At 60.5% G+C, this 57,671-nt stretch carries 56 protein-coding genes (1 of these 56 running past the window's edge); 17 read left to right on the forward strand and 39 right to left on the reverse strand.

Annotated elements, in window-relative coordinates; genetic code table 11:
• Together VBE63_RS01680 and VBE63_RS01685 are read left to right on the forward strand one after the other, a co-directional pair.
• Positions 1–2,322, forward strand: a 2,322-nt coding sequence (locus VBE63_RS01680; protein WP_323681257.1) for a hypothetical protein, incomplete at its 5' end; no start/stop codon positions are given.
• Positions 2,323–2,327: 5 nt separating this feature from the next.
• Positions 2,328–3,644 (forward strand): hypothetical protein, encoded by a 1,317-nt coding sequence (locus tag VBE63_RS01685; protein ID WP_323681258.1) that lies wholly within the window; start codon positions 2,328–2,330, stop codon positions 3,642–3,644.
• 283 nt (positions 3,645–3,927) lie between these two features.
• Here VBE63_RS01685 and cmoB read toward each other — a convergent pair whose 3' ends face one another.
• Both cmoB and cmoA read right to left on the reverse strand, forming a co-directional pair.
• Positions 3,928–5,058, reverse strand: coding sequence for a tRNA 5-methoxyuridine(34)/uridine 5-oxyacetic acid(34) synthase CmoB (gene cmoB, locus VBE63_RS01690; RefSeq protein ID WP_323681259.1), 1,131 nt, complete (start codon positions 5,056–5,058; stop codon positions 3,928–3,930).
• Complete coding sequence (cmoA, locus tag VBE63_RS01695) at positions 5,058–5,816, reverse strand: carboxy-S-adenosyl-L-methionine synthase CmoA (protein ID WP_323681260.1); 759 nt, start codon at positions 5,814–5,816, stop codon at positions 5,058–5,060. Before cmoA ends, cmoB begins: the two co-directional genes overlap by 1 nt.
• Positions 5,817–5,912: 96 nt before the next feature.
• Between cmoA and ppk1 the strand changes: the two genes are divergently transcribed.
• Entirely contained in the window at positions 5,913–8,168 is a 2,256-nt protein-coding gene (gene ppk1, locus VBE63_RS01700; protein WP_323681261.1) for a polyphosphate kinase 1, read from the forward strand.
• Positions 8,169–8,218: 50 nt separating this feature from the next.
• Here ppk1 and VBE63_RS01705 read toward each other — a convergent pair whose 3' ends face one another.
• The 7 genes from VBE63_RS01705 to VBE63_RS01735 all read right to left on the reverse strand — a co-directional run bounded on the left by VBE63_RS01705 (position 8,219) and on the right by VBE63_RS01735 (position 17,547).
• Entirely contained in the window at positions 8,219–8,521 is a 303-nt protein-coding gene (locus VBE63_RS01705; RefSeq protein WP_323681262.1) for a 4a-hydroxytetrahydrobiopterin dehydratase, read from the reverse strand.
• Positions 8,522–8,601: 80 nt separating this feature from the next.
• Positions 8,602–9,048 (reverse strand): hypothetical protein, encoded by a 447-nt coding sequence (locus tag VBE63_RS01710; RefSeq protein ID WP_323681263.1) that lies wholly within the window; start codon positions 9,046–9,048, stop codon positions 8,602–8,604.
• A 193-nt stretch (positions 9,049–9,241) separates the two neighbouring features.
• A complete protein-coding gene (gene ilvB, locus VBE63_RS01715; protein ID WP_323681264.1) occupies positions 9,242–10,984 on the reverse strand; it encodes a biosynthetic-type acetolactate synthase large subunit in 1,743 nt (580 codons plus the stop codon).
• Between the two features lie 114 nt (positions 10,985–11,098).
• Positions 11,099–12,298 carry an acetate kinase gene (locus VBE63_RS01720; protein ID WP_323681265.1) on the reverse strand — a complete coding sequence of 400 codons (1,200 nt, stop codon included), beginning with the start codon at positions 12,296–12,298 and terminating at the stop codon, positions 11,099–11,101.
• On the reverse strand, positions 12,295–14,391 hold the full coding sequence (gene pta, locus VBE63_RS01725) for a phosphate acetyltransferase (protein WP_323681266.1): 2,097 nt from the start codon (positions 14,389–14,391) through the stop codon (positions 12,295–12,297). The genes VBE63_RS01720 and pta overlap by 4 nt, the downstream gene beginning before the upstream one ends.
• Positions 14,392–14,851: 460 nt before the next feature.
• Positions 14,852–15,910, reverse strand: coding sequence for a thioredoxin family protein (locus tag VBE63_RS01730; protein WP_323681267.1), 1,059 nt, complete (start codon positions 15,908–15,910; stop codon positions 14,852–14,854).
• 50 nt (positions 15,911–15,960) lie between these two features.
• On the reverse strand, positions 15,961–17,547 hold the full coding sequence (locus tag VBE63_RS01735; RefSeq protein WP_323681268.1) for a DEAD/DEAH box helicase: 1,587 nt from the start codon (positions 17,545–17,547) through the stop codon (positions 15,961–15,963).
• A gap of 437 nt (positions 17,548–17,984) precedes the next feature.
• Here VBE63_RS01735 and trxA point away from each other — a divergent pair, with 437 nt between their 5' ends.
• The 5 genes from trxA (at position 17,985) to VBE63_RS01760 (ending at position 23,376) form a co-directional block, all read left to right on the forward strand.
• Positions 17,985–18,311: a thioredoxin TrxA gene (trxA, locus tag VBE63_RS01740; protein ID WP_200236272.1), complete on the forward strand. Its 327-nt coding sequence runs from the start codon at positions 17,985–17,987 to the stop codon at positions 18,309–18,311.
• Positions 18,312–18,502: 191 nt separating this feature from the next.
• Positions 18,503–19,759, forward strand: coding sequence for a transcription termination factor Rho (rho, locus tag VBE63_RS01745; protein ID WP_323681269.1), 1,257 nt, complete (start codon positions 18,503–18,505; stop codon positions 19,757–19,759).
• 20 nt (positions 19,760–19,779) lie between these two features.
• Positions 19,780–21,207, forward strand: coding sequence for a paraquat-inducible protein A (locus tag VBE63_RS01750; protein ID WP_323681270.1), 1,428 nt, complete (start codon positions 19,780–19,782; stop codon positions 21,205–21,207).
• A complete protein-coding gene (gene murU / locus VBE63_RS01755; RefSeq protein WP_323681271.1) occupies positions 21,204–21,890 on the forward strand; it encodes an N-acetylmuramate alpha-1-phosphate uridylyltransferase MurU in 687 nt (228 codons plus the stop codon). The genes VBE63_RS01750 and murU overlap by 4 nt, the downstream gene beginning before the upstream one ends.
• Before the next feature lie 46 nt (positions 21,891–21,936).
• A complete protein-coding gene (locus tag VBE63_RS01760; protein WP_323681272.1) occupies positions 21,937–23,376 on the forward strand; it encodes a glutamate--cysteine ligase in 1,440 nt (479 codons plus the stop codon).
• A 336-nt stretch (positions 23,377–23,712) separates the two neighbouring features.
• Here VBE63_RS01760 and VBE63_RS01765 read toward each other — a convergent pair whose 3' ends face one another.
• The 3 genes from VBE63_RS01765 to VBE63_RS01775 all read right to left on the reverse strand — a co-directional run bounded on the left by VBE63_RS01765 (position 23,713) and on the right by VBE63_RS01775 (position 26,249).
• Positions 23,713–24,831: an AI-2E family transporter gene (locus VBE63_RS01765; RefSeq protein WP_323681273.1), complete on the reverse strand. Its 1,119-nt coding sequence runs from the start codon at positions 24,829–24,831 to the stop codon at positions 23,713–23,715.
• A gap of 65 nt (positions 24,832–24,896) precedes the next feature.
• Positions 24,897–25,322 carry a hypothetical protein gene (locus VBE63_RS01770; protein ID WP_323681274.1) on the reverse strand — a complete coding sequence of 142 codons (426 nt, stop codon included), beginning with the start codon at positions 25,320–25,322 and terminating at the stop codon, positions 24,897–24,899.
• A 21-nt stretch (positions 25,323–25,343) separates the two neighbouring features.
• Positions 25,344–26,249: a LysR family transcriptional regulator gene (locus VBE63_RS01775; RefSeq protein WP_323681275.1), complete on the reverse strand. Its 906-nt coding sequence runs from the start codon at positions 26,247–26,249 to the stop codon at positions 25,344–25,346.
• 203 nt (positions 26,250–26,452) lie between these two features.
• Here VBE63_RS01775 and VBE63_RS01780 point away from each other — a divergent pair, with 203 nt between their 5' ends.
• A complete protein-coding gene (locus VBE63_RS01780; protein ID WP_323681276.1) occupies positions 26,453–27,769 on the forward strand; it encodes an OmpP1/FadL family transporter in 1,317 nt (438 codons plus the stop codon).
• 105 nt (positions 27,770–27,874) lie between these two features.
• Here the strand turns inward: VBE63_RS01780 and dsrE2 are convergent, their stop codons facing one another.
• The 3 genes from dsrE2 to VBE63_RS01795 all read right to left on the reverse strand — a co-directional run bounded on the left by dsrE2 (position 27,875) and on the right by VBE63_RS01795 (position 29,141).
• Positions 27,875–28,354, reverse strand: a complete 480-nt coding sequence (gene dsrE2, locus VBE63_RS01785) for a sulfur carrier protein DsrE2 (RefSeq protein ID WP_200236251.1) — start codon at positions 28,352–28,354, stop codon at positions 27,875–27,877.
• Positions 28,355–28,418: 64 nt separating this feature from the next.
• A complete protein-coding gene (locus VBE63_RS01790) occupies positions 28,419–28,649 on the reverse strand; it encodes a sulfurtransferase TusA family protein (RefSeq protein ID WP_323681277.1) in 231 nt (76 codons plus the stop codon).
• A 165-nt stretch (positions 28,650–28,814) separates the two neighbouring features.
• Entirely contained in the window at positions 28,815–29,141 is a 327-nt protein-coding gene (locus VBE63_RS01795; protein WP_323681278.1) for a rhodanese-like domain-containing protein, read from the reverse strand.
• Positions 29,142–29,402: 261 nt separating this feature from the next.
• On the opposite strand from VBE63_RS01795, the gene cysG reads away from it, so the two are divergent.
• From cysG to VBE63_RS01810, 3 genes are read left to right on the forward strand one after another with little or no spacing between them, the layout of a single operon-like run.
• Positions 29,403–30,830 (forward strand): siroheme synthase CysG, encoded by a 1,428-nt coding sequence (gene cysG, locus VBE63_RS01800; protein WP_323681279.1) that lies wholly within the window; start codon positions 29,403–29,405, stop codon positions 30,828–30,830.
• Between the two features lie 14 nt (positions 30,831–30,844).
• Entirely contained in the window at positions 30,845–31,210 is a 366-nt protein-coding gene (locus VBE63_RS01805; protein WP_323681280.1) for a hypothetical protein, read from the forward strand.
• 41 nt (positions 31,211–31,251) lie between these two features.
• Complete coding sequence (locus VBE63_RS01810; RefSeq protein ID WP_323681281.1) at positions 31,252–31,515, forward strand: zinc ribbon domain-containing protein; 264 nt, start codon at positions 31,252–31,254, stop codon at positions 31,513–31,515.
• Between the two features lie 46 nt (positions 31,516–31,561).
• Here VBE63_RS01810 and VBE63_RS01815 read toward each other — a convergent pair whose 3' ends face one another.
• Positions 31,562–32,689, reverse strand: a complete 1,128-nt coding sequence (locus VBE63_RS01815) for a S1C family serine protease (RefSeq protein WP_323681282.1) — start codon at positions 32,687–32,689, stop codon at positions 31,562–31,564.
• Between the two features lie 360 nt (positions 32,690–33,049).
• Here VBE63_RS01815 and VBE63_RS01820 point away from each other — a divergent pair, with 360 nt between their 5' ends.
• From VBE63_RS01820 to VBE63_RS01830, 3 genes are all read left to right on the forward strand, one after another.
• Entirely contained in the window at positions 33,050–33,250 is a 201-nt protein-coding gene (locus VBE63_RS01820; RefSeq protein WP_323681283.1) for a DUF2892 domain-containing protein, read from the forward strand.
• Positions 33,251–33,411: 161 nt separating this feature from the next.
• Positions 33,412–34,299, forward strand: a complete 888-nt coding sequence (locus VBE63_RS01825; protein WP_323681284.1) for an ABC transporter ATP-binding protein — start codon at positions 33,412–33,414, stop codon at positions 34,297–34,299.
• 98 nt (positions 34,300–34,397) lie between these two features.
• The gene (locus tag VBE63_RS01830; protein ID WP_323681342.1) at positions 34,398–35,483 is read left to right on the forward strand and encodes an ABC transporter permease; all 1,086 of its coding nucleotides are present in this window, start codon (positions 34,398–34,400) and stop codon (positions 35,481–35,483) included.
• Positions 35,484–35,554: 71 nt separating this feature from the next.
• On the opposite strand, the gene VBE63_RS01835 is transcribed toward VBE63_RS01830, so the two are convergent.
• From VBE63_RS01835 to fur, 9 genes are all read right to left on the reverse strand, one after another.
• On the reverse strand, positions 35,555–36,376 hold the full coding sequence (locus VBE63_RS01835; protein WP_323681285.1) for a hypothetical protein: 822 nt from the start codon (positions 36,374–36,376) through the stop codon (positions 35,555–35,557).
• A 62-nt stretch (positions 36,377–36,438) separates the two neighbouring features.
• On the reverse strand, positions 36,439–37,194 hold the full coding sequence (locus VBE63_RS01840; protein ID WP_323681286.1) for an S-methyl-5'-thioinosine phosphorylase: 756 nt from the start codon (positions 37,192–37,194) through the stop codon (positions 36,439–36,441).
• A gap of 248 nt (positions 37,195–37,442) precedes the next feature.
• Positions 37,443–37,886, reverse strand: coding sequence for a hemerythrin domain-containing protein (locus VBE63_RS01845; RefSeq protein ID WP_323681287.1), 444 nt, complete (start codon positions 37,884–37,886; stop codon positions 37,443–37,445).
• 123 nt (positions 37,887–38,009) lie between these two features.
• Entirely contained in the window at positions 38,010–38,570 is a 561-nt protein-coding gene (locus VBE63_RS01850; RefSeq protein WP_323681288.1) for a hypoxanthine-guanine phosphoribosyltransferase, read from the reverse strand.
• Between the two features lie 119 nt (positions 38,571–38,689).
• Entirely contained in the window at positions 38,690–39,736 is a 1,047-nt protein-coding gene (nagZ, locus tag VBE63_RS01855; RefSeq protein WP_416274494.1) for a beta-N-acetylhexosaminidase, read from the reverse strand.
• Between the two features lie 277 nt (positions 39,737–40,013).
• Complete coding sequence (locus VBE63_RS01860; protein WP_323681290.1) at positions 40,014–40,811, reverse strand: ABC transporter permease; 798 nt, start codon at positions 40,809–40,811, stop codon at positions 40,014–40,016.
• Between the two features lie 60 nt (positions 40,812–40,871).
• The gene (gene nikB, locus VBE63_RS01865; RefSeq protein ID WP_323681343.1) at positions 40,872–41,801 is read right to left on the reverse strand and encodes a nickel ABC transporter permease; all 930 of its coding nucleotides are present in this window, start codon (positions 41,799–41,801) and stop codon (positions 40,872–40,874) included.
• 11 nt (positions 41,802–41,812) lie between these two features.
• Positions 41,813–42,283, reverse strand: a complete 471-nt coding sequence (locus VBE63_RS01870) for a L,D-transpeptidase (protein ID WP_323681291.1) — start codon at positions 42,281–42,283, stop codon at positions 41,813–41,815.
• A 137-nt stretch (positions 42,284–42,420) separates the two neighbouring features.
• Positions 42,421–42,867, reverse strand: coding sequence for a ferric iron uptake transcriptional regulator (gene fur / locus VBE63_RS01875; RefSeq protein ID WP_323681344.1), 447 nt, complete (start codon positions 42,865–42,867; stop codon positions 42,421–42,423).
• 128 nt (positions 42,868–42,995) lie between these two features.
• Here fur and VBE63_RS01880 point away from each other — a divergent pair, with 128 nt between their 5' ends.
• Entirely contained in the window at positions 42,996–43,496 is a 501-nt protein-coding gene (locus VBE63_RS01880) for an outer membrane protein assembly factor BamE (protein ID WP_323681292.1), read from the forward strand.
• Positions 43,497–43,571: 75 nt separating this feature from the next.
• On the opposite strand, the gene VBE63_RS01885 is transcribed toward VBE63_RS01880, so the two are convergent.
• The 13 genes from VBE63_RS01885 to rlmD form a co-directional block, all read right to left on the reverse strand.
• Entirely contained in the window at positions 43,572–43,916 is a 345-nt protein-coding gene (locus tag VBE63_RS01885) for an RnfH family protein (RefSeq protein WP_323681293.1), read from the reverse strand.
• Complete coding sequence (locus tag VBE63_RS01890) at positions 43,906–44,340, reverse strand: type II toxin-antitoxin system RatA family toxin (protein WP_323681294.1); 435 nt, start codon at positions 44,338–44,340, stop codon at positions 43,906–43,908. Before VBE63_RS01890 ends, VBE63_RS01885 begins: the two co-directional genes overlap by 11 nt.
• Before the next feature lies 1 nt (position 44,341).
• Positions 44,342–45,712 (reverse strand): sodium-dependent transporter, encoded by a 1,371-nt coding sequence (locus VBE63_RS01895; protein WP_323681345.1) that lies wholly within the window; start codon positions 45,710–45,712, stop codon positions 44,342–44,344.
• A gap of 1 nt (position 45,713) precedes the next feature.
• On the reverse strand, positions 45,714–47,087 hold the full coding sequence (glmM, locus tag VBE63_RS01900; protein WP_323681295.1) for a phosphoglucosamine mutase: 1,374 nt from the start codon (positions 47,085–47,087) through the stop codon (positions 45,714–45,716).
• 35 nt (positions 47,088–47,122) lie between these two features.
• Positions 47,123–47,905, reverse strand: a complete 783-nt coding sequence (gene folP, locus VBE63_RS01905) for a dihydropteroate synthase (protein WP_323681296.1) — start codon at positions 47,903–47,905, stop codon at positions 47,123–47,125.
• An 88-nt stretch (positions 47,906–47,993) separates the two neighbouring features.
• The gene (gene ftsH, locus VBE63_RS01910) at positions 47,994–49,916 is read right to left on the reverse strand and encodes an ATP-dependent zinc metalloprotease FtsH (protein ID WP_323681346.1); all 1,923 of its coding nucleotides are present in this window, start codon (positions 49,914–49,916) and stop codon (positions 47,994–47,996) included.
• Positions 49,917–50,004: 88 nt separating this feature from the next.
• On the reverse strand, positions 50,005–50,628 hold the full coding sequence (gene rlmE / locus VBE63_RS01915; protein WP_323681297.1) for a 23S rRNA (uridine(2552)-2'-O)-methyltransferase RlmE: 624 nt from the start codon (positions 50,626–50,628) through the stop codon (positions 50,005–50,007).
• Positions 50,629–50,674: 46 nt separating this feature from the next.
• Complete coding sequence (locus tag VBE63_RS01920) at positions 50,675–51,451, reverse strand: hypothetical protein (RefSeq protein ID WP_323681298.1); 777 nt, start codon at positions 51,449–51,451, stop codon at positions 50,675–50,677.
• A gap of 369 nt (positions 51,452–51,820) precedes the next feature.
• Positions 51,821–52,177 (reverse strand): high-potential iron-sulfur protein, encoded by a 357-nt coding sequence (locus tag VBE63_RS01925; protein ID WP_323681299.1) that lies wholly within the window; start codon positions 52,175–52,177, stop codon positions 51,821–51,823.
• 256 nt (positions 52,178–52,433) lie between these two features.
• Positions 52,434–52,853 carry a C40 family peptidase gene (locus VBE63_RS01930; RefSeq protein ID WP_323681300.1) on the reverse strand — a complete coding sequence of 140 codons (420 nt, stop codon included), beginning with the start codon at positions 52,851–52,853 and terminating at the stop codon, positions 52,434–52,436.
• Between the two features lie 352 nt (positions 52,854–53,205).
• Positions 53,206–54,843, reverse strand: a complete 1,638-nt coding sequence (locus tag VBE63_RS01935; RefSeq protein ID WP_323681301.1) for an ABC transporter substrate-binding protein — start codon at positions 54,841–54,843, stop codon at positions 53,206–53,208.
• Positions 54,843–55,319 carry a CYTH domain-containing protein gene (locus VBE63_RS01940; RefSeq protein WP_323681302.1) on the reverse strand — a complete coding sequence of 159 codons (477 nt, stop codon included), beginning with the start codon at positions 55,317–55,319 and terminating at the stop codon, positions 54,843–54,845. The genes VBE63_RS01935 and VBE63_RS01940 overlap by 1 nt, the downstream gene beginning before the upstream one ends.
• Before the next feature lie 114 nt (positions 55,320–55,433).
• Positions 55,434–56,786: a 23S rRNA (uracil(1939)-C(5))-methyltransferase RlmD gene (gene rlmD / locus VBE63_RS01945; RefSeq protein WP_323681303.1), complete on the reverse strand. Its 1,353-nt coding sequence runs from the start codon at positions 56,784–56,786 to the stop codon at positions 55,434–55,436.
• A 136-nt stretch (positions 56,787–56,922) separates the two neighbouring features.
• On the opposite strand from rlmD, the gene VBE63_RS01950 reads away from it, so the two are divergent.
• A complete protein-coding gene (locus VBE63_RS01950; RefSeq protein WP_323681304.1) occupies positions 56,923–57,414 on the forward strand; it encodes a hypothetical protein in 492 nt (163 codons plus the stop codon).
• A gap of 69 nt (positions 57,415–57,483) precedes the next feature.
• Here VBE63_RS01950 and cysM read toward each other — a convergent pair whose 3' ends face one another.
• Positions 57,484–57,671: the final stretch of a cysteine synthase CysM gene (cysM, locus tag VBE63_RS01955; protein ID WP_323681305.1), read on the reverse strand. It continues 706 nt past the right edge of the window; only the last 188 of its 894 coding nucleotides appear in the window; the start codon falls outside the window, past its right edge; it ends in the stop codon at positions 57,484–57,486.

Here is a 57,671-nt window from a genome sequence, read left to right on the forward strand (position 1 = left end):
GATCATCAAGCGCAAGCTATTCATGAGGATTTGACGATGACTACTGACGACACCAAAGGCAGCAAACTCTACCGTTTCGCCTTCTACGGCGCTACGGCATCCGGCAAGACAGTATTGCTTGCAGCGCTCGCAAAACACCAGCCATTATTCGCTTCCAATTGCTATTGCAACACTGTCCCACTTGGCCCGCCGCCCAAACAACCAAGCAAAGAGCAAGCCGCGCGTTATCAAGCTCTTAAAGCCGGGAAAGAGCACCTGGATAAAGCTTTGGATGCCCTACAGCAAGGCTCTTTGCCTGCTCCAACGCCGACTGATCATGTTGATATGTCGTTTGAGTTTGATTTTCATGATGGGGAGCGAACCTATCGCATTGAGTTAATTGATTATTCTGGAGAATCACTTGATCCTAATCTGTCGGTCGATGAACGCACAAATCGACTGTTGCAACAGATTAAAGACAAAGACGCTTTGTTAGTTCTGGCACCGATGCCCAGCAACCGCACGGATATTAAAGATACGGATGAAGAGTACCTGCGTGGTCTGCAAGAGAGCTTTAGTCTTTTACAGGAAGGTAAAAAGAAAAATCCGATCCCGATGCCCATCGCCATGCTGGCAAGCAAGTGGGACCGTTTCTCCAAATTAGATGAGCCCGATCAAGAAAAAGCGCGTGCTGCATTCAGAGAATTTTTGGATCGACAACCGCCACCACCGCATAGCGGTTTATTGTCTGCGTTACGCGGAGGATCGGTCGATCCGCATCGAAATTTTTCGATCTTTCCGGTGAGCGCGCTGGGTATCTGTGACTCTGACGGACGCCCCCAACGCTTTGCACCGCTTCATAGCTTCGGCCTCGCGGAGCCTTTCGTCTGGTTAGCACGCCGTCATGATGAACTTGAATTGGATCATTACACAGCTCAGATCGACCAATTGCATTTACGCGAAGACTGGAAAGCCTGGATACAATGGCCAAAGCTGATCAAACTTGGACAACTCAGCCGACGCGGTGAGCAGATGGCTCGCGCCTTGCCGCCGAGCGATCCATTGAAGGCTGAATTTACGAAACTGCAAAAACGTGTAAAAAAAGCTAATCATCAAGCATTGACTGTTTCAACAGTTGCTTTGGCTGGCACTCTTGTTGCTGTCAATCTTGGATTGACATCATGGCGCTACCAGAGTATTAAAAATTTTATTCAGGATCCACAAGCTACCGCCCAACAGGTTCAAGAAGCTGAGCATTGGTTGAAAGCTTATACTGAATCAGTATTGCTTTCTCATCCTCTCTCTCAATGGCTTATACTGAGCCGCGACCAGGCAGAAAGGCAACTGAGCGAACTGCGATCCGGTCGTGATGACATTTATTGGTTTCATGTGACCAATGCCGCGCCCGAGCAGCAAATCAAAGAAGCTGAAAATTACCTCTCGGCATTTCCCAATGGTCGTCATCGCACCGAAGCCATTGCTTTAATAGCAAAATTAGCCGACCGACTGGATTGGGAAAGCTTTGTTCTAAGGTATCAATCTGCTTTGCAGGAGGGGAAAACGGTTGAAGCCGGTGCGATGCTTGTGCAACGCTCGGACGACCCAAGACTGACGGAATTAATTGGGACATTTGAGTCGACCGCGCTCGAAGCACTTGAACGAAACATTCAAAAAGCGCTTCAAAGGGATGACATTGATCTTGCAAACGATATTTTGGCGCAAGCGAAGCAATGGCCAGCTAAGCTGCGAACCACTCAGGGCATTGAACAAGAACGCAGATTGAAACGGCAAGTCGATCTTGCGCAGGATCGTGATTTGTACAGCGAGGTTCGAGAATACCAAAACCTTGATGATTTAAGTCAATATCTCAATCTCGTGCCACGAGGCCGAATGTATAAGGAAGTCCAAGCTTACTTTGAATGGCTTAACGCACAAACTCAGCCAATGCCACTCACTTTAAGCGTCAATAGCATCCAGTGGGATGACAAGAGTGGAACGAACAGCGGTCTCCAGCTGACCGTATGGGTCGATGGCAAAAAAGCTATTCAAATACCAAATCTGAAAAGCCGGTCAGGTAAAAAAGACAATATTCAATCTGCATCATCCGCATCATACGCATTCACTAACCGCCTCGATCAAGAGATCGACATCAAGATTGAACTGCAAGACACGGACAATTGGTTTGGCTCTGGGCATTTGGGGTCGGGTTCCCGAAGAACGCAAGTTAAAGGTGTCAACGGTCTGAGAATTGCCGCTACCGGCGAGAAATTGAACAATATTGTCTTTTTTGGTCTCAGCGGCCTGCCGCAAGCACCCGCACTGCCACTGTGGAGAGAGGAGTAAACATCATGCCTTATATCATTGTTTCAACACCCCGCGCCGGTCGCTGGAATCATCGCCTGCTGGTCGCTAAAACTGATCCGTGCGAGGGCATGGATCGGCATTGGTTGGTTTCCGCAGCTCGCAAACAATCGGAAGGCCGTGCATGGCTTTCTGTGACGCGACCCGTTCAGCAAATGAACAGCGCACGCACAGGAGATGAAATACTGATCCTGGGAGATATCGACACAGCGTCACTCACCTCTGAGCAAAAACATCAATTACTTGCTCAACTTCGCAACTTTCTGGAAGATGATCTTGATCGGCTGATCACGACAAAAATCGATTGGGAACGTGAAGGCAAAAGCGATCCTGTGATGCGCGCAGAACTTGGCCAATGGATCAACCAATTGGAGTCGATGGGCATTCAAGAATCTCAGGACGAACACTGGAACCCTGTACTTGCTAGAAATATGCGCGCGGAACAAGCTGCTAAAGAAAAGAAAAATGCGAAGACTAAAAAACTCAAAAAATTCTTTATGGAACCAACGGGAATCGCTTCTTCGCTCGTCGTCGTTGTTATTATATCTGGTCTGGCCTGCTTCCAGCTCGGGTGCTTTAGTAGCCTGGAGACTAAAATGGTCGTAGATGGTCCGAAGGCTATCTGTTTAGAACTTAAAGCTAATGATAGCTGTCAGTTATCTAAAGAGGAATATGAAAACTTGTGCGCTTTATATTCGTTTAACTTAAATGATTGCAGTGAAAGGCTGGGTAAACTTGAACCTAAAGACACTGAAAATCTTGATGATATTTTTGGATCGTTTAAAAAAGATGGGCGTAGTGAAAGATTTCTTCTTGCGACTTTAAAGTTAGGAGAAAATATGAAAAAAGAAATGGGTATTGATGAAAGCAAGGGGGCTGTTTATATCACACCCGAAGAATTTAGAAGCATTAGGGATTACAAGGGCAGAATTAGTGTCGCTGTAACGGAGGTTAAAAAAAATTCAGATTCCGTTCCAGATCCCGTACCTGAAATTTCTCGCAATGTTCAAAATTTCGATCCAAAAAAACCTAATTACGATACAGCACTGAAAGAACTGCAGAAATATCTTGAAGAATTATCTAAAGAGACGAAAAGTATGGAACAAAAGCGTAGTGGCAGCGTTGCTAAACAACTGGAAGAGTTTCTAGACTCTTGTAGTCATCGTAACAAAACGATTAACGATAGAATCAAGAGTGGCTGTGACTTCAATACTAAAGGTTGGGATCTAATACAAAATGAGTACAAAAACTTCGCTCCACGTTATGACGCCATCATAAAATTAAAGTTCCATGAAGAGTCGTGAGCCGCGCCAATGCCAATCAGACCCCGTCCAATACGATTTTTATGCCCGAATTGTGGCTAGGCTAAAACAACCTATCCTCGCAGCGACGCACTGCATCCACGCGATTATTTTTCCGCCTGCCCCAAGTGCCATTGCGAGAATTTACAGGTTACTGAAACTGCCAGCCTGCTAAATCCAACCCCGACGAGCGACAGCGGATGGCCGCACAACGCCCGCACACCATCGACGATCTGATGATCCGGCCCAGCGACGAGCGCGTGGAGCTGATCGACGGCGAGATGATTCAGCGCGCGCTGTCAGGCTGCGCCAGCAAAATCGCCCGCACCGGCGCGGGATGCCCCTCGACGGTCAGTTCGGGGTCATCCGGCGCGAGGAAATCCGCCAACGACTGGAAACGCATCCAGTCCGTCGAGCGCTGTTCCGCGCGGCTGGTGCGCGCCAGATCGACCAGCTCGATGGCTTGGTAACCCGCGCTCCCGAGCCATTTTTTCAGGGTTGCGACACTGGGGATCGCATGCACGTTGCGCATCTGCGCATAGCGCGCCGCCGGGCGCAAGATCTGGCCGTCCAACAAGGGCTGCTCGGGGCGGTCCAGCACCAGGGTCTCGAGGACGAGCTGCCCTCCCGGGCGCAGACAGTCACGCACTCGCCGCAGATGTTGGAGCGGATCGCGGCGGTGATAGAGCACGCCCATCGAGAACAGCGTCTCGAAGCCGCCAGCGGCGACCGCGCAGAGGTCGGGCAGATCATCGTCAGCAAGCGGCAGCACCGCCAGCCGCTCGGCGCCGATCACCTGATTCAGGGCCAGGAACTGGGCGACGAAGCGCAGCGTGGGGTCGATGCCGAGCACCAGATCAGCGCCAGCGCCGAGGGCGCGAAAGCCGTAATAGCCATTGCCGCAGCCGACATCCAGAACCCGCCGGCCGTGCAGCGGCGCGATGGCCTCGGCGAGTCGCGCCCATTTCCAGTCCGAGCGCCACTCGGCATCGATGCGGATGCCGTGCAGACAGAACGGCCCCTTACGCCAGGGATGCAGTCGCTCCAGCAGCTCCAGCAACTGCCGCCGTGCCGTCCCCTGAGCCGAGGGCAGCGGCGGCTCGGCCGCCACGCCGACGCAGGGTTGATCCAGATGCCGTCGCACGCGGCGAGCGGCGGGTGGGTTCAAGGCCTCAAGCTGCTCTAGGACGGCAAACCAGCCGGCCAGATCGCCGTGCCGAGCCGGCTGCAACCGCTCCGCGCTGAGCTGGCGGAGCGCCGGTGCCCAGGGTGCCAGTGGCGTGGTTGCGAGCCGCTGCAACCAGGGCTCAAAGCGCTGGATGGCTGCGCGATACAGGCGCTGACCGCTGGCCTCAACCTGAGCGCCGGCCAGTGTGGCATCTGCGGCAGCCGCAGCCGTCGCCGTATCTGCGGCCATCAGCGGGCGATCCAGGCGACGAAGTTGAGGCACTGAAAGAACGGCTGGACGCGGCTGAAGCCCGCCTCGTTCAGGCGCGCCAGATGTTCGGCGGGGCTGTCGGGGATCAACACCTGCTCCAGCGCGCTGCGCTTGCGGGCGATCTCCAACTGACTGTAACCCTGCGCGGCCTTGAAGTCGGCATGCAGATCCGCGAGCAGCCCGTCGTCATCCGAGATGGCGATCTTCTCAGCCAAGATCAGCGCGCCGCCCGGCCGCAGCCCGGCGCGGATGCGGCGCAGCAGCGCCCATCGGTGACGCGGATCGACGAACTGAAGGGTCAGGTTCATCACCACCAGGCTGGCATCCTCGATCCGCACATCGAGCAGATCGGCGCAGATCGGCTGTAGGCGACCAGCGGCGATCTCAGTCGCCAAGCGCTGGCGCAGCTCGGCAATCATCGCTGGTGCCCGATCGATCGCGTAGAGCGAAATCGCATCTGGCGCTCGGCTCGCCCCCGCGGCGAACCCTGGCGCCGGCAAGCGCGCCAGCAGGCTGGCGCTGGTCGCACCGAGCGAGCAGCCGAGATCATAGATACGGCTTCCAGGCTGGGCGAGGCGCGCGCCGATCAGTCCAATCAGTCGCAGCAGTTCGGCCCAGCCGGGCACTGAGCGCGCGATCATGTCCGCAAACACCCGCGCGACCCGTTCATCGAAGACGAAATCGCCGCGTGGCGCTTGCGCGCCGGCATACAACTGATCGCTGGGGGCGTTCAACATCTCATCGCTCGGGGAAACGGGCGCGGGCATGCGCCTCGGTGCCGGAATCAGGTATTCTGGCGCGCTTGTTGAATCCTGCAAACCGGATGTTTCCTGATGAACCAAACCAGCGCTGAACCCATCGCCGATGATCTCATGGTCGCGGAGGAAGACGACGGTGACGAGGCCGACATCGTCTCGGTCGCCAGCGCTGCGCCGGTGATCAGTCCGGAGCCTGACCTCGATGATCCCTCGTTGTATCTGAACCGCGAGCTGACCTGGCTGGCGTTCAACCGGCGCGTGCTGCACGAGGCCGATGATCCACGCACGCCGCTGCTGGAACGGGTCAAGTTCCTCGCCATCGTCAGCAGCAATCTCGACGAGTTTTTCATGAAGCGCATCGGCGGTCTGAAGCAGCAGATTGCCGCTGGCGTGCACAGTCAAACGGTCGACGGGCGTACACCGATGCAGCAGCTCGACGAGTGCCGTGCCGAGATCGCCGATATCCAAAGCGATCAGGAGCGCATCTACGGCGAGGTGATGACGGCGCTCGAAGCTCAGGATATCCGACTCGTAGAGGTGCATGCGCTCACGCCCGATGTTCGCAAACGGCTCCGTGAGCATTTCCGCACTGACATCTTCCCCATGATCACGCCGCTGGCGATGGACCCGGCACATCCGTTCCCGTTCATCTCCAACCTGGCGCTGAATCTGTTGGTACGACTGCGCTTTCCGGGTGGCAGTGATACCTATATGGCGCGCATCAAGGTTCCGGTCAGCAAGGACGTCTCCAAGCGACTGATCCAGGTCGACGGGCTCAACACCTTCGTCACCCTGGATGACCTCATCGTCCACAACCTGGATATGCTCTTCCCCGGCATGGAGATCGTCAGCTGCGAGCTGTTCCGGGTCACGCGCAACGCCATCGTCGAGCCTGAAGAAGAGGCCGCCTCAGACCTGCTCGAGATGATCGAGACCGAGCTGCGCGAGCGCCACTTCGCACCCATCGTCCGACTCGAGGTCCAGGCGGGTATGGACCCTGTCCATCGCGGCATGCTCGCCGCCGAGCTCGGCCTGAACGAGGCTGATGACGTCTATGAGGTCGGCGGGCTCATGGGCCGTCGCGACCTGTTCGAGCTGGCCAGCCTGGACATCCCGGAGCTCCACGACAAGCCGCATCGCTCCGGCGATCATCCGGTGCTCGGCAACGATCGGCGCAACATCTTCCATATCATCCGCGAGAACGGCCCACTGCTGCTGCAGCATCCCTATGAATCCTTTTCGACCACGGTCGAGCGGTTCCTGACCGCAGCCGCTAAAGATCCCAAGGTGTTGGCGATCAAGATGACCCTGTACCGGACCTCGGGCGGCGCCATCCTGGATGCGCTGATCAAGGCCGCCCGTAATGGCAAGCAGGTCGCGGTGATGGTGGAGCTGAAGGCGCGCTTCGACGAGGCCGCCAACATTGGCTGGGCGCGTCGCCTGGAGGGCGAGGGCATCCATGTCACCTATGGCGTGCTCGGCCTCAAGACCCACTGCAAGCTGATCTTCGTGGTGCGGCGCGATTACTCGCAGTTGCGTCGCTACTACCACATCGGCACCGGTAACTATCACGGCGGCACCGCTAAGCTCTATACCGATCTCGGCATGCTCGGCTGCGACGAGGACATCGGCCAAGATCTGACCGAGCTTTTTAACTATCTGACCGGCTACTCCCCACCACCGAGCTACCGCAAGATCCTGGCCGCGCCCTATACGCTGAAGCGTGGCATCCTGGAGAAGATCGAGCGAGAGATCGCAGTCCACCAGCGCGAGCCCGGCGGCGGTCTGATCCAGATGAAGATGAACGCGCTCGAAGACCCGGACATCGCCCGCGCCCTCTACAAGGCGAGCCGAGCCGGGGTCAAGGTCGACCTGATCGTTCGCGACACCTGCCGCTTCCGACCGGGAATACCAGGACTCAGCGAGAACGCGCGCGTGGTCAGCATCGTTGGCCGCTTCCTCGAGCACGGACGCATCCTCTACTTCCGCAACGGCGGCAGCGAGGAGTACTACATCGGCTCAGCCGACATGATGCGTCGCAACCTCGAGAGTCGCGTCGAGGTGCATGCGCCGGTTGAAGACCCCGAACTACGCCAAGAGCTGCGGTTGATCCTCGACGTGCAGTTTGCCGATCAGCGCTCGGCCTGGGACATGCAGCCCGATGGCCGCTATGTCCAGCGCCAACCTGAGGACGAACATGCGAAAGGCGCTCAGGACACTTTGATGGGAGTCGCCGAAAAACGCCTCTCAGCAGCAGCAAAGCACAAGGAAAAGAACCTACGCTCGCGGCTCCTGAGCCATTTCGAGCACCGACTGGCGCAAACGCCCTGAGTGCTAAGGCTCAGCTAAGGCCAAATTAAGCTAAGGTGAAGGCTGAATACTTAATCCGCTAGTGCATCCATCCGCGCAGCGAGTTGGAAGTCCAACTCGCTGAGACCGCCGACGTCATGGGTGCTGAGGTCGACACGGACGGTCTTATAGACATTACACCAGTCAGGATGATGATCCATGGCTTCAGCAGCAAGCGCAGCCCTCGTCATAAAGCCAAAGGCTTCGCTGAAATCTTGGAACCAGAAGGTCTTGTGGAGCTTCGCCTCCTTGATCACCCAAGGTGATCTGGCGCCAGCATTCAGCGATTGCAGCGAGGCGGCGATGGCAGTGTCGTCAAGCCTGACGCGATGCATGATTGGGCCTTCCAAGCAAATCAATTAGCCTAGCGTACCGGAGCGACCAAGGGCGGCATGGCATGCCTGCCCTGACCCGCTCAGGCCGCAACTTTGTCTTTTTCCTCGAGCTTACGAATCAACGGATACAGATGCTCGGTCTCACGTTGGATGCGGTCGAGCACCAAGGCGAACATCTGCTCGGTCTCCTTCATGAACTCGTTGTAATCACGGATCTGCAGCCGGCGGTGCGGCTCCGAGCACCAGTCCTTCAGGTACTTGTTAAAGATGCGCTTGATCTCGGTGGAGCCGGAGAGGAAACGATTGGCAGTGTTCTTCACCGATTGATCAGGATAGGAGATCAAACGGCCACAGAGCTCACGATCCACCAGCTCGATGTGTTCGCGCACCTTGCCGGTATACTCGAAGAAGACATCGCAGGCGGTCTCGGTATCGCACATCTCCCGACTCTGGATCAGGTAGAGAAAGACGTTCGAGAGCTCGGTGATCTTATGATTCTGCGCGTGAAGTTGTGAAAAAGCAGTCATTTGGCAGTCATCCTCCAAAAACAATAGGTTCCCCGCTTGGGGCATTCAGTAGCTCGATCTTTTTTTACTCGCTACAACTAGCACAGCAACCTGCTACACACAAGAAGGCGGCGGTCATTTAAGCGTTCATGTTGGTCTGCCGTCAGCACCGCTGAGCAGCGGCAGCCTGGGTCAAGCGGATGCACAGCCCGCTTTAAGATTCGATCATCGTCTCGAGCCGCCCCCCAGGCAACACCATTGGCAACACATCCTCGGCCTTGTCAATCCAGACGTCGACCAGGACCGGCCCTGGCAACGCCAATGCCTGCTCCAGCACAGCGCGCAGTTCCTGTGGGTCTTTGGCGCGCAATGTTTCGAGCCGTGGATAGACGTACTTGAGTCCGAGCAGGTTCGGAAACTGGCGCCGACAGGTCTGATCGATCTGGGTACAGTCCGGATCACAATCTTCGCGCCGGGCTAGGCAGGTCTCGTAATGGTGACCACCGTCCATCATGTCTTCCCACTGCCTCACCATGCCCAGGAAGCTGTTGTTGAGCACGAACATCTTCAGAGGGATGGCGTTTGCCACGACGGTCGCCAGCTCCTGAATATTCATCTGGAAACTGCCGTCACCATCGACCAGCACCACCGGCAGCTCGGGAGTCGCGAACCAGGCGCCGATCGCCGCTGGCAGCCCAAACCCCATGGTGCCAAGGCCACCGGAACTGATCCACTGCCGCGGACGCTGGAAGCGATAATACTGAGCTGACCACATCTGATGCTGGCCAACACCGGTCACCAGGGTGGCCTGACCGGAGGTCAGCTCGGATAAGGTCTCGATCACCGCCTGCGGCTTGATGTACTCACCCTCGGCATAGGGAAGAGGCAACTGCTGTCGCCATGCCACCACCTGCGCCAGCCAATGCGGATGGCGGGCATGGCGGGTGCTCGCCAGCGCGTGATCAAGGAACAGGGTCAAGGACGCGACTAGATACAAATCGGTCTTGACCGTCTTGTCGATCTCAGAAGGATCGATGTCGACATGCGCAATGCGCTTGCCGAGGGCGAAGTCCTTGACCGCAACCCGATCATCAAAGCGCCCACCCAGGCTGAGGATCAGATCAGCATCGCGCAGCGCATAGTTGGCGGGTACGCTGCCATGCATGCCTGGCATACCGAGATAATAAGGCGCGTCAAAGGGGACCGCCCCCAAGGCATTGAAGGTGGTGGTGATTGGCGCCTCAAAGCGTTCCGCAAAACGGCATAGCGCAGCGGCAGCACCGGCATGAATGATGCCGCCACCGGCCTTGATCACCGGGCGCTCGGCAGCGCAAAGGGCATCCAGGATGGCATCCGCGCGCGCAGCCTCGAATGGCATCTCGGGCCGATGCCGGCGCCGAGGTGGGCGTGGTGTGACACAAGCGCTCAATTGCACATCCTTGCAGATATCGACCACCACCGGCCCCGGACGGCCCTGCTGTGCGAGCGCAAAGGCCTCGCGGAGCACCCATTCCAGGTCGCTGACGTCGCGCACCAGATAGTTGTGTTTGGAGATCGGTCGCGTGAAGCCGACGGTATCGACTTCTTGGAAGGCATCGCTGCCAATCGCATGGCTTGGCACCTGGCCGGTGATGAAGACCGTCGGCACCGAGTCCTTGTAGGCATCGGCGATCGGCGTTGCGAGGTTGGTCGCGCCTGGCCCCGAGGTCGCCAGTGCAACCCCGACGCGACCGCTCGAGCGCGCGTAGCCCTCAGCGGCATGTCCAGCACCACCTTCTTGCCGACAGAGCAGGAAGCGCGGCGCCGGCTCGCCCCGGCGCATGCGCTTGTTCAACTCCACATGCAATGGGATCACCGCACCGCCAGTATGGCCAAAGATGACCTCGACACCGAGATCCTGCAGCACGTCAAAGAGTAAGGCGGCACCCGTTGGATGCAGGCTGACGGGAGTATTCATCAGAACAGGATCTGTCGGAGAGCAGATTTCAGGGGATAGATATTGGGGTGCAGACATTGAATGATAACGGCCGAATCGATTTCGGTGTTGATCCGGGCCAACCAAAACAACCACTCAGCTGACCGCCTCGACCGCCTCACGCGCGATCTGCAGTTCTTCATTCGTGGGGATCACCAGGATCTGGATTGGGCTGTCCGCGCGCGAAACGGCGCGCTCCTCTGTTGAGGTCGCCGCATTCGCCTCAGCGTCGATGCGGATGCCGAGGTTCTCGAGGCCAGCACAAGCGCGCGCACGCAGTTCTGCCGAGTTCTCGCCAATGCCGCCGGTGAAGACCAGCGCATCTGCGCGGCCCAGCTCGGCGAGATAAGCGCCGATGTACTTCTTCAGCCGATGCGCGGTGACGCCAAGGGCAAGCTCAGCGGCCTCATCGCCCGCCTCGGCCCGACGCTGAATCTCACGCAGATCATTGTCACCACAGAGACCCAGCAAGCCACTTTGGCGGTTCAGCAGCCCCTCCAGTGTGTCATTGTCGAGACCCAGATGCTTGCTGAGGTAGAACGGCACCGCCGGATCCATGTCACCACTGCGAGTGCCCATCACCAAGCCCTCCAGTGGGGTCATGCCCATCGAGGTGTCAATACTGCTGCCCTCACGAATCGCGGTCGCACTGGCGCCATTACCTAGGTGCAAGGTGATCAGGTTGCAGTGCTCAAATGGCTTGCCGAGCAGCGCCGCGGCGCGCCGTCCAACATAGTGATGTGAGGTGCCATGGAAGCCGTACCGCCGAACCCCATGCTCGCGGTACAGATAGTCCGGAATCGCATAGCGGTAGGCATTGCGCGGCATGGTCTGGTGGAAGGCCGTATCGAAGACCGCGACCTGAGGAATCGACGGAAACAGTTCGCGCGCAACCAGAATGCCGTCTAGGTTGGCCGGATTATGCAGCGGCGCCAACGGAATCACCTGGCGAATCGCCTCGATGATATCGTCATCAACCCGCGTCGGCGTATGGAAGGCCTCGCCGCCATGCACCACTCGATGCCCGACCGCCAGCAATTCCGAGGCATCAGCCAGCGTGCCCGTCTGCGCCAAGGCCTCAGCGATGCGCTGCAGTCCTTGCTGATGATCGGGCATCGCGGCCTGCGCTTCCCGGCGCTGCTGCATGCCCTCGGCATCGGTCCAACGGCAGCTTAGCAGCGCTTCGGGCTCACCAAGGCGCGTCGCTGAGCCTGACGCCAGCACGCTCCAATCATCGCTGCGGAACAACTGAAACTTGATCGAAGAGCTGCCGGAATTCAGCACCAGAACCTTCATGATGCCCCCTCAAGGGTCTGCGCCTGGATCGCGGTGATCGCGACCGTATTGACGATATCAGTGACCGTACAGCCACGGCTGAGATCATTGACCGGTTTATTCAGGCCCTGCAGCACCGGGCCGATGGCCACTGCGCCCGCGCTGCGCTGCACGGCCTTGTAGGTGTTGTTGCCGGTATTCAGGTCAGGGAAGATGAACACCGTTGCCTGCCCCGCCACCTCACTATCTGGCATCTTTGAGCGCGCAACGCTGGCATCAACCGCGGCGTCGTACTGAATCGGACCCTCCAGCTTGAGATCGGGCCGACGCTCGCGCGCGATCGCGACCGCCTCGCGGACCCGCTCGACATCAGCCCCCTTCCCAGAGGAGCCCGTCGAATACGACAGCATCGCAATCCGCGGCTCGACGCCAAACGCCGTCGCGGTCCCGGCCGAGGTAATTGCGATATCGGCCAGCTGCTCGGCATCTGGATTCGGATTCACCGCACAATCGCCATACACCAGCACCCGATCCGGCATGCACATAAAGAAGACGCTCGACACCAGCTTGGTCTCGGGTTTGGTGCGGATGGTCTCGAACGAGGGGCGAATGGTGTGCTGTGTCGTATGCAGGGCCCCCGAGACCATCCCATCGGCATCACCGGTGTAGACCATCAGGGTGCCGAAATAGCTCACGTCTTCAAGCGCATCGAACGCAATCTGCTCCGAGATCCCCTTGTGCGCGCGCAGACCATGGTAGACGGCCGCGTACTCGACACGCTTCGGCGAGTGGATCGGATCGATGATCTCGATGCCTTCCAACTGCAAGCCCAGCTCCCCGATGCGACGCCGAATCTTGTCCGGATTCCCCAACAGCACCAGCTCTGCGACCCCACGCAGGGTCAGGATCTCGGCAGCGCGCAAGATACGCTCGTCTTGGCCCTCAGGCAGCACGATGCGCTTGCGCTGCGACTTGGCACGCTGAATCAGCTCGTACTCGAACATCAACGGGGTAATTCGCGCTGACTGGTGCAAGGCGATGCTTTCCTGCAGGGCTTTGATATCGACCGCGCTCTCGAACATGCCGAGCGCGGCGGCGATCTTGCGCTCATCTCCCGGCAGGATCACCGATTCGACTTTATTCACCGCCAGCGCAGTCCGGAAGGTATCGCGCTGGGTGCAGAGGACGGCCACCTTGCTGCGCCGCAGCCCGAACAGCAGCCGCTGGACGTTCTCAGCCGGCTTCAGCCCGCCGGTCAGCAACAGCCCGGCCACGCGCGGAAAGGAGTCAGCGACATCGGCGGCCAGGCTGGCGAGGATGATATCACTGCGATCACCGGCGGTAATGATCAGGCAGCCGTCCTCGACATAGTTGAGGAAGTCCGGTACCTCCATCGCCGCCACCTTATAGTGAGTGACGACCTGATTCAGCGCATCGGCCTCGCCGCAGAGCCGTTCGGTCTGCAGCATCTTGTGGATCTCACCGATGGTGGGCTTGCTCAGCGCCTCGGTCTCGGGCAGTACATGCAGGGTCTCGGTCTGCGGAAGCACCGCCCTTGCTCGCCGCTTGACCACCTCGACATGATCCGGATGGACACCATTGACCACGGTCGCCAACAAATCACCACCGCGGTTGATCATCGACTCGTGCGCCATGTGCACCGCGTGCAGAGCTTCCTCCGAGCTGCGCTGGAAGCCCTTGACCACCACCACGATGCTGCAGCCGAAATTGTTCGCGAGATCAGCGTTGAAGTCGAACTCCAGCGAGGGCACCAGGCCGTCGTAATCGGTGCCGGCACAGAGCACCAAATCACATTGCTCGTCGAGCAGCATAAACTTATTCAGGATCAGCTTGAGCAGCTCGTCGTAATGACCGCCCGCTGCCAGCTCGCTCGCCATCTGCGCCGTGCAGCCGTAGAGCATCTCGGCTGGAAAGGGCAGATCGTAGCGATCGCGAATCAGGCTGGTCAGGCTGTCCTGCTCGACCGAGCCGCTGACCACAGGCCGGAAAAATCCAACACGCCGATTGACCGCCGACAACATCTCCATGAAGCCCAGCACGACGACCGATTTGCCGCTGCCCGAACCGGCGCCAGCGATATAGATACTCTGCATAAACAACAATCTCTTAGGGCCAAGTGCGAACAGCGCTCAGCCGGGTCAAATATGGCTCATCATGCCGCAAATTTTGAAGCGCGAGGTGACAGCCTCAAGACTGAGGGACACTGGCGCGCCAACAGCCTGAGGATCAGCCGGAATCAGATCCTCGAGTCACGACTGAGACACAAGCAGCCAATCTCCAGGCAGATCCCCGGCGAGATGCCAGGCCGGAACCCGCCCAGACACTCAGGGCGCGATGCCAAATGCGCAGGATCTGGCTAACTTGCGGCGACTCTGGTGATTGTTGCCTCCTGCCTCAGCAAAGCTTGAGCAAGAAGCATACCAGCGCTAAGCAAAGGCGCATGCTCGATACAAAGCCTGGGGCGACAGCTGGCATGGGCCGTTTCCGACCGCTCTGTTTTCGTGCGGGCTGCGCCTCGGCAAACGCGTCTTATCCGCCAGTTGCTAAGGCGCCTCAGAAGCCGCGGCTGAGTCGCCAGCGCTGATAGCTCGGCTCCTCTCGATAGGCATGACTACTGATGTAGTTGAGCACGTTGTGTAATCGGTAAAAACCAACCACCGAGTCGATGCGAATGATCTCACGGCCCCGCTCATCAAAAAAGAGCAGGGCTGGCGCATAGAACAGGCCCAGTTCCGCTGCCCAGTCTCGCGCCGTCGTCCGCTCACCGGAGGGTGTCACCAGCGGTGTCTGCGACCACATGTCGAGCTGGACACTGTCGAATCCGGCAAAATCCGTGGCGATCGCCTGCTCTTGCAACACCTGCCCGTGAAGCACATCACAAGGATGACAGTCGCCTTGCTCAAAGAACACCGCGAGGGGCCGCTCGGCTGGCAGCCGACTGCGATCAAGGTTAAACGGGGGCGGCTGGAAAAAAGGCTGGTCGTTCAGGTCCGCGGCATCGAAGACCATCCGATTATCGCCCCGCGCCAGATAGTCCCTGAACGACTCCCGCTGATAATGCTCATCGGCGACATACTCAAGCGCAGCACGGAACTGATAGGGCGGATAGTAGCCACGGAGGCGCAAGACCTCGTTGCCGCGCTCGTCGTAGAAGATCAGGGTCGGCGTGAAATCCGCCCGCTCTCGCAACGCAAAACCGCGCTCGGTCATGGTCCGTCCGCGCAAATCCGTCACCTCAGCCACCCCCCAGATGTCGATCGGCGTGATGTCAAAGTGACGACGGGTATATTCAACGATATCCGTCTCAGAGCCAAAGTTCACATCCATGAGCTGATGACAGTAGGCGCAGCGCTTCTGGCCAAAGTACAGGATCAGCCCCTTGCCCGCCTCCCGCGCCTCCTCGAGATCGGCGCGCAAGTCCAAAAACGGCTCATTGAACCACGCCGGATAGCTCAGCAGCTCATCGCGCGGCAGATCGCTGAAGTTCAGGGAATCTGCATCATCGCCCGCAGCGCTCACAGCCAGCGCCATACTCAGCAACAGCGCTGCCAGGAGGAGACGGGCAATCAGGGGCGGGCAGTTCAACCCGCAGTAAAGGCAGGAACGAGACATCGACGCTACCAGCTCCAACAGTATGTTTAACAGAAATCGGCTGAGCCCGCTCAATGCTGAGTATCAGGCTCTGGCGCGGTGGCCGCCGAGCGTCGCCGCGGACGACGACGCCGCTTCTTGGGCGCCTGCGCTGCCGAGTGGGCCGCGGCTGTTGCAGCGGGCGCGACGGCGCCAGAGCCCGCGGCCACCGCTGACGCCGAAACCGGCTCGGCCGCCTGGGCCTGTTCGGTTTGTGCAGCCGCTGCAGCCGACTCACGCCGAGGTTCAGAGCGACCACGCGCGCCTCCCTGACCTCCCGGGCGCCCTGATCGCTCGCGTGGCGCATGACGCCGACCTGGGCGGCCTTCATCACGCGCGCGCCGCTCGACCCGAACCCGACTCCTCGGATCGATCTGAGCAAGCAAGTCGGGCTCGACGGTGCTGATCGGAATCCGCGCACCGATGAAAGCCTCGATATCCGGCCAGCCCATCGCATAGCTCTCGCAAACAAAGCTGATCGCATCGCCGGCCGCGCCCGCGCGCGCGGTGCGGCCGATCCGATGCACATAGTCCTCGGCATCATCCGGCAAATCATAGTTGATCACATGGGTGACGCCCGGAATATGCAGACCACGGGCAGCAACATCAGTTGCAACCATGGTCGCAAGCTCGCCCTCTTGGAACTGTCTTAGCAGACTGAGTCGCTTCTTCTGCGGCACATCGCCGGAGAGCATGGCCGCCTTGATGCCGTTGCCCTCCAGGTAGCCCCAGACGCGCTCGCCTTCGCGCTTGGTGTTGACGAAGACCATGCTGCGCGCATCCTCGAGCTGCCGCAGAAGGCCGATCAGCAGCGGCACCTTCTCGTCATTGGCGACCATGTAGCCACGCTGAGTGACCCGATCGGCGGTCACCCGCTCTGGGGTAATCTCGACCATCTTAGGATCGTTCATGTGCTCATAGGCCAGCTCCATGACGCGATAGGAAAGCGTCGCCGAGAACAGCAGGCCGAGCCGCTCGCTCAGCGGCGGTAGGCGCCGGAGCACAAATCGGATGTCCTTGATGAAACCGAGATCGAACATCCGATCGGCCTCATCGAGCACCACGACCTCGACTTGACGCAGATCGAAGACTCGCTGTTTCAGATAGTCGATCAAGCGCCCCGGGGTTCCGATCAGGATATCGACACCCGCCGCGATGTCATCCCGTTGCGCCTGGTAGCCGGTGCCCCCATACACCAAGCCAAGACGAAAATCGGTATGGGAGGCGAGCAACTGCGCATCCTTGTGGATCTGCACCGCCAGCTCGCGAGTCGGCGCCAAGATCAACACCCTGGGCTGCCGCGGCCTATTTGGCGCTGGCTGCGCATGGGGCTCGGTCGCCGCATCGGCATCCGAGGCGGCCTCGACAGCCGGTGCGACCGACGCCGCAGCCAGGTCTTGCCTGAGCAGCCGCTGTAGCGCAACCACCAGAAAGGCCGCGGTCTTGCCGGTGCCGGTCTGCGCCTGTCCGGCGACATCTTGGCCCGCGAGCGCGATCGGGAGTGTCTCGGCCTGAATCGGGGTGCAATAGTGGAAGCCAGCGGCTTCGAGGCCAGCAAGAATGCTTGGATGAAGATCGAATTGATCAAAACGGGTATCAGTGAGGTGAGTCTGGGGCATAGCAGCGCGAACAGGTGAAAACGAGGCCGGCGCCCTAAATGACGAGATGCGCAGGGCTTGCAAAACTTGATATCTTTAGCTCAAATAGCATCCTAACGCTGGCGGCGGCCTTTACGCCAGCCGCCAGCTCACCCCATCCCGTCTCGCTGCACCGCCAACACACCATTGGCCCAGCAGGCGAGCGCTCGGGCTGCACAGCCTTAGCCTGCGAGCCTGACAGGATCGGCTAGCCGGTGCCCCTGTTGCGAGCCAACCTCGGCTGTTCGATCACTCGACTTGCAGTCGTCGTACTCAACCACGGCCCCATCAAGCCGATTCGCCAACGGCGCCATCACCGAGATCGTCATAACAAGATCGCAAAGAGCACAACCTGTTGGCGCACAACCAAGGGCCGGTGCCGACGCAGAATTTGCCCCCCAACCTGGAGAGATACCGAAGTGAGCGACCGAATCGTCCATGTGACTGACGATACCTTTGAACAAGACGTGTTGCAGTCCGACCAGCCCGTACTCGTTGACTATTGGGCCAACTGGTGCGCCCCCTGCAAGATGATCGCCCCGGTCCTCGAGGAGATCGCAGCGGAGTACGAAGGGCGCATTAAGGTCGCTAAGCTCGACATCGACGAGAACCGAGCGGTCACCGAGCGCTTCAACGTTCGCGGTATTCCAACGCTGATCCTGTTCAAAAACGGTGAGGCCGAGGCGATCAAGGTCGGCGCGGTCTCGAAGTCCCAACTCACCGTCTTCATCGATAGCAACCTTTGAACCAGCCACGCACCCGCCCGCGGCGCCGGCCCGGGAATAACCCCAGGAATCGATCCGGCAACATCGAGACGGAGCCAGGCAACCAGGCCGACTCCGAAGATCCCACCACTGACGAGCTCTGCTCGTCCCCGCCGAGTCCTCCGCGATCCTCGCGCGGGGAGCGCAGCCGAGCCCCGTCGAATCAACCATCCATGAATCTTACCGAGCTAAAATTGATGCCCGTCCCTGCGCTAGTAGATCTCGCGCAGTCTATGGAGCTCGAAGGCGTCGGGCGGTCCCGCAAGCAGGACCTCATCTTCGCCATCCTCAAGGCCAAGGCAAAACGCGGCGAGGATATCTATGGCGACGGCGTGCTCGAGATCCTGTCTGACGGCTTCGGCTTTCTGCGCTCCGCGACCGCCTCGTTTCTCGCTGGACCGGACGACATCTACGTCTCCCCCAGCCAGATTAGGCGCTTTTCGCTGCGCACCGGCGACAACATCACCGGCAAGATCCGTCCGCCCAAGGATGGCGAGCGCTACTTCGCGCTGCTCAAGGTCGGCGATATCAACTTTGACCGGCCCGAGAATGCCAAGACCAAGATCCTGTTCGAGAACTTCACGCCGCTGTTCGCCCAGCAGCGTCTTGGGCTTGAGGTCGGCAACGGCAGCACCGAGGATCTAACCGCGCGCACCGTCGACCTGGTCGCACCGATCGGCAAGGGCCAACGCGGCCTGATCGTGTCACCGCCGAAGGCCGGTAAGACGATGATCCTGCAGAACATCGCCCAGTCGATCGCGCACAATCATCCCGAGGTCTTCCTGATCGTGCTGCTCATCGATGAGCGCCCGGAAGAGGTCACCGAAATGGCCCGCTCAGTGCGCGGCGAAGTGATCTCCTCGACCTTCGATGAGCCAGCCACCCGCCATGTACAGGTTGCTGAGATGGTGATCGAGCGGGCCAAGCGGTTGGTCGAGCACAAGCGCGATGTCGTCATCCTGCTCGACAGCATCACCCGGCTGGCGCGCGCCTACAACACCGTGGTGCCATCCTCGGGCAAGGTGCTCACCGGTGGCGTCGACGCCAACGCCCTGCAGCGGCCGAAGCGCTTCTTCGGTGCCGCGCGTAACGTCGAAGAAGGCGGCTCGCTGACCATCCTCGCGACCGCGCTGGTCGAGACGGGCTCACGCATGGACGATGTGATCTACGAGGAGTTCAAGGGCACTGGCAACATGGAACTGCATCTGGATCGACGCATCGCCGAGAAGCGCATCTTCCCGGCCATCAACATCAACCGCTCCGGCACCCGCCGCGAAGAGCTGCTGATGCCAGCCGCCGAGCTGCAGAAGATGTGGATTCTGCGCAAGATCCTGCATCCGATGGACGAACTTGCCGCTGTCGAGTTTCTGCTCGATAAGCTCAAGACCACCAAGACCAACAACGAGTTCTTCGACTCGATGCGGGGCTAAGGCGGGGCTCTTAGGCGCCTATGCTGGCACAGCTAAAGCGGATCATCGTCGGCCTGATCGCGGCGATCCTCTTGGTCGCTGTATCCATCGCGACCTATCAGCTGATCTTGGAGCTGCGCGCGCTGCAGCAGACCCAATGGCAGCGCGCCGAGCTCCAGGATGTGAAATACGGCCTGTTCGACGCCGAGGTCTGGGTCAGTCAAGTCTCCGCCATTCTGGCCGAGCGTCTTCAGGCCTTTGAGCTCACTGAGCAGAATCGGCCACAGATCAAGCGCAACCTTGAGATCCTGCTCGACCGGATGCTCTCAGAGGTTGAGCAGGTCTTGCGCCGTCGCAATGCCGAGGGCGAGAGCTGGGTCGATCGTTTGCAAGGCAGTCTGCGCCAAGGCGTTCAGGACTGGCTCGTCGACTTTGACCAGCTCCGTGCCCGCGTCCCGCTCTATGCCGATGCGGTGCTGGAGGAACTGAACCGCCCCGAGAACCGTCGCGAGATCCAGCATCAGCTGCTGCAGGCCATCGAGCAGGCCGCGGGTGCCACCTTCACCAAGGTTGACCGCTCGCTGCCGCGACAGATCGAGGAAGCCCATGGCTGCGAGACCAGGGCCGACTGCATCGAGACGCTCCAGCAGACCGCGACTGCCCACCAAGCGCAGGCGCAACGCGGCGCCCTCTGGGCGCTGGGCGGCGTGAGCCTGTTGTTCATCCTTGCTTGGCTCGATCCGGGCTCGCGCTTGGGCGCTGATCAAGCTGGGCCGCGCCACGGCTGTGACAGCGGAATGGGCAGTCGCAACAGGGTCGGGAGCGGATGCGCCACGGCAGCGGCGACGGCGATCAACCCGCGACGCCACTCACTCGCCCCCGAGACCATGCTGATGCTCTCCGCGGCCACACTGCTGTTGCTCGCGGCTGGTGTCATGACGCCGATGATCGAGGTCGAGGCACGCATCGATCAGCTCAGCCTGAGCCTTCTCGGCAAGCCGCTCATCTTCACCGATCAAGTCCTCTACTTCCAGAGCAAGAGCATCCTCGATCTGGTTCAGGTGCTTGCTGCCACCGGCGCCGCGGATATGATCCTAGTCGCCCTGCTGGTCCTGCTCTTCAGCCTGATCTTTCCGGCTGCCAAGATCCTGGCCAGCTTGCTCTATTACACCGATCTGAAAGGCTTGCGCGGACAGGCGCTGGTGCGTTTCTTCACCCTGCGCTCGGGCAAATGGTCGATGGCCGATGTGCTGGTCGTCGCCATCCTGATGGCCTATCTCGGCTTCGATGGCCTGATCAGCAGCCAGTTCGCTGAGCTGAGTGGCCTCGGCCGTCAGGTCGACCTGCTCAGTACCAACGGCACTCGCCTACAGCTTGGGTTCTTCCTCTTCCTCGCCTTTGTGCTCGCCAGCCTGTTTCTGTCGGCACTGCTCGAGGCGCGAGCCCCAGCATCGAGCCAAGCACCATGAAGGCCATGATCCTCGCCGCTGGGCGTGGCAACCGTATGCGCCCGCTGACCGATCACAGCCCCAAGCCCTTACTCCAGGCCGGTGGCGTCTCGCTGATCGTCCATCAGATTCAGCGCCTGCGGGCGGCCGGCTTCAGCGAGCTCGTGATCAATCATGCCCATCTTGGCGAACAGATCGAGCAGGCTCTGGGCGATGGCAGCCGCTATGGCGTCCAGATTATGTATTCGCCGGAGGGCGAAGGACGCGCGCTGGAGACCGGCGGCGGCATCCATCGCGCGCTGCCACTCCTCGGTGATGGCCCCTTCCTGGTCACCAACGGTGACATCTGGTGTGACTTCGATCTCCGCCAGCTGCGCATTGCGGATCAGGACTTAGCGCAGATCGTCCTGGTCGATAATCCACCTCATCATCCAGAGGGTGATTTTGCCCTGCTTGGAGATCGGGTTCAGTTTAAGGAACAGGCTCGCCCAGCCGCAGATCCGGTGCTCACCTTCTCTGGCATCGGCCTCTATCGCCCACAGTTGTTCGCGGCCTGTCCGCCTGGCGCCTTCCCGCTCGCGCCATTGCTGCGCTCAGCCATTGCGAATGAGCGCTGCGGCGGTCTCCGGCATCGCGGGCAATGGCTGGATATCGGCACACCAGAGCGTTTACAAGCACTCGACAGGATGTTAAGGACAGTCTGAGCCAGGCAGCACTCGCCTCGCGCCCAATTGGAGGCAAAGCATCTCGATGGGCCAAGACATCCAGCACCACTCATTCACTGAGGCCGACTTTCGCGAGTTCGAGGCCCGCCTCCAGGCCGAGACTGCGCTGCTCGAGCGTTGGTTCGCCGAGGACGCCTTTGCCGACTGCCCGCGCGAGACCGGCTTTGAACTCGAGGCCTGGCTCATCGACCGCCGCCATCAGGCGCCAGCGCCGGTGATCGACGCCCTCCTCGAGCAACAACAAGACCCGCTGATCCTGCCCGAGCTGGCACGCTTCAATCTAGAGCTCAATAGCACACCCGTGCCCTTGAATGGCCAAGCCTTCCGTCGGCTCCATGCAGAGTTGGAGCGCACCCTAGCCCATAGCCAAGCTGCCGCAGCAACACTCAACGCCCAGGTCGGCACCATCGGCATCCTCCCAACGGTGCGTCCTGATCATCTGGTTCCAGCACAGATGACACCGCGGCCGCGCTATCGCGCGCTCAACGAGCAGATCCTGCGCCTGCGCGATGGCGAGCCGTTCCGACTCGCGATCGAAGGCGAGCGACCTCTGTTCATCGAGCAGCCAGACGTGATGCTCGAATCAGCAGCAACCTCGTTTCAGATCCATTTCAAGATCGGGGCTGCCGAGTCGGCCCGGGTGTTCAACGCATCCAAGCTACTTGCCGCGATCACGGTCGCAATCGGCGCCAACTCACCCTATCTGTTTGGCCGCGATCTCTGGTGCGAAACGCGCATCCCGTTGTTCGAGCAAGCGGTCTCGGTCGGCGACAGCCCCTTGCGCGAGCGGGTCGGCTTCGGCATCCGCTATGCGGAGCGCTCGGTGATGGAATGCTTCCGCTCCAATATCACCCGCTACCCGGTGATTCTGCCGCATCTGATGGACGAGCCTGTGGAGCAATTTGCACACCTGAGACTGCATAATGGCACCATCTGGCGCTGGAATCGGCCACTGATCGGTTGGGAGGCTAGACCCAACACTCAGCCACGCCCGCATCTACGGATGGAGCATCGCGTGATCGCCGCCGGCCCCTCAACGATCGACAACATCGCCAACGCCGCCTTCTACTGCGGTGCTGTGCAAGCGCTCTCCCAGGAATCAAAACCACCAGAACAGGGACTGCCGTTCAATCAGGCGCGAATCAACTTCTATCTTGCCGCTCGCCATGGGCTCAAGGCCAGCATCCTCTGGTGCGGCAGCGAAGCACGGATGCCGATCCATCAACTGATTGTCCAACAGATACTGCCGATGGCAAGGCGCGGACTCAGCGAGCTCGGCATCGATCGAGATGAGATTGATGACTGGCTTGGCGTCATCGAGGCCCGTGCCCGAACCCGCCGCACTGGAGCCGCCTGGCAACGCGCTTGGGTCGCCAAGCATGGGCCAGACATGGCCGCGCTCACCGAGGCCTACCTTATCCATCAGGCCAGCGGCAAGCCGGTGCATGAGTGGACGCTGGATTAAGCAGCCCCTTGGCGTCGCGCTCACTGCAAACCCTAGGGCCCGGCCACCCCGGTCATCCTAAAAAGAGCATTTCAACCGCAGATGACGCAGATTAACGCAGAGATTTCAATACATTGCAGATGATCATTGCCTCACCTGTTAGGTGGCCTTGCTAGAACTGCTAAAACCTTGTTTTATATTATTTTAATCTGTGCACATCTGCGTCATCTGCGGTTTTTGGGGTCATGGGTCCAGTGCAGCTGCAGCAGGCTGCACAGAAGCTGTGGCGGACAACCCCCGGCGCGGTTCGGTGGGCAGGTTCGACACCTTGGGGCTACTCGGGAGGCTACTTGGGGGCTACTCGGATGCACACACCACCGGGCTATCCTGCCTAGGCGCCGACTCGACCGAGGCACGCTTCGCATCGATATGTTGCGGCAGCGCACTCAAGATGGCCTGCACCAAGGTCGCCAGTGGGATGGCGAAGAACACGCCCCAAAAACCCCAAACTCCGCCGAAGACCAGAATCGCGACAATGATCGCGACCGGATGCAGATCCACGACCTCGGAGAACAGCAAGGGCACCAGCACATTGCCATCCAGCATTTGGATGATGAGGTAGGCGGCGGTGAGCCAGACGAAGGTTGGCCCCCAGCCCCACTGAAACCAGGCGATCAACACCACCGGGATGGTCACTAGGGAGGCGCCGATGTACGGGATAATCACCGATAGTCCCACCAGCACCGAGAGCAGCAGAGCGTAGTTAAGACCGAACAAAGAGAAGGTCACGAAACTGACTGCCCAGACGATCAAGATCTCCCAGACCTTGCCGCGAATATAGTTCGAGATCTGCCGGTCGACCTTCTTCCAGACATCGCTCGCGACACCTCGATGGTGCGGCAGCCAGCGCCAAAACCAGGATAAGATCAGCTCTTTATCCTTGAGGAAGAAGAACACCAGTAGCGGCATCAGGATCAGATAGACGAGCAGTGTGATCACGCCGACCACCGATGATAGGGACAGCGACAGCAGCTGTTGCCCGAGGCCCGCGATATCGCGGCGAATACTGCCGATCAACTCAGCAATCTGCGCGCTCGTCACCAGATCCGGGTAGCGTTCAGGCAGCTGCATCAGGACCTGCTGCCCATGCGCCAGCATGTTGGGCAACTGCTGCAACAGATCGCGGATCTGGCGTGAAACCGAGGGCAGCACGCCAAGCAGCATCGACGCCACGAACAACATGAAAAGGGTGAACACCAAGAACACCGCGAACCAACGCGGCCAACGCAGGCGTTCCAAGAGGCCGACCAGCCCCTCGAGGAGATAGGCGATCACGATACTGGCAAGGACCGGCGTCAGCATGCGACCGAAGAACAGCAGGATCGCGAACAGCACCAATACTGCTGAAACAAGGAAGACGATCTGGGGGTCGGAGAAGTAGCGACTCAGCCAGCGGTTGAACGCTCGCAGCAACATCGTAGGAAACCTAGGTCAGCCTGGACAGGGATTCAGCAGCCTGGCGATCATCCAGGCACGAGCGGCTAGGTGGCATCACCGGCATCGTCACCGGTCGCCTCCGAGATCCCTGGAAGCTGGGTCTGATAGCGACTGACGAACAAGACCTCGAGCTCATCGATCACCGCCGCCGCATCACGCCCCTGGAGGAGATGCGCCGCCATCAGCGCCGAGGTCTCATGCAACATCTCACCGGGATCAAGCATCGGATACACCCGGCGTAGCCGTTTGATTGCGGCAACGACGCTCTCTTGGGGCGGACGCGCCTCCTGCTGAGGCTCAGTCGCTGGGGCAGACGCGCGGTCGCCCGACAACGAGCCCGCAGCGCCCGCCCCACCAGCCATGAGAAATTCGGCAAAAGCCATCAGGGCAGCCCGATCCTGGGCATTCAGCGCCCTCAGGATCTTCAGCAGTCGGCGCTCAGGCGCCGAGGCACGCTCCATGGGGATCATCTCAGCCTCCCGCTCATCTCATCACGCGCTCGTGTTGCTCTTACAGTAGGCCCGGGCGAATTCAAGCAGTTCCTCCATCACACGAATCCTGAACTTGTGCTTCTGATGGACAAACGAAAACGGGCGGAACAATGGCGGCTCCAAACGCAATGCGACCAGGCTGCCGAGCTTGAGCTCTTTCTGAATCGTCGCCGTCGAGACGATGGATACTCCCATCCCCGCCTCGACCGCCCCCTTCACAGCTTCTGGGCTACCGAGCTCCATCGCCACCTTGAGTGCCCCAGTCCCACCGATCATCTCATCGAGGTAATCATTGATCACCTCACGGGTTCCAGAGCCTTCTTCGCGGCAGATGAAGGGATACTCGAGCACGCGTCGACAGGCCACACGACGTTTGTTCGCAAGATCGTGATCGGGTCGGACAATCGCGACCAGTTCATCCTGTTTGCAGGTCTCCACCACGAGGTGACGATTCGCGACAGGCGATTCGACCACGCCCAAATCGATGGCATTGCGCTCGACCAGCGAGACGATGCCCTCGCTGTTAGAGACCTTGAGATGAATGCCAATCTCCGGATAGCGCTTTTTGAAGTCGCCGAGCAGGGTTGGCAGCATGTACTCGGCGATCGTGGTGCTCGCACCGATGGTGATTGAGCCGCTGATGTCGCCTGTGAGCTCACGGACGCCCTGCTCCATCTCGGCATAGAGTTCAAAGATTCGATCGGCATACTCGAACACCCGGGCACCAGCAGCCGTGAGGCTGATCCGGTTGCGCCCGCGGTCGAACAGCCGGGTATTGAATTGATCTTCAAGCTGTCTGACCTGGAAAGTCACCGCTGGCTGCGTCATATGCAACGCCTCGGCCGCCTTGGTGAAGCTCAGCAGACGCGCCACCGTGTGAAACACCTGCAGTCTGCGGTCTGCCATGGTCTCCTCGAAGCCGTCTTCAGCGTCTGCCTTTATAGCATAAGCGCTCCGATCTAGCCCGAGCGCGCCTCCTTAGCAGCAAGAGCGAGAGCAGATTCGCAACACAGCTGGATTCCCGCAACAACGCGGTGTATATTCACCACATTGGCGATAATAATCACACCACAATCGAAGCCACACAGCGGTCTGAGGAGGCTCGCTCAATGTATGCATTTCACAACAGCCATTGGTCGGCGCTAACGATCTCCGGCGCCATTCTCGGCGCCTGCCTCTCTTCGAGCGCATCGGCCTCCGGCTTCGCCGTCCCCGAGCTCTCAGCCGCGGGCATCGCCACAGCAAACGCGTTGGTAGCGAACCCCGTCGAGCGTGGCGCCGCCCCTTACAATCCAGCCGCGATCGCATTTCACGACCAGTCCTGGATAGCCGCTGGAAGCCTGCTGATTGGACCCTCATTCTCCGTCACTAACTCAAGTGGCAGCCACGACAGCGCTGGGGCGGATTGGCTCGCTGCGCCTATGTTTCAGACCGCGATTCGTATCAATGAGCGTTGGTCGGCCGGGCTTGGCATCAGTGCCCCCTTTGGCCTTGAGACACGCTGGAAGACCGAGACCTTCCCACCGCTGACCGGCAGCTTGACCTTGCCGGAGCCTCCATTGGGGCCAGGCGGCAGCGTACCGACAAGCCCGCAGCCGACGCAGAGCAACCTCGAGATCATCGACTTCACACCGACGCTCAGCTACGCTATCTCCGATGAGCTAGCCGTCGCACTTGGCCTAGACATCTATTGGGTGAAAGCGGCCACCCTGAATTCATCGATCACTCAACTCGAGGGTGACGGCACCGGGCTTGGCTTCAACCTCAGCGCACTCTATGCGAAAGGACCCTTCAGCGCCGGTATCAACTTCCACTCCAGCAGCACCATCAGCGTCGACGGCACTTACAGCGCGCTGAACCCAACTCTGGTGATGATTGGCGCACTGCAGCCCAGCCAGACCGCGGAGCTTGATCTCAATCTCCCATGGCGCCTCCAACTCGGCGTCCGTTACGAGCTCACGCCAGCGCTCGCAGTCGAGGTTGACTGGACCCGGAACGGATGGAGCAGCTTTGACCAGATCAAGGTCAAGGGCGATCTCAACGGCGCCATCCTCTTTGAGGACGTGAACGACTGGAAAGACGCCAACGCCTATCGGCTTGGCATCAGCTATCAATTGCAAGACCAGACCCAGCTCCGCTTTGGCTACTCCTTCGACGAGACACCCCAAGGCGATGGCCATTTCAGCGCCCGAGTGCCGGATAACGATCGCCACCTCTTTGGTGTCGGCGTCGGCCATAGCCTAGGCAATGGCTGGCAGATTGACGCCGGCTATATGTATGTAAAGTTCAAGGATCGCAAGTATCGCAGCGCGACGCCTTATGTGAGAGGCGTCGATATCAATGGCACCGACGCCATCAATGGCGACTACGAGGCCAACGCGCACCTGATCGGGCTTGAGGTTAGCAAGTCGTTCGACGCCTTCTAACCTTTAGCTCGGAGACCAGCCCCCTAAGCGCGCGCACCTCGCCGCGCATTTCAAAGGCTGCTCGAGCATGAGCAGCCTTCTTTTTGCTTCAATGCTAGACTAGGATCAGATGTACAGGCAGATATCGCTCTCGCCCGCAAACTCGAAGAAGGCTGCGGCGCCAGCGTACTCAACGCCATCGATGAACTGCGAGGAATCCATGTCGAATAGATCCACGGTCATCTGGCAGGCGATCAGCTTCACCTCGGCCTCTTGACAAAGCTCGCGCAGCTCCTCGACGCTAGCGACGCCCTTGTCCTTCATCTTCTGCTTCATCATCTTGGTCATCATGCCCTGCATGCCAGGCAGGGTCATGCCCAGGATCGGGAACCACTTGTCCATGCCCATCGGCATCGGCATGCCTGGATTGCCAAGCGGCGTGACTTGCAGCTCGAGCTTCTTCTTCAATAACTGCAGGCCATAAAAGGTGAAGAAGATCTGCGTCTCATAGCCCAGCGCAGAGGCGGTCGACGCCAGGATGAAGGGGGGGTAGGCCCAATCGAGCGAGCCCTTGGTGGCGATGATGGCCAGTTTCTTTTCGTCCATCGTTTCCTCCCAGTGGAGCCCGTTCGCCGAGCCCCTGCTGTAGTGTTAAGGGGTGAGGCGGAGGTCAGCTCTTCTTGATCATGAAGTGAAACTTGCCACCCTCTTCCTTCGACTCCATCAGCTCGTTGCCGGTCTGCTTGGAGAAGGCATCGAAGTCTTTGACCGAGCCTGGGTCGGTTGCGATCACATGCAGAATCTCGCCCGCCTCCATGCCGTTGAGCGTCTTCTTTGCGCGCAGGATCGGCAGCGGGCAATTGAGTCCACTTGCGTCGAGCTCTTGATTGAAGTCTGCCATCGGTTACACCTCACACTCTGTGTTAAAAAAGTTGGACGAGCCCTGTCAGCTCAAGACCCACGATTATGCTTTAGTATTTCAGCACAAACGAAGCTGCTGATTTTTAGCCGAAACTGGACCAAAAGGCAATACGAGTGGCACTCAGCTGGCCCCATTCGACGACGCTCAACCGCCGTTGATCGGCCCAATCTCGTAGCCGTGCCGGGCCCAGGCTATGATGCCACCGCGCAGATTAACCACGTTCTCAAAGCCCTGTTGCATAAGAAACTGACAGCTGTGATACGAACGCGCGCCACTGCGGCAATAGATCACCAGATCGCGATCGCGAGGCAGCTCCGCGGCACGCACCGGGATGACGGCCATCGGGATGTGGATGGCGTTTGGCAACGCACCCTGTGCGACCTCCGCAGGCGTGCGGACATCGACTAGCAGGACATCCTCGCCGTTGCTCAGCCGTGACTTGAGGGTTTCAGAATCAATCTCTGTGACCACGGTTTTGACTACCCAATGACCAAGTATTTCAGTATATTAACATGCTCGAACAGTGTCGTCGCCGTTCTTGTCGCGCTGGTCGTCCAGCGATCGGCGGGCGATCGGCCCCAAGCGGCTCGAGCAAGGCGTATGATCATTGGTCTGCTTGGCAGCAGATTCCAGTGAGCCGCCAAGCACCATCAACATTCCAGGCCTGCGACGGTTGCACCAATCAGCCGGTCAGAGCACACCACAGTTTCGCCCCCAGAGGCAGCCTCAGCGATGGAACATCTCCCCATCTTCCTCGATATCAAAGCAAAGCCCTGCCTCGTTGTGGGTGGCGGCCCGATCGCATTGCGCAAGCTCGACAATCTCAGGCGCGCGGGCGCCCGGATCAACGTCGTGGCACCCAAACTCAGCGACGAGTTCAGGGCGCAGGTCGACCCGACCGAGATCAGCTATCACGCCCGAACCTTCGCGGACCGGGATATCGACAGCATGCACTTGGTAATCGCGGCCACCGACGACCGCAACGTGAATCGGCGCATCGCGACGCTTGCCAGCGCGCGCGGCATCCCGGTCAACGTTGCCGACCAGCCCGAGGACTGTACCTTTATCATGCCGTCGATCATCGATCGCTCGCCGGTCGTGGTCGCGGTCTCAACCGGTAGCGCCTCGCCCGTGCTGGCACGCATGATCCGCGCCCGGCTGGAGTCACTGGTGCCCGCCGGCTATGGCCGCCTGGCCCAGCTCTGTGCCGATTATCGGGACAAGGTGAAGGCCCGATTTGAGCAGCAGCGCGATCGCCGCCGCTTCTGGGATCGCGTGCTGCAAGGCGGCGTAGCCGAGCGCGTCTTTTCCGGGCATCTAGACGAGGCCAAGGTGGCGATGGAGAAGGAGCTCGAGTCTGGCACCCAAGCTAGCACGGGCGAGGTGTACTTGGTCGGCGCCGGTCCTGGCGATCCCGATCTGCTCACCTTTCGCGCCCTACGCTTGATGCAGCAAGCCGATGTCGTCGTCTACGACCGTCTGGTCGCCAAGCCGATCATCGACATGGTACGGCGCGACGCCGAGCACATCTACGTCGGCAAGCAACGCAATCAGCACACGATGCGCCAGGAGGAGATCAATCGTCTGCTCGCGCAGCTCGCCAAAGCGGGCCATCGGGTGTTGCGCCTCAAAGGCGGTGATCCCTTCATCTTCGGCCGCGGCGGCGAGGAGATCGATACTTTGGCCGCTGAGGGCGTGCCCTTCCAGGTCGTGCCCGGCATCACTGCGGCCAATGGCTGCGCCTGTTACGGCGGCATCCCCTTGACGCATCGCGACTACGCACAATCGGTCACCTTCGTCACCGGCCATCTCAAAGATCACAGCATCGATCTCAACTGGCCACAGCTGGCACAGCCAAATCAAACCCTCGTCTTCTACATGGGTTTGGTCGGTCTGCCGCAGATCGTCGACAAGCTGATCGAGCACGGGGTCGCACCCGAAATGCCAGTAGCGCTGGTGCAGCAAGGCACGACGCACATGCAGAAGGTCTATGTCGGCACCCTGGCTACGATCATGACCGAGGTCGAGCATGATCCGCCGCAACCGCCAACATTGGTCATCGTCGGTGAGGTCGTGCGCCTGCGCGAAAAGCTAGCCTGGTTCAGCACAGTGCCTGATCCCGAACAGGGTGCGACCACTCCGATCCTGCCCGGCGACTGAGCCCGTGACCACTGATGGCTGTCGTCAGCGCAGTAGAGCGCGCCCGGGAGCCCAGTCTAGCGCCTCATCCGGATAGCCTTTGGAATCGCAAGCGGATAGACAAGCAGCGCAAGGCGAATCGGCACTCCAGCCAACGAGGGCCTGCATTCAGTGCCCAAGGCTGGGCTGGGCCGCCCCTAGCACTGCTGTTCTCACTGTTCCTGATCCTTGGCCATGACCTGGCTGCGGCAACGCCCCCCACGACACTGGTCTTCGCGATCAGCCTTGAGAGACCGCCACTCGCCTTCAAGCGCGAAGACGTCGTGCAGGGGCTCGAGGTCGATCTGGCTCGCCAAGATTGGTGGCTCGTCAGCCCCACCCTGAGCGTCTGCTTGGTATAATCCTCGTATATCAGCAAACATCGATATAGAGGACCTCTCAGATGCCAACCTATGACTATCGTTGTGACACCAATGACCGCATCGTTGAGGTGAGTCATCGCATGAGCGAGACCATCAGCACCTGGGGAGAGCTCTGCGAGCGTGCAGCGATCCCCTGCGGCGATACACCTGTATCGACCCCGGTCAGCCGCATGGCGACCGGCGGCAACCTGATCTCGAGCAGCGCCCTCGGCAGTGGCAGCGCGCCAGCACCAGCCTGCGGAACCGGCGGTTGCTGCCCGAGCGGCCTCTGCGGCCTCGACTAAGGTCTAGGGCCGCCAGGGATTGGCGGCGCATCAGTCAGCAGATGGCCTAATCCCAACGGACGGATTCGCCGCCGAGATGGATCTCCACTTCGATGGAGTGGCCATCTCGCTCAATGGCGAGCCTGACTCGGTCACCCACCTGGTAGCCTTCGAGGATCTCGATCAGATCAGCCATCTCTTTCACCGGCTGTCCGTCGAGCTGCTGGATCACATCGCCCGGCAGGATCTCCCCTGTCGGACTAACTCGGGTATCGATCAGGCCCGCGACAGCAGCCGGCGAATCTGGCCCCACCCCAAGCACCAAAACACCTTCGAGACCAAGCTGCCGCAAAATCGGTCGGCTGATCGCGTCGTCGGTGGTGATGCCGATCCTCGGTCGGATGTAACGCCCGCGCGCGATCAGTTGCGGCACGACCCGGTTGATGGTATCGACAGGAACGGCAAAACCGATGCCGCTAAAGGTGCCAGAGGTGCTGAAGATGGCTGTGTTGATACCGATGAGTCGCCCGGCGCTGTCGATCAGTGGGCCGCCTGAGTTACCCGGGTTGATCGTCGCATCGGTCTGGATCAGTCCGCGGATCTCGCCGGATCGCTCGTTGTAGATGGTTCGATCTAGCGCCGAAACCAGGCCCGCCGTCAGGCTGTAATCGAAGCCGAATGGATTGCCGATCGCAAACACCTTCTGCCCAACCCGCAGATCGGCACTGCGGCCAATCGGAATCGGCTTGGGCGCCTGCCATGCACCACTGATCCTCAGCACCGCCAGATCATGGGCCGGGCTCTTGCCAATCATCTCGGCGCGGAAGATGCGCTGATCGGCCAGGCGCACCCATGCCGCGCTCGCCTCGGCAATCACATGCCAGTTGGTCACGATATGCCGTTGGCCATCCCAAACAAAGCCCGATCCGGTGCCGCGACGAACGACGTTCGGATCAGGTGTCCAACGATTGACCAGCTCCTCGGTCGTGGTGATGAAGACCACCGATGGGCTCACGGACTCAAAGATCGCGATCGTCGACTGTTCATCGGCCGCGAGATCACCACGGGCGGTAACCGCTCTGGGCGCCGCTTCGCGGTCAATCAGCCAACCGTCGATCCAGGGCCGGAGCGCGAGCAGCGCAAGAAAAGCGATCACTGCCCAAAACAGGGCGCGGGACAACTGAAATCCGTGCATGAAAAGGCTCGAATGGACGACCACAGCGAAAAAACCGCTCAGAATAACCAGTCTAGCGGACAAAGGCCGTGGATTTGCATCATCCATTGTCCAATCGCAACGCCCCATGCCCCATCTGCCCTTATACTCTCGACTCACGCGGTCGCGACACCCGTTTGCCGGCTGCGCTATCAGAGGCAGGGTTCTCGGCATCGGTCCAGATGCGGGAAACCTAACGCCATCGTCCCCATCTTAACGCTTAGTCAGACCAAGGCAGCTGGCCCCTAGTCATCGGGCTCCCGTCATCGGCCCCCTAGTCATCGGACAGGGTACAGCCGCCAGCGTCATGAACCCACACTCATCGATCCTTTGGAGCATCCTATGAACCTCGTCAAAAACGTTGGCCAGACTGATCGCAACATCCGTTACGCTGCTGCCGGCGTGCTGGTCCTGTTCGCCATCATCACCGGCTCTTGGCTGCCGGCCCTGCTAGGCTTGATCCTGCTAGGAACCGCCTACTTCGGCACTTGTGCGGCCTACATGCCGCTCGGGATCGACACCACCAAGAACGACAAGGAATAAGACCACCGCTGGTGCTAGGGCCCGAGACCACCGATGCATACTCATGCGATCGGTGGCTCTGTGACCTGACCGCATCAGCGCCCACACAGGGACGTGTCCAACCCGTCGCTCCGACAACTGACTGACTGCATCGACCATACAACAGCCCTGTCGCTGAGCCGATGACTGATCCTTTTCTGATCGCCGCTGACGGGCTCGTGAAACAGTTCCCAGGCCTGCGTGCCGTCGACGGCATCAGCTTTGGTGTCCGGCCCGGCCAGTGTTTTGGTCTCCTAGGCCCAAACGGCGCTGGCAAGACGACCACCCTTGAGATGCTTGAAGGCATCCAGTCACCGACTGCTGGTCGCGTGCTCTACCGGGGCCGGCCGCTCGATCGCGACTTCCGCGAGCAGATCGGCATTCAGTTCCAAGCCACCTCGCTGCAAGATTTCCAACGGGTTCGTGAAGCCCTAGCGATGTTCGCGGCCCTCTATCAGCGCCATGCGGATCTCGACGAGCTCATCCAGCTCTGTCATCTGCGCGAGATCCTAGAGCGCGACACGCGCAAGCTCTCCGGGGGGCAGCGTCAACGTCTGTTATTGGCCATCGCTTTGGTGAACGACCCGACGCTGGTCTTTTTGGACGAGCCCACCACCGGCCTCGATCCCCAGGCCAGGCGCAATTTTTGGGCGCTGATCGATCGTGTCCGCGAACGTGGTACGACGATCCTCCTGACCACTCACTATATGGAAGAGGCGGAGCGCCTCTGTGACGAGATCGCCATCGTCGATCAGGGTCGCATCCTCATCCAAGGTCGTCCGAGTGCGCTGATTCAGGAGCATTTTCCGGCAGCGATCTTGCGCCTGCCGAGTAGCGCCTGGCCCAGCACTGAGCCCCTGCCAGCCAACGCCGAGCTGAGAGATACCAGTATCGAGCTCTATGTCGACGAGGTCCCTGCGGCCCTTGAACAGCTGGAGCAGTCCGGTGCCTCCCTGATCGATCTGCGCGTCCACCGCCCGAGCCTAGAGGACCTCTTCCTCAAACTGACCGGCCACAGCCTCAGAAACTGAGCTCTCGCGATGACACCCTGACGAAACCGGCGACAACACCAGTGACGAAACCAACGGACAACCTTCGCCTAAACCCAGTGCGAGCGCCTAGGATCTTCGTGCAACCGAGCTGGAAACGCATTGTCGCGATCTTTGTCGCCCGCAACCGCGAGTTCTACCGCGACAGCGCCGGCCTGATCTGGAACATCCTGATGCCGGTGATGATGATCCTCGCCTTCGCCTTCATCTTTGGCTCAGGCAGCCAAACCCTACTCAAGGTCGGCCTGCTCGACGAAGGTGACACGACGGCCTCGTCAACGGCCGGTCAGCAGTTCGAAGATTTCCTTTCAATCGAGACCATCCAATTCGTTCCGATCCGGGAGCAGAAGGCTGGTGTCGCCAAGGTCGCCAGACATCAGCTCGACCTGCTCCTCGACACCAGGGCATCGGCAGCCGAGCCTCCGCACTACTGGGTGAATCCGGAATCGGCCAATGGCTCGATCGCCGAGCGTCTGCTCCTAGGCTCGTTGAGCAGCGCGGCAGGGATGACCACCAACGGCGAGCCTGCACCAGAGCGAGTATTGCGGCAAACCGCCAGCGGCGAGGCATTGAGCTACGCCGACTGGGCCGTGCCCGGTGTGCTGGCGATGAACCTGATGTTCTCCAGCCTCTGGGGGGTTGGCTGGGTCGTGGTACGCTATCGCAAAAACGGGGTTCTGCGCCGTCTCAAAGCAACCCCGCTCACCCCACTCGAATTTCTGAGCGCACAGATCCTTTCACGGCTCATCGTGGTAATGGCCTCCAGCCTGATTGTGTATACCGGCGCCCAGTTGCTGCTCGATTTCCCGATGCAGGGCTCTTATCTCGCACTCATCCTGATCTATATGGCCGGCGCGCTCAACATGATCAGCTTGGGATTAATCGTCGCCGCCCGACTTAGGACAGAGGAGCTGGCCGATGGCCTCCTCAACCTCATGTCTTGGCCCATGCTCTTGCTCTCAGGGGTTTGGTTCTCGATGGAAGGCACCAGCGCAGCAGCGCAGGCCCTCTCGCACCTCATCCCGCTGACCTATCTGGTCGATAGCGCTCGGGCCGTGATGATTGATGGCGCCGGACTGCTCGAGATCGCCCCACAGTTAGCACTGTTGCTGATGATGGCGGCGATTCTGATCAGCATCGCATCACGACTGTTCCGCTGGGAGTAGCGCGGGCGTCGTCTCAGGAGAGGTTGGTGCGTCCGACCGAGCGGCCGATCCGCACCCTCCTCTTGGCGGGCTCAGTTCGATGCAGGAGCGCCTGGTGCAGCTGGATGCTGATAGTAGTAGCCAGGCGCAGCGGGTGCAGGCCAACGGCCATAGGGTGCGACCGCCGGCGGTGCCGCTTGCCAAGGCGCTGGCTGCATGCGCTGCATTGCCTCCCAGCGCTGGCGCGCGGCGGCCTCAGCTTGACGCCTGCGCTCGGCATAATAGGCCTCGGCCTCAGCGCGCCGCTGAGCCGCCCAATCGCTCGCATTCGCGGGTGCTTGCGCCTCTGCGGCCTCAGCACTTGCCGCCGTCTTCTCTGCTTTAGCATCAGTCGCGCTCGGAGCCGGAGCCGCCGGTGCCGGTGGCGTTGCCGGCCGCGCGGCTTGCTTGGCGGCCGGTGCAGGCTCTGATACCGGCGTTGGGGCTGACACCGGAGCCGGCTCAGCAGCAGCCTTCGGCTCCGACTTTTTGGTCATCAATGCCTGGGCAAAGGCCTCCGCCTCCTGCTTGCTCACATCCGGTGCATCCGCTGAAGCTGCTGCGCTGGCCGCAGCAGGTGGCGTTGGCTGAGATGGTTCAGACGGAGCCCTGCTCGCCGCCTCGCTGGCAGACCCACTTGAAGCAGGCGCGGCAACGGACGGCGCCTCAGGCTCGCCACCGCTCTTAGTGAACGGGACAAATGGCTCCCCAGGGTCACGCTCAAGGGAGCCGAGATAAAGGTATCCAAAGAGCAGCACAAGTCCCCAAAGCAGAACCTTGGGGACGAAGCCCATCCGCGTCTTTGGCTGCGTCTGGCCTTGCGTTGGATTCTGCTCAGCATTCTCCACCGGGGTTTGCTCCTGATCGTCTGCCATGTTTGTTTCTCCGCGAGGTTGTTTTGGTTGGTTGTGGGAACACATCTCTCGCCGGCGTCGTTTCAGCCAGCCGGCAGGGTACGCTGTTCGGCAAACACCGCCAACAGGCGCCCAATATCATCGGCACAGCGCTCGATTTGCGCATTGATCGCCTCCATGGTGATCGCTTCGTCACTGAGGCCCGCGCCCCAATTGACGACAAACGCCAGTGTGGCATAGCCGAGATCGCGCTCGCGAGCAAGCGCTGCCTCAGGCATCGCTGTCATACCGACCAAGTCGCAGCCATCGCGCGCCATCCGACGCACCTCAGCTGCCGTCTCAAGCCGAGGTCCCTGAGTCACGGCATAGGTGCCACCATCGCGAAGCGCAATCCTAGCGGCGGAGGCCGCAGTCAGCAGTTGCTGGCGCAACGCTTCGCTATAGGGCTCGGTAAAATCGACGTGGCGCACGCCATCGGACTCATCGTCGAAGAAGCTATGAACACGACCATAGGTGTAATCGATAAGCTGATCAGGCACGCAGAGGGTTCCTGGAGGACAGCCCGGATGGAGACCACCGACGGCCCCTAAGGCGACCACCGACGAACAGCCGGCATCGACGAGGGCCTGAATATTCGCCCGATAATTGATGCGGTGCGGTGGCAATCGATGCCCTGGACCATGGCGCGCCAGGAAGCAAACCGGCTGACCATGGATGAGCCCATGCACTAGGGGCGCCGAGGTTGTTCCATAGCGGGTTTCCACAGGCTGAGTGTCGCGCACCTCAAGACCTGGAAAGGCGCCGAAGCCGGACCCGCCAATAATCGCCAACTCAGACATGAATGCCACTCCCGGAACAGAGGAGGGCCATTGTACTGGACTCGGGCGACGCTTGAACACTCGCGACGCCCGCCTAGCATCGGCAAGAACCTGCAAACGCAGGCCTTGCCTTGAATTCGGATAGACCTGATCGTCATTCCCACCGGCTATTGGAGGCCAGGCTGTCTTGGAGAACCTGGCGAAACCTTTTATTGAGCCAGATCAATCCTTGATCAGCTCGCCTTGATCAGCCCAGGCCAAGAATCCGATCAGACACGCTGCTCGACAAAGATTCCGATTTCGAGGAGTTTTGGGAACAGCACCTGCTCCTCGCGGTCGATCCGGTAGGCAAGCATGTCGAAGATTTCGTGCGTTTCTTGCAAGAACTCGTCGCTGAAATTGAAATCGCAGTTCTTCAGCCAGCGCTTGTAATACTCGTCGAAGGAGCGGCGCAGCGGCTTCTCACCGCTGATAAACCCCCAAGCGATCGACTTGATCTTGGGATCTTCGTGGATCAAGAGGTTTGGATAGAGCTGCTTGTCCTCCTCAGAAAGGTGCAGTTTGACCTTCTTGGCAAGATCGCACAGCAGTTGATAGGCCGTCTTCGCATTGGGCCTGATCTTCAGCTGCTCAGGCGCTGTTAATTGCCGGAGATCGTCGATCATCTGGCGCAGCTCAGCATGACTACTGCGGTAGCCGTCGAGTGTTTGCATCACCATCCTCCACAGATTGAGTGCTTCAGGATGGGTTTAGCCCATGAACCGCAAATTGTCAAAAAGCCCTTAATTATATTAGCTTTTTACGGACATCTCGAAAGCCTGTGCCAGGCGCCGAGCTTAGATATCGGCGGGAGCCGCCGCTAGGATGCGATTCGCATTACGGAAGTAGCTCTTGTAATCGAGCCCAAAGCCCATGACGTAGCGATCCGGGACCTGAAGGCCAACCAGGTCAGGCCGATAATCACAGTCGCGCTTGCGCTCCTTCTCGACCAGCACCGCGCTCAGCACAGATGCCGCCCCATCCTCGGTACAGGCCTGGACGATCGCCTCCATTGTCAGCCCTTCGTCGAAGATGTCGTCAATGACCAGCACATGCTCGCCCCGGACCGCCGCCGCGGGCCGATGCCGCCATTCGATCTCCCCGCCTCGGGTGCCACCGCGATAACGCGTTGCATGCACATAGTCGAGCCGCAGCGCGAAATCGAGCCGCGGCAACAGTAAGCCGGTGGCAACAATGCCGCCAGTCATCACGGCGAGCACCACCGGATCTTTATCACCGAGCCTAGCACTGATGGCATCGCTCATCCGCTGCAGCGCCGCTTCAACCTCAGCGGTTGTAACCAAGCACTCAGCGCGTCCCGCGATCGCCAGGTAATCCTCAGCGGTCATCTTATTCATCGATTATCTCCTGTGTCGGATATGTAGCCGAGCCGCGCATCCTCGACCTCGCCTCAGCGCCCGCAATAGGGCAGGATCATGCGCCATAAGATGGCCTGCAACAGCGGACAGGCATGCGTTCAAGCTGGCAACCGATCGATTGCCGTTAACGCAGCCAGCCGACGTTCAACGTTGCCCAGATCAAAGCCAGTTCGGGCCCGTAATCGCTGCAAACGCGCAGCTGACTGCGTCATCGGCCAATCCACGACCGCCTCGACCACCGCAATCGCCGCCTCGCGATTGTTACAGATCAAGGTCAGGTCACAACCGGCCTGCAAGGCCGCGAGCGCTCGAGCCGCCGGACTGCCGGCAATCCCTGCGCCGGCCATGTTGAGATCATCACTGATGATCGCGCCCCCGAAGCGCAGCCGCCCACGGAGCTGTTCACGGAGCCAAAACGCCGAGAAGCCGGCCGGATCAGGATCGATGGCAGCATAACGAACATGCGCAGGCATGATCGCCTCAAGCCCCTCCGCGATCAGCCGGCGGAACGGCAACAGATCCCAGTGCTCAAGTACGCTGAGCGGCCGATGATCCTCGGGCAACTCGAGATGCGAATCCGCGACGACGCCCCCGTGTCCAGGGAAATGCTTGCCGCAACCGGCCATACCGGCGCTGTGCACGCCTTGCAGCCAGGCCGTTGCCAGCGACGCCACAGCCTCCGGAGCCATCGCAAAGGCGCGATCGCCTATGACGTGGCTCAGGCCTTGCTCAACATCGAGCACCGGGGCGAAGCTGAAATCCACGCCCAGCTGGCGCAGCTCAGCAGCCATGAGCCAGCCAACAGCACGAGCCGCCTCCAATGCTGAACGCGGATCACGCGCGTAGAGGACGCCAAACCGCGACGCCGACGGCAAGCGCGTCAGCCCTTCGCTGAACCGTTGAACCCTTCCACCTTCCTGATCAACCGCGATCAGCAAGCGCCGCTCATCGACCCTGATGATCGCATCGGTTAAAGCCACAAGCTGTTCCGGCGTGACAAAGTTGCGCCGGAACAGAATCACCCCGCCGACCGCTGGATGACGCAACAGCTCACGTTCCTCGGCGCTCAGCTCGGCCCCCTCAAGATCGAGCATCACCGGCCCAAGCCGCCGCGGCCTGGGCACTTGGCCAGGATCTGCACTCATCATGAACCGACTCCGTCTCTCAACACTGGCCTGCCATCGTTGATAGCGCCCTGATCAGCAGGATGAATTTTCGTAACTTGCGAATACTTTAGAGACTGCCCTTCCTGGACAGTCTCTTAGGCGTCCAGCTGCACCTCGCCCTGTAGATCGGGGCACTACCCAACGGCTCTTTTTGGGATTCAGGCTCGAATCATACCGCTAGCGCCGGCTCTTTGTTGCCCAGCAAGCAACCTCCCCTTGCGGCTCAACCACTCACCACTCACCATGCACCACTTCTTCAAGACCGCACTCCACGCACATCAAGCCGGTCACGCAGGCGGTCACCGGCGAGATTGACCGCGAGCACGACCAGCAGCAGGGCAAAGCCAGGCGCAAGCACTAGGTGCGGAGAGACCAGCATGTAGGCGACGCCATCACGGATCATGCTCCCCCATGACGCTGCTGGCGGCTGGATACCCAGGCCAAGGAACGAGAGCCCAGCCTCGGCCACCACCACCGAGGCAACGCCAAACGTCGCCTCAACGATCAACGGCGCTGCCGCCAGCGGGAGCAGATGGCGGATCAGAATCCGGTACGATGGCACGGCCAGTGCCCGCGCCGCGAGTATATGATCGCGGCTGCGCAACGAAAGCACCTGCGCCCGCGTGAGCCGTGCGTAACCAACCCAACCGACGGCTGCCAGGGCGATGATCAGATTATCAAGCCCCGGCCCCAGCACCCCAGCGAGGGCAATCGCGAGCAGAATGCCGGGAAACGCAAGAAAGATATCGATCAGCCGTACCGTGGCCAAATCCAGCCAGCCACCCCAATAGCCGGCAACGCCGCCGACAATGACCCCAAGTGCCAACGAGAGCGCAACCACAGCAATCGCGACCAAGAAAGAGGTTCGCGAGCCGACGATCAGACGATCAAGCACCGGCCGCCCAAGATCATCGGTTCCCAGCGGTTGCTGCAGCGTCGGGCCTTGGAGGATCTGCGGAAGATCGATCTGATTCGGCGCCAACGGCAGCCAGGGGCCGATCAGTGCCGCCAAGGCCCAGACCACGAGGATGCCGACCGGGAGAATCAGACGCATGGCTCATCCCGCATCACGGACGACTCATCTTCCAAAATGCGGATTGCGGGATCGCGTCGCTCATGAGCCTGAGCCGATACTCACGCGCGGATCGAGCGCGGCATAAGCAAGATCCGTCGCTGTATTGACCAGCACATAGAGCGCGGCGATCAGCAACACCGTACCCTGGACCACAGGGAAGTCGCGCGCCTGGATGGCCTCGACCATCAGGCTGCCAACGCCCGGCCAGGCAAAGATGGTTTCGGTGATCACCGCGCCAGCAAGCAATGCGCCGAGCTGCAGCCCGATGAGGGTCAGCACCGGCAGCCAGGCATTGCGCAAGGCGTGACGGCGCAGTATCGCGCCCTCTGATAAGCCCTTGGCGCGAGCCGTGCGAATAAAGTCGTCGCCCAACACCTCGAGCACCGTGGCTCGCACCATCCGCGCCAAGATCGCGGCCAGTCCAGTACCCAGTGTGATCGCGGGCAGGATCAGGCTAGTTGGTTGCTGCATGCCGCTGACCGGCGTCCAACCCAGCCAAAGCGAAAAGACCAGGATCAGAAGTGGCCCGAGCCAGAAGTTCGGCACGGCAACACCTAACAGCGAAAAGCTCATCGCCAAGCTATCGATCAGGCGGTGCTGATAGCGTGCGGCGAGCACACCCAGCGGGATCGCGATCGCCAGCGCGAGGCTCAGCGCAGCGCTGGCGAGAAGCAAGGTCGGCGGCAATCGCTCCGCGAGGATGCTCGCCACCGGTCGTTGCTCACGCAGGGAACGGCCCAGATCGAGCCGCGCCAGCCCACCAAGATAGTCGAGGTACTGCTGCCACAGTGGCGCATCGAGCCCCAAGGCAGCGCGCAAGGCCGCCCGGTCCGCGGCACGAGCGGTCTCGCCAAGCATGGCGTCGACCGGATCACCGGGCACCAAATGGATCAACAGAAAGACCAGGGTGCAGGCGCCGAACATCACCAAGAATGCAGCACCCAGACGCACAACGACCAGCCGCGACATCATCAACGCCTTCAGTCGATCATGACCGGACAGCCGAGCGGCACGCAGTCGCAGAGTCTGATGATGTCAGCATTGCGCATCCGAATACAGCCATGCGACCGGGGCACCCCCATCGGCTCGCTATCCGGGCAGCCGTGGATATAGATAAAACGACTGAGAGTATCCACCATCCCGCCCCGATTGCGCCCAGACTCACAGCCGCTGAGCCAAAGGATGCGACTGAGAATCCAGTCTCGCTCCGGTGCAGCCGCGCCCAGTGCTGCGGAGTAGACCTCACCGGTCCAACGACGCCCACGGAACACCGCGCCAGAAGGACAGCCAACGCCAATCTTCAAGCGGATGCGATGGCGCCCACGAGGCGTGCAGCCGCTGCCGTTCAGCTCGCCAGGACCGAGCAGGGCGGTTGACACCGCGACCGCTTCAACCAGGGCATGGTCACGATAGAGCGCTAGCTGCTGCCGAGCGATGCTGATATGCAGCATCAGCCCAGGATCAATATCGGTCTCCGAGGCAGGCTGTGATCGGAGCGGACGCCTCGGCCCAAGCTCTCCCACATCCGACGACCGTGCCGGCGAATGCCAACCGCGCTCGGTGGAGTGAGACAAGGATTCCCTGCGCGTCACGAGCCCCGTTTGAGCCCTGCGGCCCGAGGGCAGTTATCGCCCTGCAGGCAGTCCCCATAAATGACAAGCGCATGATCGACGATCTTGAAGGCATTCTGCTCAGCGATCGCCCGCTGCCGATCTTCAATCACCTGGTCGAAGAACTCGACCACGGCCCCGCATTTCACGCAGACCAGATGATCATGGTGCCCGCCCCGATTGAGCTCGAACACCGACTGACCACCTTCAAAGTGATGGCGGACGACTAAGCCGGCGCCCTCAAACTGGGTCAACACCCGGTATACCGTCGCCAGCCCAATCTCCTCATCGGCGGCCAACAACTCCTTGTAGACCTCTTCAGCGCTCAGGTGTCGCTGCTCGCTGGTCTCGAGGATGTGCAAGATCTTCAGCCGCGGCACAGTGACTTTAAGTCCAGCCTGCTTGATCTGGCGCTGGTTCTCCATCGGCTTGTTATCCATACGACTTATCCATACGACCTTCTACGCGCTCAACGTCTGTTCGAGAATCTGATGCTGTACGCTCATGTGCGGTACCATCAGCGTTTATTCCACCCCTGCTTTATACCAGATTGATGCGAAGGCTTGTCATTCTTAGCTCGATCCTGATCCTCGTACCGGTCCTCGCGACAAGCGGCTGTGCTCGCGGCAAGAAACAAGAGGATCGCCCACGCGGCTCCATGCTCTCGAACCTGCCCTTCGTCTACAAGATGACGGTGCAGCAAGGCAACATCATTACGGAGCGGATGGTCAATCAGGTCCAGCTCGGCATGAACCGCGAGCAGGTGCGCTATCTCCTCGGGACGCCGCTGCTGACCGACATGTTTCACACGAATCGTTGGGATTACATCTACACCATTCGCCGCGGGCATCAGCCGATGGAGAGCCAGCGGCTGACGCTCTGGTTCGAGGAGGATCGGCTCGTGAGCATCGAGGGCTTCGCACAGCCGGACCCAGCTGCCGCACTCGCGGCACTGACAGAGGAGACAGTCGTCGTCGAGGTACCGGATTGGCGAGACGACCGCGGCATCATCTCACGCACGCTGAACGCCGTTGGCGTCGAGACCGCCGACTAGCCCTGCCTAACCCTAAGGAGCGTCCGATCCGGCCACGCCTCTTCGTCGCCCGTGCCCAGGAGAGGCCGAGCCAGGTCAGGCGCTCACTGCTGGACGCTCGGTCTCCTTTGCCTTCTCTTCCTCAGCCTTGGCTGTCGCGCCGGTCGCGCGCTGCTTGCGTGCCTGCTTCGGATCAGCGAGCAGCGGCGGATAGATCTCGACCCGATCACCGCTCGCTAGCACTTGATCGAGCTTAGCCACCTTGCCAAAGATGCCGACCTTGTTGACATCGAGATCGATCTCGGGAAAACGCCTGAGAATGCCGGAGCGTTCGATGGCATCAGCGAGGGTCATTCCAGGCTGGCCCTGCACTGGAATCAGCGCCTGCGCCCGCTCACGGGCATAAGCGACTTCAACATTAACGCTCTGTTCAATCACCATAAACCTCATCGGCTCGTTGACAAAAGGCATCGACCATCGAATTCGCGATCTGCCCGAAGACGCCGCCAAAGGCCTTGTCGATGAGGCGACCAGAGAACTCGAAATCCAGCTCCAGCTCAACCTTGCAGGCGTCCTCTCGCAGGCGGGTGAAGGTCCAAACGCCGCTGAGCTTGCGGAATGGACCGTCCTTGAGGTCCAGATACATGCGCTCTGGTGGCTCAAGTTTGTTACAGGTCGAGAACACTTGCCGAACGCCAAGCCGCGCGACCTCGATGCGCCCACAGAGCTCATCTTCGTTACGCGACAGCAAGGTCGCCGCATGACACCAAGGCAGGAAGCGTGGATAGCCCTCCACGTCTGCCACCAGATCAAACATTTCTTGCGCCGAGTGACGCACCAGCGCACTTTTCTTTACCTGCGGCACGTCAAATCAATCCAATTGCGTTCAAAAAGACCAGGATGACACAAACGGGCGCAAGCCAGCGAATCAGGCCGCGCCAAAGACGGAACATCAGCGCGCCATTGGTGACGCTGAACTCTTCTCTCAACACCTGCTCATCGAGCACCCAACCCACGAAGATGGCGATGAAGATGCCACCGAGCGGCAACAGCACATTGGCCGTCAGGTAATCGAAGAGCTCGAGAATGCCCTTCCCAAAGACTGTCAAGCTCGACCAGTCGTTCAACGACAGCAGACAGGCAATCCCCAGCAGCCAGACCGCAACCCCCGCGAGAAGGGATGCACGCACGCGGCTGAAGCCTTTATTCTCCACCAGGTAGGCCACCAGCGGCTCTAGCAAGGAGATCGCCGAGGTCCAGGCCGCAAATGCCAACAACAAGAAGAACAGCACCCCGAAAAAGGCCCCGAACGGCATCTGCCCGAAGGCGACCGGCAGGGTCTGGAAGATCAGCCCAGGCCCAGAGCTTGGCTCGAGACCGTAGGCGAACACAATCGGGAAGATCGCCAGCCCAGCGAGCAGGGCCACCAGGGTATCCATCCCAGCGATGATCGCCACGTTACCGCCAATCGAGGCATGGCTGCTGAGATAAGATCCATAGATCATGATCGCGCCCATGCCGAGACTGAGACTGAAAAAGGCCTGCCCCATGGCGCTCAAGATGGCCTCACCAGCGTTGGCCCTGAACTCGCCGAAGTCAGGGGTGAACAGGTACGCGAAACCCGTGCCAAAATCCCCAGCCTGCGCGGCATAAAGCACCATGACGATCAGCAACAGGAATAGCGTCGGCATCAGCAGGCGCACGGCCTTTTCCAAGCCACTCGCGACACCGCGCGCGACGACCATCACCACCAAGACCATGAAGATGGTATGCCAGGCCAAGAGCCGTTCAGGGTCCGCGATCAAGGCACCGAAGATCGCTTCGGAGGCTGCCCCATCGATGCCCGCAAATAAACCGCTGCCAGCCCGAAACACATAGGCCAGGGTCCAGCCCGCAATGACGCTGTAAAACGACAGGATCAGGAATCCGGACAAGATCCCCATCCAACCGAGCAATTGCCAGACGCGGCTGACGCCCGCCTGCTCAGCGAGCGCACGCATGGTGTTAATCGGACTCTGCCGCCCGCGACGCCCGAGCATGACCTCGGCAATCATGATGGGAACGCCGATGGCCGCGACACAGAGCAGATAGACGAGCACGAAGGCACCCCCACCATACTCGCCGGCGGCATAGGGAAAACGCCAAATATTACCCAGACCAACAGCAGAGCCGGTCGCCGCGAAGATGAAGGCGAGTCGCGATGACCACATGCCGTGAATCGAGGTCGTCTGCATCAGCTCAGGCCCCTAATTCGTCACGTACCAGTCCAGCAAGCGTTTCGGCTAGGGCCTGCACCTGAGCGGCATCAAAGCCCTCGACCATGACCCTCACCAAGGGCTCGGTCCCGGAGAGACGCAGCAGGATACGGCCTTGATCGCCGAGTTCGGCCTCGGCCGCGCGCAGCGCTTCCTGTATGCGCGGACGCGCCATCACATCGGTGCGCTGCTCCAGGCGAACATTGATCAGGACTTGCGGATAATGCTCGACCGGTCGCACCGCTTCGGCTAGGGTGGTACCGGAATCAGTCAATGCCTGCAAGACCTGCAGCGCGGCAATAATCCCGTCACCGGTCGTGGTCCGATCCCGGCAGATGATGTGGCCAGAAGGCTCGCCACCGAGTATGCCATCCTCTTCCTTGAGTCGCTCCATGATGTAGCGATCGCCAACCTGGGTGCGGACGAAATCGAGGCCCAGTCGGCGCAATGCGATCTCGAGTCCGAGGTTGCTCATCAGGGTGCCCACCACGGGTCCACGAACCTGCCCAAGGCTGCTCCGTGACTGAGCGATCAGGTAGATCAAGGCATCACCATCGACCAGTTGGCCATTGGCGTCGACCATCATCAGCCGATCACCATCGCCGTCGAAGGCGATACCCAGCGCAGCACCCTCGGCGACGACCGCCTCAGCCAAGGCACCGGGCTTGGTTGATCCCACCTCGCGATTGATGTTGAACCCATCAGGATGGGTGCCGATCGAGACCACTTCGGCGCCGAGCTCCTCGAAGACGTAGGGCGCGACGTTGTAAGTCGCCCCATTGGCGCAGTCCAAGACCAGCTTCAGCCCCTTGAGCGACGTCGACGACGGAATGCTGCCCTTACAGAACTCGATATAGCGCCCAGCCGCATCATCAACACGCCGGACCTTCCCGAGATCGGACGAGGGGACCGTGCGCAGAGGCTGATCAATCGCCGCTTCGATCGCGTACTCGACCGCATCGGGCAGCTTGTCGCCGTCACTGGAAAAGAATTTGATGCCGTTGTCATCGAACGGATTGTGCGAGGCGGTGATGACGATCCCGGCAGCGGCGCGAAAGGTGCGCGTCAGATAGGCAACCCCGGGCGTTGGCATCGGTCCCAGCAGGCGGATATCCACGCCGGCCGCAACCAAGCCCGCCTCGAGGGCCGACTCGAACATGTAGCCAGAGATGCGCGTGTCCTTGCCGATCAAGACCGTACTGCTGCCGTTGCCTTGACCGAACACACGGCCAGCCGCCCAGCCCAGCTTGACGACAAAGTCAGGGCTCACACTCGGATCGCCGACGCGACCCCGAATCCCATCGGTGCCGAAATACTTGCGCTTCAACTGTTCACCTTTGTAATTCGTGACGACCAACAGCCGTTATCGAGCCAACAGCACCACTCACCACTTCAACACTCTATCGCGGCGACTGCAAGGTAAACCCGGAGGGCATCAGAGGTCGCCGCAACGTCATGGGTGCGAATGATTGCAGCCCCGCGCGCGAGTGCAAGCGTGGCTGCCGCAACCCCAGCCGGCACTCGGCCGCGTACATCACGCCCGGTGAGCGCGCCAAGCATCGATTTGCGTGACAGGCCAACGAGCAACGGCAGCTCGAGTACAGCAAGCTGCTCTAAACGCGCCAGCAGGGTGAGATTATGCGCGAGCGTCTTACCAAAGCCAAAACCGGGATCAACCAACAGCCGATGGCGCGGGATACCCACCTGCTCGCAGGCAGCGACCCGCGCCGCTAGGAACGCGATCACATCGGCAACCACATCCGCGTATTGCGGTTGCTGCTGCATTCTGCGGGGCTCGCCCTGCATGTGCATCAGGCAGACCGGAAGACCGGTCTCCGCTGCCACATCCAGCGCCCCTGGCACCCGCAATGCATAAACATCGTTGATCAAGCTTGCGCCGGCACCGGCCGCCGCACGCATCACCTCGGGCTTGGAGGTATCGACGGAGATCGGCGCCTCGATCCGCGACGCGAGCGCCTCGATCACCGGCACCACCCGCTCGATCTCAAGCGCCTCAGCGACAGGCTCAGCACCCGGGCGCGTCGACTCACCGCCAACGTCGATGATCGTCGCGCCCTCGGCAACCATCCGCTCAGCATGCTCGAGTGCGCGCTCAATAGAAACGAAATCACCCCCGTCCGAGAAGGAGTCGGGGGTGATGTTCAAGATGCCCATGACATGGGGCTCGGTCAAATCAATCGACCGAGCCCCACACTGCAGTACCCTCATCATCAAGGGCGAGGGTTGAGCAGGCCGAAGTCCATCAGTGCTCGCCCGCGGGACCGCCGATCGGGCCAGAGGCGGGACGGCCATCGGTTGATGGCGTGACCGGCGCGGTTGCACTGCCACCCGGACGCTTCGGCTCGTCACTGTTCCAATCCTTCGGCGGCCTTGGCTCCCGACCCTCCATGATGTCGTTGATCTGCTCGGCATCGATGGTCTCGTACTTCATCAAGGCCGCGGCCATCGCGTGCAGATGATCCATGTGCTCGACGAGGATTGTCTTCGCCCGCTCATAGTTACGATCAATGAAGCTTCGGACCTCCTTGTCGATCAGATGGGTCGTCTCGTCCGACACCGACTTGTGCTGTGTCACCGAATGACCCAAGAAGACCTCTTGCTCGTCCTCGCTATAGGTCAATGGACCCAGCTTATCGGACAGGCCCCATTTGGTGACCATGTTGTGAGCAATATCCGTCGCACGCTGGATGTCGTTCGAGGCGCCGGTGGTGACCATCTCCGGACCAAAGATCAGTTCTTCCGCCAGCCGCCCGCCAAACAGGCTCGAGATTTGACTCTCGAGACGCTGCTTGCTGTAGCTGAAGCGGTCGTCCTCGGGCAAGAATAGGGTCACACCCAGCGCACGACCGCGCGGAATAATGCTGACCTTGTGCACCGGATCATGCTGCGGCACCAGTCGGCCGACGATTGCGTGCCCGGACTCGTGATAGGCGGTCAGCTTCTTCTCGTCTTCGGACATGACCATCGAGCGGCGCTCGGCGCCCATCATGATCTTGTCCTTGGCCTTCTCGAGGTCTTCCATGTCGACCAAGCGCTTATTGGCGCGGGCAGCGAACAGAGCCGCCTCGTTCACCAGGTTGGCCAGATCCGCGCCGGAGAAGCCCGGGGTGCCACGCGCAATCAGCGAGGGCGTCACATCCTCGGCGGTTGGGATCTTACGCATGTGGACCTTGAGCACCTGCTCGCGGCCACGCACATCCGGTAGAGGCACCACCACCTGGCGATCAAAACGGCCCGGGCGCAGCAAGGCTGGATCGAGCACATCAGGCCGGTTGGTCGCCGCGATCACGATCACGCCCTCGTTCCCCTCGAAGCCGTCCATCTCGACCAGCAGCTGGTTGAGGGTCTGCTCGCGCTCATCATGTCCGCCGCCCAGCCCCGCACCGCGGTGACGACCGACGGCATCGATCTCATCGATGAAGATGATGCAGGGCGCGTGCTTCTTAGCCTGCTCGAACATGTCGCGGACCCGCGAGGCGCCAACACCGACGAACATCTCGACGAAATCCGAGCCCGAGATGGTAAAGAACGGCACCTTGGCCTCGCCAGCGATGGCGCGCGCGAGCAGTGTCTTGCCGGTACCCGGAGGCCCTACCATCAGCACGCCCTTCGGAATCTTACCCCCTAGCTTCTGGAACTTGGACGGGTCCTTGAGGAAGTCGACGACCTCGACCACCTCATCCTTAGCTTCCTCGGCACCGGCCATATCGGCAAAGGTCACCTTGACCTGATCCTCACTCAGCATGCGCGCCTTGCTCTTGCCGAACGACATGGCGCCACGACCGCCGCCGCCGCCCTGCATCTGCCGCATGAAGAAGATCCAGAGGCCGATCAGGATGAAGAGCGGGAACCAGTTGATCAGGATCTGCATCAGCACCGAGGGCTTCTCTGGCGGTGCAGCGCGTATCTCAACATTATTGTTAAGCAGATCGCCGACCATGCCGTCATCGCCGGGGCTAAAGGTGGTAAAGCGCTGACCGTTCTGGTTGACACCATCGATCGTGCGCCCTTGCACCGTCACCTCTTTCACCTGCCCTTGACGGACTTGGTCGATGAAATCGGAGTAGGCCAGGGTCTGTGGACCCGTCTGAGTGGCCGTGAAATTGTTGAACACGGACATCAGCACGATCGCGATGACCACCCAAAGAATCAGATTTTTCGCCATGTCGCTCACGGCATCGGCCTCTTGAAGCACTGCGATGCCCAAGCGGAGCGGCTCGAGAATCGCAAAAATGGATAAGGTTAGGTGGACGTTACCGGACTTGACGTCCTTTCGCTACCAGGTAAACCTCCCGGCTTGCCGCCCGAGAGGCACTTGGCTTTCGGATTTTGACCTGCTGGTAATGTTGTTTAAGGTCTTTCAGTGCGATATCAAAGCCCTCGCCTTGGAATGCCTTAATCACCAGGCTACTCCCCGGTTTGGCATACTGCACTGCAAAATCAACGCTTAGCTCAACGAGATACATCATCCTCGGCTGATCGACCGCCGGCATACCAGACAGGTTTGGGGCCATATCCGAAAGCACAAGATCGACACCGCTGTCGCCAATCCGTTCACTCAGCAGCGCCAAATCCTCTGCTTCGCGAAAGTCGCCACGGAGGATCTCGACACCAGCAATGGGCTCCATCTCGAGCAGGTCGATCGCCACTAAGGCGCCTTTGGGTCCGATGCGCTTGGCCACCACCTGCGACCAGCCACCAGGCGCCGCACCAAGGTCCACCACGCATTGCCCCGAGCGCAAGAAACGATCGCGCTGATCAAGCTCGATCAGCTTATAGGCCGCCCGCGAGCGATAACCATCCCGCTGCGCCTGCTGCACATAGGGATCGCTGAGATGCCGTTGCATCCAGCGGCGATCGCCTTTGCGCCCGGTCATGCGCGCAGACCAGGACAGAACAGCCAGTCGACCTGCTTAAATGCCATCAGAGGTCGTCGACCCAGGCAAAGTCAAACAGTTCCAGTAACGCACCTGTCACACTTCCAGCGGCGATGCCCACCGCCACGGCAAGCGGCAATGCCGACGAGGTGCTCTCGACCACCTGGAGAAAGAAGCCTGGCCGGTCGTAGCCGGATAACAGACTCGCGAAGGCCCAGAAGCTACCGCCGACGATGACCGCAACAACCCCAATCACCAGCCCCTCGGCCACCGGGCACCAGCGCCGCGGCAAACCGCCGGCCGTGGTCGCAACAGTCCGCAACGAGGCAACGTAGATGACGCCATTGACAGAGACCAAAAAGGCCACCGCGACTACAGGAGAGAGATCAAACCCCAGAACCACCAACAGCGACAGCGCAGCACCGGAGAGGGCCCCACTGAGGGCACCGACCAAGGCCTTCGCCGGTACGTTAGCCGTACAGCGACTCGGGAACTCGATCAGCAGCCCTGTCGCCAGGCCGAGTACCCCGCAGAGCAGCGCTGCGTGCCAGAACACCGCCTGCTCATAGAACGCGATCAGCACGAACAGGGTCGTCACGACACCAATCAAGCTCGCAGCCAAGGCAGCCTGTCGCGCGCTGTAGTAGGAGGCACCGATCGCCCCCGCACCAGTGGCTGCAACGACAAAGGAGAGCGGCCCCAGGTAAGGCTCGAGCAGTGCTTCGAGAACGATGAACAAAGGCGCGTAAATGGCGCCAATCAGCGCCCAGAGCAGCATGCGAATCAGCAGTTGGCGAGTGACTGGCAGCAGCGCGAGACTCATGACTCAGATCCAATCAGAAAAAACACATCGCAGCACATCGCAGCCACGCAGACATTCGCTGGGCGACGTTGCCATTGGGTTGAGAGTAGGAGGTTGCAGCAGCAGGCTCAACACTAGAGTTGCCGGGGGAAACAACCGGGAGCCTGGGGCAGAATCGTCGATGACGATCCCCTAGTGCCACGATCACTTAGTACAAGGATAGCGGTCAAGTCAAGCGCTAGCGGCTGGCCTGGATCAGCTCGTGGGGACCGGCTCGTGGGGATGGACTGAGAGGGACTGAGCGAACAAGTCACGTCGGATCTCAAGGGGAGCGGGGCGCGAGGCGCCCCGGGCCGGGCTCAGAGGCCACGGCAGGACAACAAGGCCAAATTAACCGGCCTTGAGGGTCCAAGATGCACACCAGCCGGTCTCATGCACGGCCTTACCGGGGAACAGACTGCAGGGGCGCCACTCGCCAGAGTCAGCCAACACGAACTGACAGTTGTTGCAGAACTGCTCTTCTGCAGGCAAACCTGGACGCGCCGCGGCAGCGCGGTCGGCCTCGGTTGCCTCATGATGATACTTCAGCGCCTGTGCAGTCGGATCGGTTGCCGGATCAACGTGCGGCAGATCCTGCGCCTGGGCGGCGGCGATGCCAACCAGGTTAACCAGCGGCACCGAGGCAAGACCACCAAGCATCATCTTGACGGCGTCGCGACGGCTCTTGTTCATTGGCTTATCGGACATTCTGACGTCTCCTTCAGAGCGTGGACTAAGATTGCTCGAACGGCCCGGTGTCACCACGCAGGCCCGGACCGCCGGCCATTTTGCACGAACGGCCCGGAAAAGGCGAGAGCAACGCTCGGTTGAGTCGACCGGGCGCGATGGATCGATCGCCAAATCCGTTTCAGTAGACAGCTGAGCGAGAAGCCTGTTCCAGCCTCACGCAGGTTACCAGGCCCTTGGCTGTTCCTATACTCATCAACGCTCAGGGGCTGAGTCGTTACAGGTAGCTTCCAGCCCCGCGGAACCGCTCGCGCCAGTAGTGGCTGCCGAGATTCGCGAGCCGGACGTGGCGCTTCGAGGTGGAGGCATGGACAAAGCGCTCCCCATCGACCATGAGGCCAACATGATACTGGTTCGGCCCGGTCTTGAAGAAGACGAGATCACCCGGCTTCGGGTGACCGCGCAGCGGCCTTGCCGCGGCCTGTTGCTGAGTCGAGACGCGCGGAATGCTCATCCCCGCCGCCTGATGGGCGACCAGCATCAGCCCACTACAATCAAGGGCCTGATAAGGGGTCTCTCCTCCGTAGACATAGGGAGTCCCAACCTGCGACAGCGCCGCCATCACAACATTGGCCCGTTTGGGCTCAAGATTGCTGAGATCGAAGGTTTCGCCGGCAACCTCAACACGTCGGGCCAAGGAGGAGGAGCTAGGCGTACTTGCACAACCGATCAGGACGAGGGACGAGCCCAACAAGGCGCCCAATAGCCGCGACCGCTGCACTCGACGCGTTCGATGGAAGGAACGGGAGATCCTGAGCGCTTTTGACATTTTACCCGATAAAGACTTTCTAACCCAATGTAAAAGAAAAGTTTAGTACCGAGCAAATCATTGTCAAGCAAGACCAGTGTGCCGACCTCATCGAGCAGTGCAAGGTTGCGGGTCATCCACTCCCTTGGGTCTTCGATGCGACAACGAGTCATCGCGGCGCCTAGGCGACAGACCGCGACCGACAAGCGTCCGCTGCGGATAGACAGGCTGGACAGACAGGCTAACGCGGCTCAGCCCGTTCGATCCCGGCCCGTTTAACCTCGGCTAGCCCGTCGTAATTCCCATCTGGTGCCAACCGATAGCCGATTAGTCCGTCTCTCAGCACCGCAATCTGATCCTCGTACCAGAGCGGCATATAGGGGAGGTCCCGGTGCAACAACGACTGGAGCTCCCGATAGAGACTGGCCTGCCGCTCCAGATCAGGCTCGCGGCGGGCGGTGTCGATCAGCTGGTCCGCCTCTGGGCTCAGGTAGTATCCGCGGTTGGCTCCGCCCGGGGGCGTCGAGTCGCTATGGAAGACATAACGGAAGATGTCGGGCAGCCGAATCCCCACCCAGGTGAGACCAAACAGCTGAAAACGCCCGGCCTTGATATCGCCGAAGAAGGTGCCCCAGTCGTAGCTTTGGATCTCGAGATCGATCCCGACTGCCGCCAGTTGCGCCTGCAACAGGCTTGCGAGCCGCAGCCGGAATGGATCGCTCGAGGTCTTATAAGAGAGCGCCAAGGGCAGGTCCTTGGCATAACCAGCCTCGGCCAACAGCCTTTTCGCCTGGGCAGGATCATAATCGTAGGCTGAAAGCCCAGCCGCCCCAGCCCAATGCTCAGGCGGCAGCAGGGCCTCGGCAAGCCGGCCTTGATCTCGGAACAGCCAGCGCAGGATCGCCTCGCGATCGATGGCGTGCGCGATCGCTCGACGCACCCGCGGATCACCAGTGACCGGATCAGCAAGATTAAAGCCGAGATAGGAGAAGTTGATCCCCGCCGCCGTCAACACCTGAATCCCCGGACGCTCGCGCAACAGGCCGACCAACTCCGGCGGTAGATCGTTCTGCAGCAGATCGACCTCGCCGCGCAGCAGCTTCATGACGCGGACATTCGGGTCCTTGACCCGGACTAAGCGCAGCCGCTGCCCGTCGCGACGGCGCTCAAGTTCCAGCCGATCCGCCGTTGGCCAGGCAATCAAACGCAGCACCCCGCTGCCGATCGGGCGGCGCTGGAACGGATGCCCAGCCGCAACCTGCTCGGCCGGCAGGATGCCAAGGCCGAGGTAGGCGGGAAACAGCGGATCAGGCTCCGAGAGGTGAAATAGGAGCCGACGCTGATCCAGCTCCTCGATGCGCTCAATCAACGCCAGCGGCGCCCGATGCGGCGATGCCAGCGCTGGGTCGAGGATCGAGCGATAGGTCGCGGCCACATCGGCACTCGTCACCCGCTGGCCATCGCTGAACCTTGGTAGATCAGGTTTGAGCTCGAAGCGATACTGCAAAGGCGACAACTGCTCCCAACGCGCGATACCGGGGATCGGCCGTCCGGTTTCGTCCAGCTCCACCAGGCGCGCATAGAGCAGCCGATTAACCCGCTCGGAGGTAGCATCCGTCGCCAAGCGAGGGTCCAGATTCGCTGGCGCCTGGGAAACGGCAAGCACAATCGCCCTGGCATCATCAGGCTCCGCGCAACCGACCAGCACGAGGACGCTGTTGATGCCAACGAGGGCGATGAGGGCGAGCGGCGGCAAGTGCAAGACCAAGCGCATGACAAGGCGCAAGGGCAGCGGCAGTCGCAGCGCCCTCAGGCTCGGAACCGCGACCTCCGCAGCATGCAGCCGCTCGTCAATGCCGCGCGCCCTCAACCGTCTCACTAGGACTCTCGCCAGTCCTTGAACGGATGTCGCGCCAGATTGGCGTTGTAATAGCGCGGGTCGTCGCTGACCTCGGCACCGAGCCAGGCGGGCCGCTCGAAGGACTCGCTTTCAGTCTCCAGCTCGATCTCGGCCAATACCAAGCCCGCATTCTCACCAGCGAACAGATCCACCTCCCAAAGGTGATCGCCGCAGCGCACGCGATGCCGAATCTTGTCGATAATCGCGGTCTCGGCCAGCTCGCGCAGCATGGCTTGAGCATCCTCGGCGGGGATCGGATACTCGTATTCGCTGCGACTGATCCCGCGCGTCGCGCCCTTGATCGTCAAGCGTCCCTGGCCCCCGTCGAGCCGGACTCGCACCGTCAGCACCGGTGTCGAGGCCAGATAGCCCTGCATCAGATGCGTCTCAGACAGCACCTGCTCGCGCCAACCCTCATTGCAAACCAGGAACTTGCGCTCGATCTCAATCGCCATCTGAACAGCCTCTATCAGCTGTAGGCTAAGGGCCTGCCCACACATTACCCCAAATCCCCGCGCAAGACCGATGAGGTCTTTTCGCCGGCAACAGAACGCATCACGCGTCTATCGCTAGCGCCGCTCGAACAGCGCCATCGCTTCCAGATGCGCGGTGTGCGGGAACATATCCATCGCGCCCGCGGCCTCGAGGCGAAAACCCAGCTCACCGACCAGCTTGGCGGCATCGCGCGCCAAAGTCGCCGGATAGCAGGAGACATAGAGGATGCGTTGCACGCCCGAGTTAGCGAGCCAATCGAGCACCTCAAGTGCACCACTGCGCGGTGGGTCCAGCAGCGCCTTATCGAATGGCTGATCGAGCCAGGGGGGTGCCGTCATGGTTGGCAGCGAGGCCTGCGCGTAGAGATCCGCCGTATAAAAGCGGGCATTCTCAATCCCATTACGCACCGCATTGGCCTCAGCCCGCGCCACTAGGCCCGCATCGCCCTCCACGCCCACTAGCTCACGCGCCCGGCGGGCGAGCGGCAGGGTGAAATTGCCAAGCCCGCAGAATAGATCGAGCAGGCGCTCATCAGGCTGTGGATCGAGCAGCGCCAGCGCCTGATCGATCATCTGCCGATTCAGCTCCAGATTGACCTGGGTGAAATCGTTTGGCTCGAAGGCGAGCGTCAATCCTTGATTCGGCAGGCGATAGCTGAGCTCAACCGCCTGTCCGGGCAGCGGGCGGACGGTCTCGACGCCACCTTCCTGCAGATAGACATGGAACCCGGTCTCGGCGGCAAAGCTCAACAACCGATCACAATCGGCGGCCGATGGCGGCGCCAACACCCGAAACACCAGCACCACCGGCCCATCGCCCTGCGCCACCTCGATCTGCGGTAGGCGCTCGCGGAGACTCAGGCCCTCGATCAGCCGCGCCAACGCCTCTAGCCGTGTACCGACCGCCGGATGCAACACCTCACAGCGTTGCACATCAGCGATGAAGCTCGAGCCGCGCTCGCGGAAGCCAACCAATACCCGACCCTTCTTGGCCACCCAGCGCACCCCGAGTCGCGCCTTGCGCCGATAGCCCCAATGTCCCTCAGCATCCACAGCCGCCAGTGGCGGCAGCCAGCGCGCCGGCGCCAGCCCGCCGATTCGTTGCAACACATCGGCCAGGATTGCCTGCTTGTTCTCGATCTGCGCTGCCGCATCCATCTGTTGCAGCGCACAGCCGCCACAGACGCCAAAGTGCGCACAACGCGGCTCGACCCGCTGCGCCGAGGGCTCCAGCACCTCGGTCACCACCGCCTCATCATGGCGCCGCAGCCGTCGGGTCAGTCGCAACCGCACCCGTTCTCCGGCGAGGGCGCCGTGCACGAACACCGTCTTGCCCTCGACCCGCGCAATCCCACGCCCATCATGGGCCAGCGACTCGATCACGGCCTCGATCGGCTCCGCCGGCAATGCCTTGGACTTCCGGCTCATCGTCCCATACCTCTAAATTTCGTCCCACATATGTCGGCGCCGATCATAACGCGCCTCGCTTGATGCCGCAGGCCGAGCCCACACTGGTACCATAAAGCACCACAACTCAGAGCTGACGACCCATCCCAACACCATCATGACGCTTCGCCAAAAAGACATCAGTTTCATCAAAGAGAACCTCGGCGACTGGCTCGAAGAGCTTGCCCTCATCAGCCCGGTACGCAATCAGCAAGACCAGCTTGAACGGCTTGAGGCCATCGAAGAGGCCCTCGAGCAGCAGCGCCGTTTGATCAAACGCCAAGGTGAGCAGCTCGATAGACGCGTCTCGGGGATCCAGCAGACGATCGAACGTCAGCAGGAAAGCAGCGAGACGCGCTTGACGAGCATTCGCGACGAGATTGAGCAACGCCTCTCGCGGCTGGAAAAACGCATCGAGGCCACCGATAAGCGTTCGCAGGGGCAGGAGAAACACTTCCCGCACTTACAGGAAGTGATCGAGCAGCAGGGCAAAGACATCAACCGCCGCATCAGCCGCTCATTGTTGTTGACCTTCTTGGTCATCGTGGTGATCGGCGCACTGATCGGCATCGAGGTGATGAAACTGATCACCACCGGCAGCCTCATCTGACTGTGCCCCAAAACAGCGCGGAACCGAGCGTCTAGCGTCCGCCGGCTCACCTCGGCCAACGCCGGCCTGCTAGGGCTCGGGATAGACCCCAGTTGAGAGATAGCGATCGCCGCGATCACAGACAATCGCCACTACAACCGCATCACGCACCTCGGTGGACAGCTTGAGCGCGGCGGCCAAGGCGCCGCCCGAAGAGACCCCGGCGAAGATCCCCTCGCGCGCGGCCAATGCGCGCATGGTCTCCTCGGCCTCGGTTT

The sequence above is a fragment of the Lamprobacter sp. genome (assembly GCF_034860625.1).
GTDB lineage: Bacteria > Pseudomonadota > Gammaproteobacteria > Chromatiales > Chromatiaceae > Lamprobacter.

Bases quoted from the DNA above. Each gene is read 5' to 3' on its own strand.
- VBE63_RS01685 (WP_323681258.1), top strand. From the start codon at position 2,328: ATGCCTTATATCATTGTTTCAACACCCCGCGCCGGTCGCTGGAATCAT.
- cmoB (WP_323681259.1), bottom strand. From the start codon at position 5,058: ATGGCCGCAGATACGGCGACGGCTGCGGCTGCCGCAGATGCCACACTG.
- cmoA (WP_323681260.1), bottom strand. From the start codon at position 5,816: ATGTTGAACGCCCCCAGCGATCAGTTGTATGCCGGCGCGCAAGCGCCA.
- ppk1 (WP_323681261.1), top strand. From the start codon at position 5,913: ATGAACCAAACCAGCGCTGAACCCATCGCCGATGATCTCATGGTCGCG.
- VBE63_RS01705 (WP_323681262.1), bottom strand. From the start codon at position 8,521: ATGCATCGCGTCAGGCTTGACGACACTGCCATCGCCGCCTCGCTGCAA.
- VBE63_RS01710 (WP_323681263.1), bottom strand. From the start codon at position 9,048: ATGACTGCTTTTTCACAACTTCACGCGCAGAATCATAAGATCACCGAG.
- ilvB (WP_323681264.1), bottom strand. From the start codon at position 10,984: ATGAATACTCCCGTCAGCCTGCATCCAACGGGTGCCGCCTTACTCTTT.
- VBE63_RS01720 (WP_323681265.1), bottom strand. From the start codon at position 12,298: ATGAAGGTTCTGGTGCTGAATTCCGGCAGCTCTTCGATCAAGTTTCAG.
- pta (WP_323681266.1), bottom strand. From the start codon at position 14,391: ATGCAGAGTATCTATATCGCTGGCGCCGGTTCGGGCAGCGGCAAATCG.
- VBE63_RS01730 (WP_323681267.1), bottom strand. From the start codon at position 15,910: ATGTCTCGTTCCTGCCTTTACTGCGGGTTGAACTGCCCGCCCCTGATT.
- VBE63_RS01735 (WP_323681268.1), bottom strand. From the start codon at position 17,547: ATGCCCCAGACTCACCTCACTGATACCCGTTTTGATCAATTCGATCTT.
- rho (WP_323681269.1), top strand. From the start codon at position 18,503: ATGAATCTTACCGAGCTAAAATTGATGCCCGTCCCTGCGCTAGTAGAT.
- VBE63_RS01750 (WP_323681270.1), top strand. From the start codon at position 19,780: ATGCTGGCACAGCTAAAGCGGATCATCGTCGGCCTGATCGCGGCGATC.
- murU (WP_323681271.1), top strand. From the start codon at position 21,204: ATGAAGGCCATGATCCTCGCCGCTGGGCGTGGCAACCGTATGCGCCCG.
- VBE63_RS01760 (WP_323681272.1), top strand. From the start codon at position 21,937: ATGGGCCAAGACATCCAGCACCACTCATTCACTGAGGCCGACTTTCGC.
- VBE63_RS01765 (WP_323681273.1), bottom strand. From the start codon at position 24,831: ATGTTGCTGCGAGCGTTCAACCGCTGGCTGAGTCGCTACTTCTCCGAC.
- VBE63_RS01770 (WP_323681274.1), bottom strand. From the start codon at position 25,322: ATGATCCCCATGGAGCGTGCCTCGGCGCCTGAGCGCCGACTGCTGAAG.
- VBE63_RS01775 (WP_323681275.1), bottom strand. From the start codon at position 26,249: ATGGCAGACCGCAGACTGCAGGTGTTTCACACGGTGGCGCGTCTGCTG.
- VBE63_RS01780 (WP_323681276.1), top strand. From the start codon at position 26,453: ATGTATGCATTTCACAACAGCCATTGGTCGGCGCTAACGATCTCCGGC.
- dsrE2 (WP_200236251.1), bottom strand. From the start codon at position 28,354: ATGGACGAAAAGAAACTGGCCATCATCGCCACCAAGGGCTCGCTCGAT.
- VBE63_RS01790 (WP_323681277.1), bottom strand. From the start codon at position 28,649: ATGGCAGACTTCAATCAAGAGCTCGACGCAAGTGGACTCAATTGCCCG.
- cysG (WP_323681279.1), top strand. From the start codon at position 29,403: ATGGAACATCTCCCCATCTTCCTCGATATCAAAGCAAAGCCCTGCCTC.
- VBE63_RS01805 (WP_323681280.1), top strand. From the start codon at position 30,845: ATGGCTGTCGTCAGCGCAGTAGAGCGCGCCCGGGAGCCCAGTCTAGCG.
- VBE63_RS01810 (WP_323681281.1), top strand. From the start codon at position 31,252: ATGCCAACCTATGACTATCGTTGTGACACCAATGACCGCATCGTTGAG.
- VBE63_RS01815 (WP_323681282.1), bottom strand. From the start codon at position 32,689: ATGCACGGATTTCAGTTGTCCCGCGCCCTGTTTTGGGCAGTGATCGCT.
- VBE63_RS01820 (WP_323681283.1), top strand. From the start codon at position 33,050: ATGAACCTCGTCAAAAACGTTGGCCAGACTGATCGCAACATCCGTTAC.
- VBE63_RS01825 (WP_323681284.1), top strand. From the start codon at position 33,412: ATGACTGATCCTTTTCTGATCGCCGCTGACGGGCTCGTGAAACAGTTC.
- VBE63_RS01835 (WP_323681285.1), bottom strand. From the start codon at position 36,376: ATGGCAGACGATCAGGAGCAAACCCCGGTGGAGAATGCTGAGCAGAAT.
- VBE63_RS01840 (WP_323681286.1), bottom strand. From the start codon at position 37,194: ATGTCTGAGTTGGCGATTATTGGCGGGTCCGGCTTCGGCGCCTTTCCA.
- VBE63_RS01845 (WP_323681287.1), bottom strand. From the start codon at position 37,886: ATGCAAACACTCGACGGCTACCGCAGTAGTCATGCTGAGCTGCGCCAG.
- VBE63_RS01850 (WP_323681288.1), bottom strand. From the start codon at position 38,570: ATGAATAAGATGACCGCTGAGGATTACCTGGCGATCGCGGGACGCGCT.
- nagZ (WP_416274494.1), bottom strand. From the start codon at position 39,736: ATGAGTGCAGATCCTGGCCAAGTGCCCAGGCCGCGGCGGCTTGGGCCG.
- VBE63_RS01860 (WP_323681290.1), bottom strand. From the start codon at position 40,811: ATGCGTCTGATTCTCCCGGTCGGCATCCTCGTGGTCTGGGCCTTGGCG.
- nikB (WP_323681343.1), bottom strand. From the start codon at position 41,801: ATGTCGCGGCTGGTCGTTGTGCGTCTGGGTGCTGCATTCTTGGTGATG.
- VBE63_RS01870 (WP_323681291.1), bottom strand. From the start codon at position 42,283: ATGCTGCATATCAGCATCGCTCGGCAGCAGCTAGCGCTCTATCGTGAC.
- fur (WP_323681344.1), bottom strand. From the start codon at position 42,867: ATGGAGAACCAGCGCCAGATCAAGCAGGCTGGACTTAAAGTCACTGTG.
- VBE63_RS01880 (WP_323681292.1), top strand. From the start codon at position 42,996: ATGCGAAGGCTTGTCATTCTTAGCTCGATCCTGATCCTCGTACCGGTC.
- VBE63_RS01885 (WP_323681293.1), bottom strand. From the start codon at position 43,916: ATGGTGATTGAACAGAGCGTTAATGTTGAAGTCGCTTATGCCCGTGAG.
- folP (WP_323681296.1), bottom strand. From the start codon at position 47,905: ATGGGCATCTTGAACATCACCCCCGACTCCTTCTCGGACGGGGGTGAT.
- ftsH (WP_323681346.1), bottom strand. From the start codon at position 49,916: ATGGCGAAAAATCTGATTCTTTGGGTGGTCATCGCGATCGTGCTGATG.
- rlmE (WP_323681297.1), bottom strand. From the start codon at position 50,628: ATGACCGGGCGCAAAGGCGATCGCCGCTGGATGCAACGGCATCTCAGC.
- VBE63_RS01920 (WP_323681298.1), bottom strand. From the start codon at position 51,451: ATGAGTCTCGCGCTGCTGCCAGTCACTCGCCAACTGCTGATTCGCATG.
- VBE63_RS01925 (WP_323681299.1), bottom strand. From the start codon at position 52,177: ATGTCCGATAAGCCAATGAACAAGAGCCGTCGCGACGCCGTCAAGATG.
- VBE63_RS01940 (WP_323681302.1), bottom strand. From the start codon at position 55,319: ATGGCGATTGAGATCGAGCGCAAGTTCCTGGTTTGCAATGAGGGTTGG.
- rlmD (WP_323681303.1), bottom strand. From the start codon at position 56,786: ATGAGCCGGAAGTCCAAGGCATTGCCGGCGGAGCCGATCGAGGCCGTG.
- VBE63_RS01950 (WP_323681304.1), top strand. From the start codon at position 56,923: ATGACGCTTCGCCAAAAAGACATCAGTTTCATCAAAGAGAACCTCGGC.